The 57,671-nt window shown below is 68.3% G+C and carries 39 protein-coding genes and 1 pseudogene (1 of these 40 only partly in view); 16 read left to right on the plus strand and 24 right to left on the minus strand.

Annotated elements, in window-relative coordinates; all coding sequences use genetic code 11:
- Together ABZX12_RS11805 and ABZX12_RS11810 are read left to right on the plus strand one after the other, a co-directional pair.
- Nucleotides 1–66, plus strand: the final stretch of a protein-coding gene (locus ABZX12_RS11805) for an AAA family ATPase (protein ID WP_355692271.1). Its footprint begins 2,697 nt before the window's first position; only the last 66 of its 2,763 coding nucleotides appear in the window; its start codon lies off the left edge, out of view; its stop codon occupies nt 64–66.
- A gap of 54 nt (nt 67–120) precedes the next feature.
- On the plus strand, nt 121–1,035 hold the full coding sequence (locus ABZX12_RS11810) for an SDR family NAD(P)-dependent oxidoreductase (RefSeq protein WP_355692272.1): 915 nt from the start codon (nt 121–123) through the stop codon (nt 1,033–1,035).
- A 10-nt stretch (nt 1,036–1,045) separates the two neighbouring features.
- On the opposite strand, the gene ABZX12_RS11815 is transcribed toward ABZX12_RS11810, so the two are convergent.
- Nucleotides 1,046–3,394 (minus strand): alpha-L-rhamnosidase C-terminal domain-containing protein, encoded by a 2,349-nt coding sequence (locus ABZX12_RS11815; protein WP_355692274.1) that lies wholly within the window; start codon nt 3,392–3,394, stop codon nt 1,046–1,048.
- A gap of 198 nt (nt 3,395–3,592) precedes the next feature.
- Here ABZX12_RS11815 and ABZX12_RS11820 point away from each other — a divergent pair, with 198 nt between their 5' ends.
- Nucleotides 3,593–4,264 (plus strand): GAF and ANTAR domain-containing protein, encoded by a 672-nt coding sequence (locus tag ABZX12_RS11820; protein WP_355692276.1) that lies wholly within the window; start codon nt 3,593–3,595, stop codon nt 4,262–4,264.
- Between the two features lie 31 nt (nt 4,265–4,295).
- Here the strand turns inward: ABZX12_RS11820 and ABZX12_RS11825 are convergent, their stop codons facing one another.
- The gene (locus ABZX12_RS11825) at nt 4,296–4,721 is read right to left on the minus strand and encodes a DUF6458 family protein (protein WP_355692278.1); all 426 of its coding nucleotides are present in this window, start codon (nt 4,719–4,721) and stop codon (nt 4,296–4,298) included.
- A gap of 103 nt (nt 4,722–4,824) precedes the next feature.
- Between ABZX12_RS11825 and ABZX12_RS11830 the strand changes: the two genes are divergently transcribed.
- Together ABZX12_RS11830 and ABZX12_RS11835 are read left to right on the plus strand one after the other, a co-directional pair.
- The gene (locus tag ABZX12_RS11830) at nt 4,825–6,273 is read left to right on the plus strand and encodes a glycosyl hydrolase family 65 protein (protein WP_355692280.1); all 1,449 of its coding nucleotides are present in this window, start codon (nt 4,825–4,827) and stop codon (nt 6,271–6,273) included.
- A 51-nt stretch (nt 6,274–6,324) separates the two neighbouring features.
- A complete protein-coding gene (locus tag ABZX12_RS11835; protein ID WP_355692282.1) occupies nt 6,325–6,762 on the plus strand; it encodes a ribonuclease H in 438 nt (145 codons plus the stop codon).
- Between the two features lie 286 nt (nt 6,763–7,048).
- Here the strand turns inward: ABZX12_RS11835 and ABZX12_RS11840 are convergent, their stop codons facing one another.
- From ABZX12_RS11840 to ABZX12_RS11855, 4 genes are all read right to left on the minus strand, one after another.
- Complete coding sequence (locus tag ABZX12_RS11840; RefSeq protein WP_355692284.1) at nt 7,049–10,426, minus strand: serine protease; 3,378 nt, start codon at nt 10,424–10,426, stop codon at nt 7,049–7,051.
- A gap of 1 nt (nt 10,427) precedes the next feature.
- Nucleotides 10,428–10,730, minus strand: coding sequence for a trypco2 family protein (locus ABZX12_RS11845; protein ID WP_355692286.1), 303 nt, complete (start codon nt 10,728–10,730; stop codon nt 10,428–10,430).
- 759 nt (nt 10,731–11,489) lie between these two features.
- The gene (locus ABZX12_RS11850; protein WP_355692288.1) at nt 11,490–11,966 is read right to left on the minus strand and encodes a hypothetical protein; all 477 of its coding nucleotides are present in this window, start codon (nt 11,964–11,966) and stop codon (nt 11,490–11,492) included.
- A 678-nt stretch (nt 11,967–12,644) separates the two neighbouring features.
- Complete coding sequence (locus ABZX12_RS11855; protein WP_355692289.1) at nt 12,645–13,472, minus strand: SAM-dependent methyltransferase; 828 nt, start codon at nt 13,470–13,472, stop codon at nt 12,645–12,647.
- A 221-nt stretch (nt 13,473–13,693) separates the two neighbouring features.
- Here ABZX12_RS11855 and ABZX12_RS11860 point away from each other — a divergent pair, with 221 nt between their 5' ends.
- Entirely contained in the window at nt 13,694–14,473 is a 780-nt protein-coding gene (locus ABZX12_RS11860; RefSeq protein WP_355692290.1) for a methyltransferase domain-containing protein, read from the plus strand.
- Between the two features lie 56 nt (nt 14,474–14,529).
- The gene (gene hrpB, locus ABZX12_RS11865) at nt 14,530–17,037 is read left to right on the plus strand and encodes an ATP-dependent helicase HrpB (protein WP_355692292.1); all 2,508 of its coding nucleotides are present in this window, start codon (nt 14,530–14,532) and stop codon (nt 17,035–17,037) included.
- A 139-nt stretch (nt 17,038–17,176) separates the two neighbouring features.
- Here hrpB and ABZX12_RS11870 read toward each other — a convergent pair whose 3' ends face one another.
- From ABZX12_RS11870 to ABZX12_RS11895, 6 genes are all read right to left on the minus strand, one after another.
- A complete protein-coding gene (locus ABZX12_RS11870) occupies nt 17,177–17,719 on the minus strand; it encodes a hypothetical protein (RefSeq protein WP_355692294.1) in 543 nt (180 codons plus the stop codon).
- Between the two features lie 127 nt (nt 17,720–17,846).
- Nucleotides 17,847–18,944 carry an AraC family transcriptional regulator gene (locus ABZX12_RS11875; RefSeq protein WP_355692295.1) on the minus strand — a complete coding sequence of 366 codons (1,098 nt, stop codon included), beginning with the start codon at nt 18,942–18,944 and terminating at the stop codon, nt 17,847–17,849.
- A 49-nt stretch (nt 18,945–18,993) separates the two neighbouring features.
- Complete coding sequence (locus ABZX12_RS11880) at nt 18,994–19,956, minus strand: TAXI family TRAP transporter solute-binding subunit (protein WP_355692297.1); 963 nt, start codon at nt 19,954–19,956, stop codon at nt 18,994–18,996.
- An 11-nt stretch (nt 19,957–19,967) separates the two neighbouring features.
- Nucleotides 19,968–22,070: a TRAP transporter fused permease subunit gene (locus tag ABZX12_RS11885; protein ID WP_355692299.1), complete on the minus strand. Its 2,103-nt coding sequence runs from the start codon at nt 22,068–22,070 to the stop codon at nt 19,968–19,970.
- A 201-nt stretch (nt 22,071–22,271) separates the two neighbouring features.
- Entirely contained in the window at nt 22,272–28,427 is a 6,156-nt protein-coding gene (locus ABZX12_RS11890; RefSeq protein WP_355692301.1) for an RHS repeat-associated core domain-containing protein, read from the minus strand.
- Nucleotides 28,428–28,475: 48 nt separating this feature from the next.
- A complete protein-coding gene (locus ABZX12_RS11895) occupies nt 28,476–31,754 on the minus strand; it encodes a LamG-like jellyroll fold domain-containing protein (protein WP_355692303.1) in 3,279 nt (1,092 codons plus the stop codon).
- 271 nt (nt 31,755–32,025) lie between these two features.
- Between ABZX12_RS11895 and ABZX12_RS11900 the strand changes: the two genes are divergently transcribed.
- The 3 genes from ABZX12_RS11900 to ABZX12_RS11910 are packed head-to-tail and all read left to right on the plus strand — an operon-like array spanning nt 32,026 to nt 35,005.
- Complete coding sequence (locus tag ABZX12_RS11900; protein ID WP_355692305.1) at nt 32,026–32,682, plus strand: response regulator transcription factor; 657 nt, start codon at nt 32,026–32,028, stop codon at nt 32,680–32,682.
- A complete protein-coding gene (locus ABZX12_RS11905; RefSeq protein WP_355692307.1) occupies nt 32,679–34,055 on the plus strand; it encodes a HAMP domain-containing sensor histidine kinase in 1,377 nt (458 codons plus the stop codon). Before ABZX12_RS11900 ends, ABZX12_RS11905 begins: the two co-directional genes overlap by 4 nt.
- The gene (locus ABZX12_RS11910; protein ID WP_355692309.1) at nt 34,052–35,005 is read left to right on the plus strand and encodes a TAXI family TRAP transporter solute-binding subunit; all 954 of its coding nucleotides are present in this window, start codon (nt 34,052–34,054) and stop codon (nt 35,003–35,005) included. Before ABZX12_RS11905 ends, ABZX12_RS11910 begins: the two co-directional genes overlap by 4 nt.
- Here the strand turns inward: ABZX12_RS11910 and nadB are convergent.
- From nadB to nadC, 3 genes are all read right to left on the minus strand, one after another.
- Nucleotides 34,934–36,493, minus strand: a complete 1,560-nt coding sequence (gene nadB / locus ABZX12_RS11915; protein ID WP_355692310.1) for an L-aspartate oxidase — start codon at nt 36,491–36,493, stop codon at nt 34,934–34,936. The two genes, ABZX12_RS11910 and nadB, sit on opposite strands and share 72 nt — an antisense overlap.
- A complete protein-coding gene (gene nadA, locus ABZX12_RS11920) occupies nt 36,490–37,458 on the minus strand; it encodes a quinolinate synthase NadA (RefSeq protein WP_355692311.1) in 969 nt (322 codons plus the stop codon). The genes nadB and nadA overlap by 4 nt, the downstream gene beginning before the upstream one ends.
- A 75-nt stretch (nt 37,459–37,533) precedes the next feature.
- A complete protein-coding gene (nadC, locus tag ABZX12_RS11925; protein WP_355692313.1) occupies nt 37,534–38,394 on the minus strand; it encodes a carboxylating nicotinate-nucleotide diphosphorylase in 861 nt (286 codons plus the stop codon).
- A gap of 66 nt (nt 38,395–38,460) precedes the next feature.
- Here nadC and ABZX12_RS11930 point away from each other — a divergent pair, with 66 nt between their 5' ends.
- Nucleotides 38,461–39,165 (plus strand): NUDIX domain-containing protein, encoded by a 705-nt coding sequence (locus ABZX12_RS11930; RefSeq protein WP_355692315.1) that lies wholly within the window; start codon nt 38,461–38,463, stop codon nt 39,163–39,165.
- Between the two features lie 68 nt (nt 39,166–39,233).
- Here the strand turns inward: ABZX12_RS11930 and ABZX12_RS11935 are convergent, their stop codons facing one another.
- Together ABZX12_RS11935 and ABZX12_RS11940 are read right to left on the minus strand one after the other, a co-directional pair.
- Nucleotides 39,234–42,983: a S8 family serine peptidase gene (locus ABZX12_RS11935; RefSeq protein ID WP_355692317.1), complete on the minus strand. Its 3,750-nt coding sequence runs from the start codon at nt 42,981–42,983 to the stop codon at nt 39,234–39,236.
- 243 nt (nt 42,984–43,226) lie between these two features.
- Nucleotides 43,227–44,930, minus strand: a complete 1,704-nt coding sequence (locus ABZX12_RS11940) for an ABC transporter substrate-binding protein (protein ID WP_355692319.1) — start codon at nt 44,928–44,930, stop codon at nt 43,227–43,229.
- A gap of 668 nt (nt 44,931–45,598) precedes the next feature.
- On the opposite strand from ABZX12_RS11940, the gene ABZX12_RS11945 reads away from it, so the two are divergent.
- Complete coding sequence (locus ABZX12_RS11945; protein WP_355692321.1) at nt 45,599–45,946, plus strand: TraR/DksA C4-type zinc finger protein; 348 nt, start codon at nt 45,599–45,601, stop codon at nt 45,944–45,946.
- On the opposite strand, the gene ABZX12_RS11950 is transcribed toward ABZX12_RS11945, so the two are convergent.
- Together ABZX12_RS11950 and ABZX12_RS11955 are read right to left on the minus strand one after the other, a co-directional pair.
- Nucleotides 45,933–46,547, minus strand: a complete 615-nt coding sequence (locus tag ABZX12_RS11950; protein WP_355692323.1) for an SIMPL domain-containing protein — start codon at nt 46,545–46,547, stop codon at nt 45,933–45,935. The two genes, ABZX12_RS11945 and ABZX12_RS11950, sit on opposite strands and share 14 nt — an antisense overlap.
- A gap of 89 nt (nt 46,548–46,636) precedes the next feature.
- Nucleotides 46,637–48,580 (minus strand): class I tRNA ligase family protein, encoded by a 1,944-nt coding sequence (locus tag ABZX12_RS11955; protein ID WP_355692324.1) that lies wholly within the window; start codon nt 48,578–48,580, stop codon nt 46,637–46,639.
- Between the two features lie 705 nt (nt 48,581–49,285).
- On the opposite strand from ABZX12_RS11955, the gene ABZX12_RS11960 reads away from it, so the two are divergent.
- On the plus strand, nt 49,286–50,110 hold the full coding sequence (locus tag ABZX12_RS11960) for an aminoglycoside adenylyltransferase domain-containing protein (RefSeq protein ID WP_355692326.1): 825 nt from the start codon (nt 49,286–49,288) through the stop codon (nt 50,108–50,110).
- Between the two features lie 61 nt (nt 50,111–50,171).
- Here ABZX12_RS11960 and ABZX12_RS11965 read toward each other — a convergent pair whose 3' ends face one another.
- From ABZX12_RS11965 to ABZX12_RS11980, 4 genes are all read right to left on the minus strand, one after another.
- The gene (locus tag ABZX12_RS11965) at nt 50,172–51,560 is read right to left on the minus strand and encodes an FAD-dependent monooxygenase (RefSeq protein ID WP_355692328.1); all 1,389 of its coding nucleotides are present in this window, start codon (nt 51,558–51,560) and stop codon (nt 50,172–50,174) included.
- A gap of 58 nt (nt 51,561–51,618) precedes the next feature.
- A complete protein-coding gene (locus tag ABZX12_RS11970; protein WP_355692330.1) occupies nt 51,619–52,653 on the minus strand; it encodes a hypothetical protein in 1,035 nt (344 codons plus the stop codon).
- A gap of 51 nt (nt 52,654–52,704) precedes the next feature.
- On the minus strand, nt 52,705–53,733 hold the full coding sequence (locus ABZX12_RS11975; protein ID WP_355692331.1) for an ATP-binding protein: 1,029 nt from the start codon (nt 53,731–53,733) through the stop codon (nt 52,705–52,707).
- 153 nt (nt 53,734–53,886) lie between these two features.
- A complete protein-coding gene (locus tag ABZX12_RS11980; RefSeq protein WP_355692333.1) occupies nt 53,887–54,354 on the minus strand; it encodes a hypothetical protein in 468 nt (155 codons plus the stop codon).
- Between the two features lie 348 nt (nt 54,355–54,702).
- On the opposite strand from ABZX12_RS11980, the pseudogene ABZX12_RS11985 reads away from it, so the two are divergent.
- Nucleotides 54,703–55,056: pseudogene (locus ABZX12_RS11985) on the plus strand (transposase); the annotation flags it as partial.
- On the opposite strand, the gene ABZX12_RS11990 reads toward ABZX12_RS11985, so the two are convergent.
- Nucleotides 55,037–55,675 carry a methyltransferase gene (locus ABZX12_RS11990; RefSeq protein WP_355692335.1) on the minus strand — a complete coding sequence of 213 codons (639 nt, stop codon included), beginning with the start codon at nt 55,673–55,675 and terminating at the stop codon, nt 55,037–55,039. The pseudogene ABZX12_RS11985 and the gene ABZX12_RS11990 sit on opposite strands and share 20 nt — an antisense overlap.
- Nucleotides 55,676–56,250: 575 nt before the next feature.
- Between ABZX12_RS11990 and ABZX12_RS11995 the strand changes: the two genes are divergently transcribed.
- Together ABZX12_RS11995 and ABZX12_RS12000 are read left to right on the plus strand one after the other, a co-directional pair.
- Nucleotides 56,251–57,228, plus strand: a complete 978-nt coding sequence (locus tag ABZX12_RS11995) for a chemotaxis protein CheB (RefSeq protein ID WP_355692337.1) — start codon at nt 56,251–56,253, stop codon at nt 57,226–57,228.
- 49 nt (nt 57,229–57,277) lie between these two features.
- Complete coding sequence (locus ABZX12_RS12000) at nt 57,278–57,610, plus strand: hypothetical protein (protein WP_355692339.1); 333 nt, start codon at nt 57,278–57,280, stop codon at nt 57,608–57,610.
- Nucleotides 57,611–57,671 lie beyond the last annotated feature (61 nt).

Raw genomic sequence — 57,671 nt, forward strand, 5'->3', positions numbered from 1 at the left:
CTCGGCATCGCCTCCCGCAGAGAAATCGCCACCAGACTGGCCGAAGGCGCGGCAACATCCGCCTAGCTGCACTACGCAGAGCGAAACCGGGTGGGCCCTGCCGGGCGTTAGCATGCAGCGATGCTGACGTGGGGTGAGAACGACATTGTCGACCAGGAGGGCCGGACGGTCGTGGTCACCGGGGCGAACTCGGGGCTGGGGTTGCGTGCGGCGACTGTGCTCGCGGCCAAGGGGGCTCGGGTGATTCTCGCCTGCCGGTCTCGCGAGCGCGGTGAGCGCGCCGCGGCGGCGGTCGGCGGCGAGCTGGTGCTGTCGGACCTCGCGGACCTGGACTCGGTGCGAACGGCCGCCGCGGAGATCCTGGACCGTACGGGAGAACGCGTCGACCTGCTGATCAACAACGCGGGCATCCCGGCGGGCCGGCTCCGGCGTACCGCCCAGGGACACGAATCGATCTTCGCCACCAACTACTTGGGCCACGCCGCGCTGACCTGGCTGCTGATGCCCGCGCTCCGCGCCGGGAAGTCGGCCCGCGTGCTGACCGTGTCCAGCATCGCCCACCGCGGCAAGGGCTTCGACGTCGAGGACCCCGACTTCGAGCACCGGCGGTTCCGGATGGCGCACGCGTACTCGCAGTCCAAGCTGGCCGGGCTGATGTTCGCGCTGGAGCTCCACAAGCGCCTGCACGCCGAGGGTTCCCCGGTGCTCAGCGTCGCCGCGCACCCCGGATTCACCGGCACGGAGATGGGCGCCGCCGGCGCCCGCAACCAGGGCCTCGGCGCGTTCGCGCGACCGTTGAACGCGCTGACGAAGGCCCTGTCCCAGTCGGTACCCGAGGGCACGTTGCCCCTGCTGTACGCCGCGACCGCACCCGACGTCCGGGGCGGTGACTACTACGGCCCACGGAGGTTCGGCGAGTTCTTCCGCGGCGTCGGCCCGGCCCGCATCGACCCCCGAGCCCAGGACGAGCAACTTCGGGCCCGCCTCTGGGACCGCACCGCCGAACTGACCGGCGTACGCCCGGAACCCGCCTGACGTCGGGCGATCAGCGGGTCTCGGTGGTCGTCACCGTGATCCCTGGAGGTGCGGTGACATCGGGTGCCTGACCGGTCTCCGCTCGGACGTGCAGCGTGCCGTGCGGGGTGGGGACGGAGGCCTGGGCCCACTCGAGGCCGCCGAGTTGCGGGGCGATGGTGACGGACGTCATCCCGGGGGCTGTCGGCCGGACGCCGAGGAGCGTCGCGACGTAGTGGTACAGGGGATGGGCGCCCCACGCGTGGCAGTCGCTGCGGGTTGGTTCGGGGTGTTCGATGACCGTGCGCAGGCCCTGGTCCAGTAGCCCGAACCACAGGTCGAGCCGGGCGAGCAGCACGTCGGTGCGTCCGATCGCGTGCAGTGCTTCGAACAGGTAATGATCGAAGTACACCGTCGTCCGCGCCAGCGGTACGGGCGGTTCCAGGAGCATCGTCCGCAGGGCCGGCTCGCCGTACTTCGCGCCCGCGAGCACGGCCAGCGCTTGTGAGTGTTCGCTGAAGGCGGTGTGGCCGAGGTCGTCGGCGTACAGCCCGCGATCGGCGTCGTAGAACGCCTCGTCGGCGGCTTCGAGGAGTTGGTCGGCCAGTCGCGCGTACCGAGCGGATGCGTCGGGCTCGCCGACCCAGGACTCCAGCTCGCCGACCTGCCGTGCGACCAGCGCCAGCTGGAGGTGCAGCACCGCCGACACCCCGCGCCCGGGACCTGGCCAGTCCGGATGTTGCTCCCCGTCCTGGACGATCCCGGGCGGACTGCCGGCGTCCCATCCCGGCACCCAATCGGTGAAGTTCCAGCCGTGCAGGGCGTGGAAGATCCCGCGGTCGTCGACCGACTGCTGATGAACCTCGACGGCCGCGCGGACGGCGGGCATCAACTCGGTCACGAACGCCAGATCGCCGCGCCACAAGGCGAAGTCGTGCACCATCGCGACCCACCACAGCGTGAACGGCGGGATCGGGGAGGACCGGCGGGACGGCGTCCGGGAAGCGACCAATCCGTTCCCGTTCTGGCTGTGGGCAAAAGCGCGCAGTGCCTGCTGGGCGAGCGCGTCGTCGCCGGTGACGGCGTAGGCGATCAGGCATTGCAGCCGGGTGTCGCCGGCGTACTGAAGCTGCTCGTAGTAGGGGCAGTCCATGGTCGTCTCGTGACTGCAGGCCTGCAGCGTCCGGAACGCGAGTGCGCCGACGTGCGCCAGTCGCGGGTCGCTCGCGGTGAAGCGGCTGCGGTCTTCGTACGGATAGTGGGTCTCACGGAACCGCAACCCCGTGATCGTCAGTGGTTCGGCCGCGGTGGTGACGACGACCTCGACATAGCGACCGGACTGCCACCACAGTGTGCTGTGTTGCTCGTGACCGCCGCCGGAGACGAAGCTGTCACCGATGCCGTCCGCCTCGAGACCGGGACGGCCGAACAGCTTGCCCGCGACGACATCGCGATGTCCCTTACCTGCTCCGGGCTCCGTCTCGTACAGGGACTCCTGCCAGTGCAGCCGCACCTCGGCGTCGCGGCCGCCGTAGAGATCGAGGACCGGGTATGCGCAGACGTACTGGTCGAGATCGATGAGCACGCGGCGGCAGCTCCCGGGCGGCACCGACAACGCCGTACCGTCGAGCAGCCGCTGCCAGTCGCGGGCCTCGTCGTCGAGGTTGTCCGCCGGCTGTACGACGCGGTGGTGCGTCGGCTCACCCGCAGGGTGGGCCGTGACATGGCGGATGCGGGCTCCCTCGGCCCATCGCTGTGCCGGTGCGGGCAGGCGGGACGGCACCAGCAGTCGTCGGCCGCTTGTCGTCCGCGCTTCGGTGGCCGCTGACCACTCGAGGTCGTCCGTGCCGGTTTGCCAGCCCCATGGGTACGTGCGGCCGTCGCTGACGTGCCTGGCGCCGCAGCCGTACCCGTCGCCCTTCGGCCGGCGGCCGTGGCCTGGCAGGGCCGCCGCTTGCCAGGTCGCCGTACCAGTGTCGAGTGCGGGCAGCCGGCCGCGCACAGACTCGGCCGCTAGCAGGAAGGTGGGGCCGTCGCCGAGGCTCACCTGAGCGAGCGGCGCGTCGTCGCCGAGGCTCCACACGCGAGCGGCGATCCAGTGGGCGCCGGGCGGCAACAGCAGCCGGTAGCTCTCGAACGACCAGTTGCCGATGTCGCCCCGCGACGGCCCGCGGCCGACAAGGTCCCCGTCGAGCCACAGTTCGTACCGTTCGTCCGCCGAGACGTGGACAACGACCTCACCCGCCTCCGAGCACTCGACCCGCAGCCGGAATCCCACCACGTCGCCGCTTTCTGCCGCCAGAATCCACCGCGCAGGCCAGGCGGCCTGATCCGCGAACGGCGCTTCGTCGAGCTGAAGCTGCTGAACCTCAGCGGTCATCGTCACACCGGTCCCTTCCAGGAGAGTTCGACTGGCGGCAGAGCCGCCATCATCCACGAGTTCCTCGAACGCGGGTGGTTTCGCGTGCTGTTTTGCGGGTACGGGGTTTATCGGGCGCGACTCTCGCCCGCCGCGCGACACCTCGGTCTGTTCGCTGACGCGAGGGATCGCCGTTTCGGCACTGTTCGAGGTGAAGCCATGGCTCAGCATCGGCGGCCGACCGAGCTGCTTCCTGTCCTGGGCGTGGACCAAACCGTCGATGCGGTCGTCCGGTTCGCCGTCCACGCCGTCGGTTGCACGTACGCCTCGGTGGTGCTGGTTCACGAACGGACGAGCGTCGAGATCGTCGCGCTGACCGACCCCAGGCTGATCGGGCTGTGCCGGGCGCAGATCGAGCTGGGGGAGGGGCCGCTGATCAGCGCGATCCGGACGGATCGGGAGCAGATCGTCCCGGACGTGCTGATCGAGCAGCGCTGGTCTCATCTGTGGACCGATCGCGCGCTCGCGGCGGGCATCCGCAGCGCTGCTCATGTACCGGTGCCGGCCGGTCGGCAGGCCTCGGTGACGCTGAGTCTTTTCAGTGAGATCCCGGACGGTTTCGATGACGACGACGTTGCCTTCGCACACGTCCTGTGCACTCATGCGGCGATGGCGATCGCGACGGCCCGTCCCGAGGCCGGCCTGGTCGTGACACCCGACGTACGCGAGCTGGTCGGGCGGGCGACCGGCATCCTGATGGAGCGCGACGGTACGGACGGCTACGAGGCGTTCGAGGCGCTCAAGCAGAACTTGCTGGACACCGGGCGGACGCTTCGCGAGGTCGCCCAGGAGTTGATCGACGCCCGCGACTACGCCGAGTCGTCGCGCTAGGTCCGGCGCCGGCGTCGAGACCTGCGGCGGGTCAGCGCCGCCGAACTGCGCGCAGCCGTCGGCGACGAGCGGTGACGGGCGCCGCGGCGACGTCGGCAGGTTCTGTGCTGGCGGGCGTGGCGGGGAGGCCGCTGGCGGCGGGGTCGAGCTCGATACTGCGGGCAGTCGGGGTGTCCGCCGTCGTCGCCGGTGCGGGTTTGGGTTTGCGGACGAGGTACGCGCGGATCGGTTCGGACTGGACCGTGCGGTACTCCTCCTCGACCGACTCGTCCAGGGCCTGGGTCGCGACGCGGCGGCGTTTGTTGGTGATCACGTACGACAGCCAGATGCCGGCAGCTCCGGCCAGCATCAGGATCACCCCGAGGGCAGGTAGGTTGACCGCGTCACTGCGGTCACGCAGGCCGAACGCGATGATCGCGCCGGCGGCCATCAGAAAGATCCCGAACCCAATGCTCATCACGCGCCTCCCTTGACCGGGCTCTGACAAGCACCCGGTACCCGCCGCTCAACCCTCGGACCGGAGCCGCACCGCGCAGTCGGCGGTCTGATGGAATGAGCGGATGACCACGACAGACTCACGGCCGACGCTGCGGTTCGAGGATCCGGTGAGCCAGGCGCTGTACGGGGCGACCTACGACGCGGCGCTCGAGAACCTGCTCGGCATCAACACCGTTCCGTTCGGCGAGATCTACGCCAGGAGCGGGCTGATGAATCCAGCGGTCGGCATGGTCCGTGCCGGCGGCGGCTACGAGCAGCCGTGGACCCGGGACGCGACGATCAACAGTTGGAACGCGACGAGCCTGCTGGCGCCGGCGCTGGCCGCGAACACGCTGTGGGCGGTGGTCGAGAAAGATGCCGAGGGCAACCTCAGGGTGCAGCAGGACAGCCAGCAGTGGGATCAGGTGGTGTGGACCGTCGGCGCCTGGCACCACTATCTGGTGACCGGCGACCGGGACTTCCTGCAGAGCGCGTACGACGTCGTCACGAACACGCTCGCGCTGCGCGAGCAAGCGACGGTCTTCGGGCCCGATGCGCGCTACGGCCTGTTCACCGGTCCGTCGTTCTTCAACGACGGCGTCTCCGGTTTCCCGGCGCCGACGGCCGAGGGGGTCGAGTCGCGGGGGAGCGAGAGTACGTCGTACCCGGATGTCGTCTCGGGGATGTACCTCAGCACCAACGCGCTGTACTACGCGGCGTACACGCGGGCGGCCGAGATGGCGGCCGAGCTCGGCCGACCGTCCGACGGCCACCGGTCCAAGGCGGCGGCGATCAAGCAGGCCATCAACGAACACTTCTGGAATCCGCGGGCCGGAAGCTACAACTACGAGGTCGCGGCCGATGGCACGCCGGGCGTCTATCAGGAAGGCACGGGGCTCGCGTTCGCGCTGATCTTCGGGATCGCCGACGACGCGCAAGCCAGTGCGCTGATCTCGAATGCGCAGCGGATGCCGTGGGGAATGCCCGACACGTATCCGCACTGGGACCGATACTCCGTCGCGGAGCCCGGCCGGCACAACGCGATCGTCTGGCCGCTCGTTCAGGGGCTCTGGGCGAAGGGCTTGGCCGAGCACGGCGATGTGGACGGGTTCGCGACGGAGACCAGGCTGCTCGCGGAACTCGTCAGGAACAGCGGCGGCTTCTGGGAGATCTACGACGGGAACACCGGCGCCGTCGAGGGCGGCTACCAGGGCGCAGCCGGCGTACTGAAGCGCCGCTGGGATTCGGAACCGGACCAGACCTGGTCGGCGACGGCGTACATCGACATGATGCACACCGGGCTGTTCGGGATGAGGTTCGACGACCGCGGCCTCACCTTCACGCCGTCCCTTCCGGCTGGTTGGGGTGATGTCACGCTGAGCGGCCTGCGGTACCGCGACGCCGGGCTGACGGTGACGCTCCGCGGCACGGGCACCGTGATCCGCGGGTTCGAGCTCGACGGCAGCCCGCAGTCCGGTGTACCGGCGTCCTTTCAGGGCGACCACACGATCGAGATCACGCTCGGCGGGTAGCATCTGGTGCCGATGCCTTCAGCTCGCACTCGCCGGCCGCGTCCGGCTGACATGACAGTTCCCCTCGGGGCGCGCACCGTGTTCACCGACGGCGCGTGCTCGCGCAACCCCGGACCCGGCGGGTGGGCCTGGGCGTTGTCGAAGACCGAGTTCGCCGCCGGTCACGAGGCCACCTCCACGAACCAGCGGATGGAGATTCGCGCCGCCCTGGAGGCCGTGCGAGCCAACGACGGTCCGCTGCTGGTCGTCTCGGACTCGACGTACGTCGTCAACTGTTTCCGCGACCGGTGGCACGCCGGTTGGCTCGAGCGAGGCTGGCTCACGTCAGCGAAGAAGGCGGTCGCCAACAGAGACCTGTGGGAGCCGCTGGTCGAGCTGGTCACCGCGCGCGGAGATGTCGCGTTCCAGTGGGTCAAGGGCCACTCCGGCCACGACATGAACGACTTCGTCGACCAACTGGCCGTCGCCGCCTGCTTCCCGTCGTCCTGAGCGTCACGGCGACTCGAATCCGTCGCCTAAGCACAACGGCCGTCAGACTGCGGCGACCGCCGCCGCGCCAATTGAGGTTGTCGTCGCCTGCTGGCTGATGGTCACCGGCTCAAGGCCCGCAGGCCCGACGACAGTTTTTCATGGCGCCGGAACCTTGAAGCCTCGCTTGACCCGATCGGCGAGTTAACCCGCCGAGTCGGGCGCATACTTTCTTGTCCAGGGCGGGATGATGAGTGCTGAGAGCCCACTTGCCGGGCGGAAGAGTGCAGGCCTTGGACCGGTACGCCTACCGACATTGCTTCGAGTTCTTGGTCGTGCTCACGTCGTTCCAGTGCTTCCGTGCATCCCGGAGGATGGCGGGAAAGTCTGCTGGGTCGTCGGCCTGGAGGCGAGTGCAGAGGGCCTCCGCATCACGTGCGCGTCTACGTGCCTGCTCACGATCGGTCGCGATGAGGCAGGCTGCACTCGTGAAATTGCAGACCGCCAGGTGGACGAGCTTCAGCTGGCCAAACGATTCGCTCTGTGCCATTACGAGTTCTATCGACCTGTCTGCCATTCGTTGTGCATCAAGATGCTCGCCCAGCATCGAGCCGAGTTGGGCTCGCGCGGCCAGCGCTTGTGCGAGGGTGTCGCGTTCACCGTCGGTGCGCGGCTCGGTCTCGTAGTCGATCTCACGCGCTGTCTGCTCGGCCTGAGCTGGATCCTCGAGATGCATTCGGGCGCGAACGACCACGACCATGGCCTTCGTCAGTTCCAAGTTGTAGACGGAGGCCCGCCCCGATACGAGCGTGCGCCAGAGGTCAACTGCGCGCCACGCTACATCCTCGGCCTCCTGCCACCTCCCGGAGTCATGCAGGCGCTCGGCGAGGTTTCTGCGTGCCTTGGCAGCATCGAAAGCCCAAGCATGCGGGTCGCGGCGCGCCATCACATCGAAGTGTTTGACAGCCTCTGTCGCCTTGCTGAGAGCCGGTTTCACCTTGCCGACATCGCTGAGCGCAGCAGAACTTCGACGCAACGCCATTGCATACCAGTGGTGATATTCTTGGGGGTCGTCGTTAAAGAGATCTTCGGCGTGTCGCTCCGCGATCGCTGAGAATTCGAAGGCCGAAGTTCGATGGCCGGCCCGCCTCAATGCGCGGGATAGATTGCTGCTGACCTCCAGACTGACGCGTTTATGCAGATCGAATACGTCAGCCGATCCATCGATCATGCCGAGCACCTCGTGAGCCTCGGTGGCCTCGACAACGGCCTCTGCGCGGAGGTCGAGGTCGCAGAGGAGATTGGCCAAACGTGATCGTGCCGAGCAGATTCTTATCTGTTCCTGAGCTCGCCGGATCCTCAATTGATGCTGTTGGCCCTCGAGAAGATCGGTGCGACTGGAGTATTGCCCGAGCAGCGCGGTTCTCAGGTCAAGCGCCTCCTGTAGAGATTCACGCGCCTCGTCCAGGGCGCGAATGTCGGTCTGCCGGTGTGCCAGCTTCTCGAGAGCGTCGGCGAGGCGCTCGCCGGCGGAGTCGGCATCATCGCGATACGCCGCGACCGCCTGACTTTGGAGGACTACAACCAGATCGTCGAGCCTGAGATTGCGCCGCACCGGGATGCCGTTGACCACGGCTGCTGCACGCTGCGGCGAAGGCACCAATCTCAGAAGCTCCGCCAGTAACGCCTCAAGCGAAAGACCTTGGCCCGCCGACGATTCGAGCGGAGTCATTTGCGCATGGCTGACGGCCAGTTCGACCAATCCTTCCAGGTGGTCAAGACAGACTCGTTCCAGAACCTCTGCAAGTGACGGCTCCGGACGTACTGAGGCGTCGCCCCGGACCGCTGGCAACAACGTTGAGAGCAGCCGGGTCGCCTGCGCAACCGCGGCTTCTTGATGAAATCTGTGCAGTGTCCCGTCGGTCGGCCCCAGGTTCGAGAAGCTGAGCAGATCGCCGACTACCTGCGGGCTGTCGACGGCCAGTCGTTGCGCGGCCTCGGTCGCTAGTCGGTGCGGTCGGAGCGGTCGTAGATATCCAGCGCCGGTTTCGTACAGACTGCGCTGCCACCGCGCGATCTTTCGCACGATCTGCTGAGGTGCATCCGCGAGGTCCGGGAGTACACAGAGGGCACGAGCTGCCGACGCCTCGGACTCCTCCGTCGTGCGTCCGTCAGCGAACGCGAGCGAGCACACAGCTGCGATTCGTTCAAGTAGGTCGACGTCGGCGTCGATGCCCGCGGAGCGCGCCTCCGGTAACCAGTAGGTTTCGGCCTCGAGCCGGAGAAGCCGGGACGCCAACTGCTGGTCTACGTCACCGTTGAGAGTGCTGTTGGGATCGCAATCGAGCAACGCTCGTTCGAGAATTGCCAGGTACGACTCATAGACCGGATCCTCAAGCGTCGGCACGGTCCATGAGCCTCGATCCGGGCTGAGCCATTCGCCGAACTGGCGCCGGGCAACCTCGTACACAAGCTGGCGGCCGACGACAGGAAGGGGGGTCAGATAGATAGGGGATGGCTCGATCAACGAGGCGAACTCGTTCTCGAAGCTTCTCCACCACCGCTGATACGGTGGCCGCGCCAGGACGAGTAGACGCCAAGTGCGTCGAGCATCACTGCCATCCGCCTCGGCGCTGTCGGCCTCCTTCAGCAACGCTCGTAGCTGGTCCAGGTGCCGAACGGCGTCGTCAACTATCAGCAGCCGACTCGTGCTGAGCTCGAGCAGCCTGCCGAAGCTCAGAGCGTGGTCGGCAACGAAGCCACAAAGCCATCCATCGTCGGCCTGGGCCACCGCGAGCTCCACGGCCAGGCGAGTTTTGCCGGCGCCGGTGTCGCCAATAGCGAGCTGAACGGGCAGGGCGTCCCGATCGTTACACCAACGGCGCAGCGATTCGAGTTCCGCGTCACGACCCGTTCGCTCGACGACCCTGCGCCTGGCCTGCAGCATCACCGCTCTCGAAAGGGATGAGCTATCAGCGTCAACCTCGAGTGGGCGGACGGGGTGTTCGAGCAATTGGGTGTCGCCCCAGAGCGGTTCTGGACGGATGTGGCGGCCGTCCTGGTTGAGCCACTGAGCCGCATCCTCATCGGACAACACCCACTCGATAGGCACGCCGAGTAGCCGTGCTCCTACTTGTGCATCCTCCTCGACCACGATTGCAATGAGATGGCCGTCAGCGATGACGGCGGAACCAGACATGCCCGACCAGGCGGCATCGGACCTAGACGGTGTAGCGCGGACGTGCAGGCCGGAGTCGAGGGCGTAGAGTTCGCGGCGGCCGGTCTGCGGGTTCACTCTGGATTTTGTGATGGGATCGAGCCTGCCCCGGGCAGACTCGTTCTCGGTCACCCTTCCCTGGTTGTTGAACCGTGGGAACCCGATCGCCTGCCACTCGACGACTCCAATCGGCGTGCCGAATCGTACGACCTTGCCGGCGTCGTCCGGGCGAAGTGCCGCCGGCTCCATTTCCACCAGCGCGGCATCGATTCCATTCCGCTGTCCACTCCATCGGAGCAGACCGACCTCCCATTGTGACTCGTTGAATCGCCTGATTCGAACGGTCTCGCCGATTTCGTGCCCGACACAATGAGCTGCGGTCAGTACCATCCGATCGGTGACGAGGTAACCTGACCCGCGCTTCCGGATCGCCGGGGAGTGTGTCTCGACGATGCGCCTCTCGTCCATACTATTCGGGTGCCTCTGCGGCGTCCTCGCCTATCCTGGCCGGCCGGTTGTTCCGTCGGACGTCGTTGAGTTTGATGCGGACCGTTTGGATCGTTTCGTGGACATAACTTCCGCCGACGCCAAGTTCAGCGACCCAGAACTTGACTCCAGCCTTGCCTTCGCCTTCCTTGGTCACGCCGACGTGGAACTCCAATTCGATCTCCGCGATGCCGAAGTCGATCTGCTCAGATTCTGCTCGGATGGCTGACTTCGCGAGCTCGTCGCGTAGGGCGTCGATCGTCGTGGCCAGGTCGATGCGGTCCATCGGATTCCCCCTCGATGCATTCGCGATGCTCGTCCCCCTGCGCACTTTGCGCGTGAAACATTTCCCCTTGGTCTAGACCGTTGCAGCGGGCATCCGCGTTTGTCAAGCACGTGCGCAGAGCAAATCGATCGGTGTCGTCGGAGGCAGGCGAAGAGTTGCGGGAGGAGGCCGACGTTAAGATGTCGAGGAAGGCTGACGACGACTGAAGAGAGGCGCCTTGGCGTCCTTGGGCGTCGCAATCGCTGGAAGTTGTACCCGGCGGGCCGACCTAGATGATCGGCCCGCGGGTCGAATAGCTTACTGCTCCGTTCGGAATTCGCACGACGGTCAGCACGACGCCGAGTCGGCCTTCGCCTCATCGATTGGGACGCGTTGGTACGTCGACAGGTGGTACGTAGACCTGGAACGCCCACCCACCGATCTTGACCGCCGCTGGCAAGGATCACGTGCAGGTCGCGTGCTTGAAATTGGCTCGATCCCCGTCCGCGCATCTGACGCGCGAGTTGGGGCACGCGCTCATCTGCGGCAGAGGCGATGAACCAGGTGGCTTTTCGGAGGCCGGTCAGTCGGAGCTTGGTGACGGTGGCGTCACCGACCACCTGTTAGAGGTCAGGTTGTTCAGGTAGGTGGAAGGTCTGTGTTATGCCGTCGGACTACACGAGTTCGCCCGCCGGCCCCTCGGGACGAGCGACGGAGTGGCGCTACTCCGTCGGTCTCGAGGTCGGCGCTGACCGTCGCCGGGTGGTGCCAGGTAGACCGTCAGGCTTTAGTCGCAACCCCGGCTTGAGCGCGCTGCTCGTCGCGCAGTCTGTGGCACAGGGTGACGAAGGCTGGGTCGGGTGTGTACCTCTCGATCATCTCCATGAACAACTCGTCGTGCACAAGCGGCGCCAGGCTGGCCCGCAGACTCGCCATCGATGTCTTCTCGCAGTTCGCCAATCCTGCGCGTACACCGAGATAGGTGCTCTCGAGTGGGTTGCGCAGCAGATAGCAAATCCAGCGTTTACGACGTCTTGCGATAGTGGCGTTCGCATCATCTGGATGGAGCAGTTCGTCGACGACCTTCAGTGATTCGTCGTTCTCAAGAACATGGAAGTCGAGCTCCATCCAGGCGATCCGCTGTTCGTGTTGCAGCTGAATCCGGGCGAGCGTCTTGGTTCCGCGATAGACCGCCAGTGCGACGACGACCGTCGCGATCAGGCTACTAACGTCCAGCAGCCGGCCGATGATCTCCATCCCTACGCCGTTTCCCACTGCCCACACCCCCTGCGTCGCGGCCTGTGTTTCGGCCCCTAACTCCTTCGATGCGGCGTACGCACAGGTTTGTTGCTGCCGACTCGGCTCTGTGTGACGGAGAAGATCCACCGCCTGGTGCGGAGTAGGCCGGGGCCGCACTGAGCCCGCTCGATGCTCTTCCGTCGGATGGATCAGGCGGCTCCGCTCGCTGTCGTTGAGCGGCGTCACGAAGTTTGGTCACTCCTCGTAGCCGATGTCCTGAATGCACCGAGAGGAACTACGGGGATCGTGCCAACTCGCTGGGATCGGTGGGCGGGTGCCGTGCGGCTACGAAATGGCGGACGGTGGGCCGCATCTGCGGGAGGCGAGACGCCGGCTGAAGGTGCTGACGATCGACGAACTGGCTGCGGCAGTGTTCGGCGGATCTCGATTTCTACCTGCGTCGAGTGTTGGCAGGCGTTCGAGGAGCTGCTGGACCCGAGACTACGTGGCGGCGAGGTACGTCGTCAGGTTCCAACGATCGTCTCCGCTGAAACGTTCATCGCTGCGTAGCTCCAGCGAGGTCGGAGTCGGTCAACTGGCCCGCCAGGTCTCCGCCGTCACGAGGCGGTTCCAGCTGACGGTGGCCTGCGGCAGGCCAGAGGCGCGCAGCCCGTCGGGATGCGCGCCTCGTGCCGGTCAGACCTTCTTCGCGATGCCTGCCATCAGGATGCGTTGGTACGCCGCGAGCTCGTCGGCGGCCGGGACGTCGGCGTCCGGGTCCTCCGGGTACCAGCGCGCCAGGAAGTCCAGGCCGGGCGGGACCAGCGGCATCCCGAGGAAGTGCTGCTCGATGCGCTCCGGGGTCCGGATCCAGCCGTTGCCGAGGCTCTCGAGACCGGCCCGCTCCATCGACTTCTGCAGCGGCTCGCCGGTGTCGACGAAGTCGGTGATGAACAGGTAACTGCCCGGGGCGAGCGCGTCCATCAGCGTGCGGACCCACTCGTCCGGCTTCTCGTCGTCGTGGAAGTGCATGTGCAGGCCGACGACCATCAGCGCGATCGGACGCGAGAAGTCCAGGTGCGCCTTGATCTCCTCGTTGTCGAGGATCGACTGCGGCTCACGCAGGTCGGCGGTGACGACGATCGTGCTGTTGTTGGTGGCCAGCAGCGCCCGGCCGTGTGCGAGCACGATCGGGTCGTTGTCGACGTACGCGGCCCGGGCGTCGGGGTTGATCTCCTGCGCCGCCTGGTGGGTGTTCTTCTGCGTCGGCAGGCCGCTGCCGATGTCGAGGAACTGGTCGATCCCCGCCGTCCGCACGAGGTAGTGCACGCCCCTGACCAGGGCCTCACGGTTCTCGATCGCGCAGCGTCCGGCGTCCGGCACGTACTTCAAGTACAGCGCGGCGCCCTCGCGGTCGGCGGCGAAGTTGTCCTTGCCGCCGAGGAGAGCGTCGTAGACGCGGGCGATGGTCGGCTGGGAAGTGTCGAAACCCGGATCGTAATCCGAGTCGTCTGATGGGGCCATTGGCGCAGCCTTCATGTCGGGAAAGGAACCTCTTGTCATCCTAGGGGAGACGCAAGTCACCTGGCACCCGGGTGCGGCCTGTCGGTGCGCCTGACCAAATCTTCACCAAAGCCCCTGATTCCTCAACGATTAAAGGCGTTCGGGCCTCCAAAGTCCTGACATATCAGGTTCACCTCCGAAAACGGTCCCGGCAGCCATCGTCGGGGCGCTACCGTAGGCCCGTGAGTGTCGATCCGGTAGCGCACAACCGCGTGGCGTGGGACCTTCAGGTCGAGAGCGGCAACGAGTGGTCGAGACCGGTCACTCCCGAGACCGTCGCGCGGGCACGCGCCGGTGAGTGGTCCGTCGTGCTCATCGGATACCGTCCGGTCGACCGGACGTGGTTCCCCGCCGACCTGTCCGACGTGGACCTTCTCTGTCTGGCTTCGGGCGGCGGTCAGCAGGGCCCGATCCTCGCCGCGGCCGGGGCGCGCGTCACGGTCTTCGACAACTCACCGCGTCAGCTCGCCCAGGATCAGCTGGTCGCGGAGCGCGAGGGCCTGGAGTTGCGCACGGTACTGGGTGACATGCGCGACCTGTCGGAGTTCGGCGACGCCTCGTTCGACCTCGTCTTCAACCCGGTCTCGAACCTGTTCGTGCCCGAGCTCGCACCCGTGTGGCGCGAGTCCTTCCGGGTGCTGCGGCCGGGCGGCGCGCTGCTGTGCGGCTTCCTGAACCCGGACGTGTACCTGTTCGACAACGAGGCGATGGACACCCGCGGCGAGCTGGTCGTGCGCCACCGCCTTCCGTACAGCGACCTGACCCACGTCCCGGCCGAGGAGCGCGAGCGGCTGTGGGGAGCCGACGCTCCGCTGGAGTACAGCCACACGATGGCCGAGCAGCTCGGCGGGCAGCTCGCCGCCGGCTTCGTGATCACCGGGTTCGACGAGGCGCCGCACCATTCCGACGCCACCGCAGGCTGGCTGCCCGGCTACTTCGCCACGCGTGCCCTCAAACCCTGACGGACCTGGAGGAAGCCGCGGGTCGGCCTGCGATAGCGGTCGGATAGCGTCGGGGCGTGTTGCTGCCTGAATCGTCGGCGCCGGGCGCTGATCTGCCGGTCCGGGCGGCTCTGCCTGCCACGGTCGAAGCGGTGCGTTCGCGCGGTACGGCGGTCTTGGTCGCGCCGCCCGGTTCGGGTAAGACCTCGCTGCTGCCGCTGGCGCTGGGCGACGCCCTGGGCGGAAAGATCATCGTGGCCGAGCCGCGAAGGTTGGCAACCCGCGCGGCGGCGGCCCGGCTGGCGACGCTGGTCGGCGAGCCGCTCGGGCAACGGATCGGCTACGCGATGCGCGGCGAACGCAGCGGCGGCCAAGATCTGCGTGGACTAGGTGGACTACGTGTCGAGGTGGTGACGACAGGGCTCCTCGTACGGCGTCTGCAGCAGAACCCGGAGCTCCCGGGCGTCGCGGCGATCGTGATCGACGAGTGCCACGAGCGGCACCTCGATGCCGACCTGCTGCTGGCGTTCTGCGTCGACATCCGGGCGAACCTACGGGAGGACCTGGCGGTCGTTGCGACCTCCGCCACGCCGGACACCGTCAGGCTGAGCCGCGCACTGGGCACTGACGGTCCGGCGCCCGTGATCACCGCGTCCGCCGCGCTGTACGACGTAGCCGTCGAGTGGGCGCCGCCACCGCTTCCCGTGCCGCTGCTTCCTGGCGGGCGGGTCGACCCGCGCCTGCTGGATCACGTCGCGGCCGTCGTCCAGCGCGCGTGGACCGAGAACGACGGCGACATCCTCGTGTTCGTCCCGGGGGAGGCTGAGATCAACGGTGTGACGCGCCGGTTGGCCGGCCGGAACGTCCTGCCGTTGTTCGGTCGCCAGTCGAGGGCCGAACAGGACCGCGCCCTGGCCCCGACCGCCACTCGCCGGATCGTGGTCACGACGTCGGTCGCGGAGAGTTCGCTGACCGTGCCCGGGATCAGAGTTGTGGTCGACTCGGGTCTTGCCCGGGAGCCGCGGACCGACCAGTCCCGGGGCCTCGGTGCATTGGTCACCTGCCGGGTGTCGAGATCGTCGGCCGACCAGCGGGCGGGTCGCGCCGGGCGGGAGGCACCCGGCCGGGTCTATCGATGCTGGTCCGCCGTCGACCACACGCATCTCGACGATCATCCGGCGCCGGAGATCGCGACCGCCGATCTGGCCGCCTTCGCCCTCGACCTCGCGGCCTGGGGTACGCCTGCCGGCGCCGGTCTGACCTTGCTCGAGGCGCCGCCGGCCGTGGCGATGACCGCGGCCACGGAACTGCTGCGCCGCCTCGACGCCGTCGACGACAGTGGCCGGATCACCGAACGGGGACGGCGGATGGCGGCGCTCGGGGCGCATCCCCGGTTGGCTCGTGCGTTGATCGACGGTACGCCGCGCATCGGCGCCGACCGGGCCCGCGAGATCGTCGCCATGCTCTCGGACGACTCCGGCCGCGACCTCGGCGACGATCTACCGGCTCGCTGGCGAGCACTCCGCCGCGGCGACGATCGCGGAGCCACGGCCCGCTGGCGAGAGGAAGCCCGGCGCCTCGGCCGGGACTCATTGGGGGTGCCAACGGAGGCGCTGCCGGACGACCTTGCGGTGGGGGTTGTGGTGGGGCTGGCGTATCCGGAGCGGATCGCGCGGGCCCGGGGAGCCGGCTCGACGACGTACCAGATGTCCGGCGGTACGGGTGCGGCGCTGGATCCGCAGTCGCCGTTGCGGAGCACACCCTGGCTGGCGATCGCGGTGGCCGATCGGGCACCGGGGCGCGCCGACGCCAGGATCCGCTCCGCGGCGCCGATCGACGAGCGGACCGCGCGAGACATCGCCGGCGAACTGGTCTCGACCACCGACCAGATCCGCTGGGACGACGGCCGGATCGTCACGCGGCGCGTCGAGACGCTCGGCGCGATCGTGCTCAACGACGTACCGCTGGCAAAGCCTGACCCGCTGCTCGTCCAAGCGGCTGTCCGCGACGGTATCCGGCGCAGCGGTCTGTCCGTACTGCGGTGGTCGGACGCCGCTCTCGCCTTGCGGCAGCGGCTTGCGTTCTGCCACGCCCACCTCGGAACCCCGTGGCCCGCGGTGGACGACGAAGCTTTACTGGCCGGTCTCGACGAATGGCTGGGTACCGAGCTCGCCACGGTCCGCGATCTCGCTCGGATCGACGTGACCTCGGCGCTCCGGCGACTACTGCCCTGGCCGGCAGCAGCCCGGTTCGACGAACTCGCCCCGGAGCGGCTCCAGGTCCCATCAGGCTCACGAGTCCGCCTCGAGTACGACGGCGCCGCGCCACCGGTGCTCGCCGTGAAGCTGCAGGAAGTCTTCGGCTGGACGACCACTCCGCTCGTCGCCGACGGCCGCGTCCCGGTCGTCCTGCATCTGCTGTCGCCCGCACGACGCCCGGTCGCGATCACCAGCGACCTCACGTCGTTCTGGAAGCAGGGCTACCCCCAGGTCCGAGCAGACCTCCGAGCCCGCTACCCCCGCCACCCCTGGCCCGAAGACCCACTGACCGCCACCCCGACCAACCGCCCAAAGCCCCGCCGGTAAACCGAGCGGGGCTGGCGGGCCAGCTGATTCAGGTGTTATCGGCGGCGGTCGACGCGTCGCGCTGTGCGACGGGCTGTCCGTCGGGCCACCCTGCGGGAGCCGAACATGGTCACCTCCAACGTCGTGTTCGGGCCGGCGGTCACTTCGTCGCCGACGCGGCCGTCTCCATCTCGTGCAGTTCCTTGGCGTCGGCGGCGTCGAGCAGTCCGATGCCGACCAGGTCGAGCGGGCTGATGAATCCGTCGGCCAGCCGGAAGCCGCCGGCTCGCGCGACCGCGTCGCGCAGCGGGACGGCCCAGTGGTGCTCGATCAGCAGCAGTGCGGCGGCGGAGTCGTTCGGGATGTCCTCGAGAACGTCCCATTCCTCCTCGTTGAAGACCTGCATCCCGTCGGCGGCGGCCTCGGCCCCCAACTCGGCGCCCTCCTCCATGCCTTCCTCACCTTCGATGCCGAGGCCGATCAGGGCGCCGATCTTCGTGCCCAGCTCGACGGCCTCGTCCAGGGTGAGGTTGCTCAGATGGGCGACCTCGATCTCGCCGTCAGCGTCCTTGTGGACGGCCAGCGCGTCGATCACCTTGATGGTGTCGCTGTCGCGCAACCGTTCGAGTTCGTCGATGATCTCTCCGTGAAAGTTCGGGTGGTTGAACCCGAGAACGATCAACTGCACCGGTCCGATGGCCATACCCGTTCCCCCTTCCGTGCCGGGCGACCGCTCCTCAGCCAGCCCGCAACCATCCTCGTCGCCGCTCCCTCCAGCGGCATCACCCGCAGCGGATAGCTCGGCAGGTCGGCTGCGCCACCATTCGCGCCTACCTGAGGGGCTGCAAGTCGTGCGAGCCGGACTCGCTGGACAGCTTGATGGGCTTCCCGGCGCCGTTCCCCACGGTCGTGTCGCCTGCGTCCCGCAGATACTGCGCTCTGAATTCCCGGGGGCTCATGCCGTAGCGCTGACGGAATGCGGCACTCAGGACGCTGTTGGAGGAGAAGCCGCAGCTCTGGGCGAGCTCGCCGATGACGATGTGAACGGGGCTGCGCAGGCGTTCGTGCACGAGCGCGAGTCGTTCTTCCCGGATCAGTTCCCGGGGCGTCGTACCTGCCTGCTGCATGGCCAGCTGAACCTGCCGCAGCGACCAGCCCAGGGCACGGGCCACCGTGGCGCCGGTCAGGTCCGGATCGGTGGCGTGCTCTCGTACGTAGCGTCTGATCATCGCTGCGACCTCACCGAGGCCGCCCTCGGTGTCCGGTCGGTCGTCACCGACGGCGAGCATGCACAGCAGGTCGACCAGCCGATCGCAGACCGCATCGAATTCGGCTGCCGACAGGTGCGCCCGCTGAGCGAACAGGTCACCCAGCATGCCCACCAGGACCCGGCCCAGGCCGCGGTCGGTATCGAGAATCCGGGCTGCCGACCGGCGCGCCCCGGGGCGCAGGCGGTGGTCCATCTCCGCCCCGGGGATCGTCAGCAGCGCGATGTCGGCGTGGTCGAGCTTCGCTTCGAACGGCGAAGTCGACGACGCCAGGAACGCCGCACCTCTGCCGACCCGAAACTCCTGGCCGTCCTGGCTGACCAGCAGTTGACCGCGGATCGTCACCATGAGCGTGCGGATGTCGTGCGGATCCTCGGACGCCATCGCGGCAGTCCGATGTCCCTGCGCACAGTCGGCCGACGCCCGGCCGAGGGTGTAGGCGACCGTGCCGATGCGAAGCAGCCGGCCCCGGAAGGTCCCTGGCGAACAGGTCGGATCCACCCGGTATCGGGTTGCCGCGCTGATGACGCTCATCCAGTACTCGACACGTTCCGGTGGTCTGACGTCGTCCGTCGACCACGAGTCGATCGAACAGGACGAACCCGGGGTACCACGCCTGCAGATCGCGGTTGACATAGGGGCCTCACTTGTCCGGCGCATAGAGCCTTGGGCGGTTACTTCTCACGGCTCGTCGATCGACGGTGGGCGCTCAGTCGAGTGCGTCGATGGCCTTCTTCGCGGCCGGGTGCAACGGCACTGGATCGGTCATTGCCGCGTTGTTGAGCTCTATTCCCTTGGCCGCGGGATTGACCTGGACGAGCGCTTCTTTGTTCTGGAGGAGGAGGCTGGTGAGTTTCTCGGCCAGGTCGTCGGACATGTCCTTACGCACCAGCAGCAGGTTCGGCACGATGATCGTCCGGGTGTCGGCCGGCTGCTTGTACGCCGCGGCCGGGATCACACCCGCGGTGTACACCTTGCCGTGCTCCTTCTGCAGGGCGGGCAGCACGTCGTCGAGCGGGATGAAGCGGACCTTGGCGCCCATCGACGTGGTGAGGTCGGTGATGCCGCTGGTGGGCAGTCCGCCGGACCACACCAAGGCGTCGATCTGTCCGCTCTTCATCGCGTCCACCGACTCGGGCAGGCCGAGCCGCTGGGCCGTGACGTCTTTGACCGGGTCGACGCCGGCGGCGGTGAGCAGGCGGCGCGCGATCACCTCGGTGCCGGAGTTCGGCGAACCGGTGGAGATTCGCTTGCCCTTCAGATCGGCCATCTTCGTGATGCCGGACGCCGCCCGCACGACGACCTGGGTGTAGTTCGAGTACAGCCGGGTCAGCGCGACGACGTCCTGCGGCGCGGTGAAGCTGTTCTTGCCCTGGACCGCGTCGGCGGCGGTGTCGGCCAGGGAGAAGGCGATGTCGTAGTTCCCGGCGGTCAGTCCTTGGATGTTCTGCACGGAGGCGCCGGTCTCGCTGGCGGTGGCGCGGTAACCGTCGAGGTTGTCCGAGATCAGAGAGGCCAGGGCACCGCCGAGTTGGTAGTAGACGCCGGTGGTGTTACCGGTGGCGATGGTGAGGCGACCACCTCCCGCGCTGTCACCGGACTCGGGCTTTCGTTGCCCGCCGCAGGCGGTCATCGAGACCGTCAACGCGAGTGCGACCACCAGAGTGGACAAAGAACGGATTCTCATGTGGGTAACGGCCCTTCCGTGGTGTTCCGCAGGCGTTGACGCCGTGCGAGGTTGACGACGACGGCGACCCCGAGCAGCCCCAGGCCGACGCCGATCGTGGTGGGTGCGAGATACAGCAACAGCAACGCGGCAGGAAAACAGAGGACACGCTCCAGCCAGCCGGTCCGGACGGCGATCCATCCGCCGGTGACCACCGCCAGTGCGCCGACAGCGAGCGCTGAGACCACCAGCGTCCACGCCGCACCTCCCAGACCCTCGAGGCCCAGCAGGTTGGCCCCGTTCGGCGTCAGCACGAACGCGAAGGGCACCAGGAACGCAGGCAGCGTGTACTTCCACGCCTGCCACATTGTCGGGATCGCCCGTCCGCCGGTGATCGCCGCTGTCGCGACGGCAGCGAGCGCGGTGGGCGGCGAGACCTCCGACAGGACGGCGTAGTAGAAGATGAACATGTACGCCTCGGCCGGCGCCACGCCGAGCTGGAACAGGGCGGGCGCGATCACCACGGCGGCGATGATGAACGATGCAGTGACGGGCACCGCCAACCCGAGCACCATGACCGCGAACGCTGACAGCGTGACGGTCAGGATCAGCACCACGGTGTGGTTCTCGGAGAGCGCGGAGGCCGCGGACACGATGATCTCGGCCAGGTTCAAGCCGAGCCCGGTCTGGGTGACGACGGCGACGATGATGCCGGCTACGGCACAGGTCGCCACGACGGGTAGGACCGAGCGGGTGCCCTGCGCGAGCGCCAGGCCGAGCCGGCGTGGCGTCAACCGGTGCTCACGGTCCAGGAACGACAGCCCGATCTGCAGCAACGTCGCGTAGACGACGGCCTTGAACGGCGGAATGTCCATCGCCATGAAGCCGATGATCAGGAACAGCGACACGAAGTGGTATCCGAACCGCAGCAGCAGCCGGCGCGCCGACCGGGCCGACGGCTCGGCCGCGTCCGTGCCGTGTCGCCGGGCGTCCATCTCGATCGCCAGCAAGATGCCGAGGTAATACAGAACGGTCGGGACCGTCGCGTAGCCGAGGACCACGAGATAGCTGACCTGGAGATACTCGGCGATGATGAACGCCGCCGCGCCGAGCGTGGGCGGCGACAGGATCGCCCCGATGCCGGCCGCTGCCAGCATGCCGCCCGCCGGCTCGGGCGGATATCCCGCGCGGCGCAGGATCGGCCAGGCGACCGTGCCCAGCGACACCGCCGTCGCCGTACCGGAACCCGACACCGTGCCGAGCAGGAAACCCGCCAGTGTGACGGTCCGCCCAGGCGCCGTGCGGCTGCGTTTGAACGCCGCGAACGACACGTCGATGAAGAACTTTCCCGCACCCGAGGCGTCCAATACAGCGCCGTAGATCGTAAACAGGACGATATAACTCGCGGCCACCGCCAACGGCGTCCCGTAAAAACCCGCCGTACCCATGAACAACTGCGCCACGATCGCCGAGAAGTCGAATCCCTGATGCGCCAAGGACCACGTGTACGGCAAATAGCCGCCGTAATAGGCGTATCCGATGAACAACAGGCTCACCACCGGCAGAACCCAGCCCGTCGTCCGCCGGCAGGCCTCCAGCGCCAGGACCAGCAGCAACGATCCCGCCAGCAGATCGAGCTGGGTAGGAGCTTGCCGCCGCTCCAGGAACGCGTCGAAGTCCAGCAGCGGATACAGCGAGACCACCAGCGCGAGCGACGCCAGGACCCAGTCCGCCACCGGTGGGTCGTCGCGGCGCCGATCTCCGCGGAACGGGTTCAGGAACGCCGGCACACGCCAACCGCGGTAACACAGCAGCGCACCTGGCAACACCGCAGCAAGAAACAGCATCAGGTAGAACTGTGTCCCTGCCGGAATCGGAAAGAACACCTGCACCAGAACGCCGACACTGACCAACGCGCAGCACACCGAAATAGCGCGGTCCAGGGCCGGACTCAGCCTCCGCGCGGGCCTTTCCTGCTCGAAAGCAGCCAATTCCTCCGCACTCGGTCCGGTGCTGACCGAATCGACAGTTACAGTCACCGGCACGTCCCCCCGATCCCGAAACCGGTCGATATAGCGCTGGTTATCATAAGGGGCCTTCCTGTGAATGATCTGCCGCAAACAATCCTCAGTTCGCAGCTATCTCACAACCCCCACCGCCGCATCCTTACCTCGCCTTAAGAACAATCCCTGGACAACACTGTCCGGAGGCCAGACGGATGCCGGCACCGGAACGCAGAGAGTTCTCCTCACCGGCGGGGCGGTTCCCGCCGGTGAGGAGAACTCAGGTTCAGCTGTCGATGAGGTCCTGGGAGTCTCGGCTCAGCAGATGCTGAAGATGTTGTGTCCCCAGGCCTTCCACGAGACCACGCACTTCGTCTTCTGCTTGGGCTTGTCGTTGCGATGTGGAGAGCGGGTGTCGCCGCCGAGCATGTCGTAGAGGAGCCACAGGCCGAGGCCTCGCCTGAAGGCCCTTCCATCGGCTTTGAACTCGCCCTTGACCTTGCCGAGTTGCCCCCGCGGGGTGACGCCGCCCTTCTTCCAGATCTCGCCGACCCGGTAGAGGGTCCAGGTTCCACGGGCGTAGACGTACCACTTGACGGCGTGCCACTGGCCACCGTCGGACTCCCCCTTCGCGAGCGCAGAGCCGAGGACGGCGCAGGTGTTCGCCGGGGTGCCCCGGATGAAGCGGCAGACCGCGAAGCCGGCGCCGGCTACCTTCACCTGCGCCCAGGCCTCGCCGCCGAGGATGGAGTTCCCGGCCTTCTTGGGCCGGTGTTTCGCCTTGCGGTGTTCCTTCTTCTTGGGCTTCTTGGCAGCCTTCTTGGCCTTCTTCTTCTTGAGCTTGGCTGCCTTCTCGCGCGCCTTCTTGGCCGCGGCCTTCTTGGCGGCCCGCTTGGCTGCCGCGATCTTCTCCTTCTTCTTCTTCGCGAGGTAGCGCTGGTAGTCGCAGCCATCGCAGTAGTGGTGCGAGGCGGCACTCTTGGTGGCCTTCTTGTGCTTCTTGGCCTTCTTCTTTTTCTTGGGCGCGTGGTTGTACCCGCCACAGCCGTCGCAGTAGTGGCCGCCGGGCAGGACGCGCCATTGGCCGTCGGGGTCGCTGGCCGTGATCGGGGTGTTGTCGGCGTACGCGTAGCCGTTGAGCTGTTGCGGGTTGTCGAAGTCGGCGACCGGGTCGGTGGAGATGAAGCGTCCGCGCGCAGAGTCGTACTCGCGGGCGCCGAGATGGGTGAGTCCGGTGGCGTCGTCGACGCCGTCGACGTAGCCGTGTTCGTCGGGCCAGGTCGCGGGTTTGGTGCCGCGGTCAACGCCGAACGGCGTGAACCGCCGCTGCACCTGGGTGAGGTCGGTGGCGTTGACCGACAGGGTGTTGGTGCCGTTGTGGTCGGCGACGGTGAAGGAGAGACCCGACGCGTTCCGGACTGCGCTGGCGCCGCCGAGGTCGTAGTAGCGCGTGGTTGTCACCGTGCCGGTGGGGCTGAGATGGAGTTCGGAGTTGTCGAGGTAGAGGGTGGTGCCGGCGCTGTCGCGTGCGATGAGCCGCTCGCCGTCGGCGTCGTACACGTAGCTGGTGGCCTGGCCGTTCTCGGTGAGAGTGGCCAGATTGCCTTCGGCGTCCCAGGCCAGGGTCTGGGCCTTCCCGGCGACGTTGCGGGCGGTGGTGTTGCCCGCGGCATCGTAAGTGAAGCTGTCGGTCCGGGTGCCGCTGGCGACGCCGGACAGCGCGTGCGGCCGGGGTCCTCCGGCCGCCGGGTAGGTGTAGTTGGAAGTGGTGGCAGCGCCGGTGATCGGGTCGTGGTTGGTCTCGGTGAGCCGGTTGCCGGTCTTGTCGTAGGTCCAGCCCTGCCAGTACGCCGCGGGTCCGGCCAGTGCGCCGGCGCTGGGCTGGGTGGTGCAGTCGGCAGCAGGGGTCCATGCCTCAGTGAGTCGGCGCAGGTAGTCGTAGCTGAAGCATTGGACATCACTTGCGCCGTCTTGCGGTGTGTCGGCGATCTTGGTGATGTTGCCGGCCGGGTCGTAGGTGTACTTCACGTCCGCCAGGTGTGCGGGGGCCGTGGAGCGGTCGACCAGGACGCGGTCCAGGTTCCTGGTCGCGTCGTCGTAGAACGCGGTGTGGACAAGCTGCTTGCCGGCCGCCGCGGACAGGGTCGACTGGGCAACTTCGTCGTACGGGGTGTACGTCGCCGCGGTCAGCATCGTGCCGAGACCGCTGCTCGCGGTCTGCAACCGGCCGGTCGCGTCGTAGCCGTACCGCAGCGTCTCCGCCGCGAGCCCGCCCGCTGCCGGGTAGGACAGCAGTGACGGCAGCCCGGTGGCGGTGTAGCCGGTGTTGGACTTGTACGACCCGGCCAACGCGCCCTCGGACGCGGGAATCGTGACCGTGGTGGTCAGCGGCCGGTACCGGATGTCGTAGGCGTCGACCGACTTGGTGTAGGCGTTGCCGTTCACGAAGCGGGTCGAGGTCGCGAGCATGCCCTTGACGCTGGTGCCCGAGACGAGTGTGTCGTAGGTCCACTGAGCACGCTTGGTGCCGGAGGTCGACCCGTCGTACATGCCGGTACGGCGTCCCAGGCCGTCGTACGTATAAGCGAGGGTGGTTCCGCGCGCGTCGGTGCTGGTGAGCATCTGGCCCGCGTTGTCGTAGGTGAAAGTGCTCGTCCCGGTGTCGGGGTCTTCACGTTGGGTCACCCGGCCGCGTAGGTCGTAGCTGGTGTCCCAGGTATTGCCGGCCGGGTCGGTCGTGGCGACCACGTCGCCGCGGTTGTTGTAGGTGTACGTAGTCGCGTCGTAGGAACCGGTCGGCGAGCCGCCGGTGTACTGGCGCAGCTCGACCACCGCGTCGTCGGCATCGGTGATGGACGTGGTGGCCGTGTCGCCGTCCGGAGGGTCCACGCTGATCCGGTCTCCGCCGTACGTGGTGGTGGTGCGCCACTTCTCGAACCCGTGCGAGCGGAAGATCTCCACCGTCTCGCGTTCGGCGCCGTCGTAGACGGTCACGTCCTGACCGGGCACGGCCGCGTCAGTCACCCCGGTGAGCAGCGTCGTACCGGCGGTGCCGTTGTTCCAGTACGAGCCGTTGGACTTCACCTCCAGGCCGCGTGAATCGTAGAACGTGTCGGTCACGACCCGGCCGCCGTCGGCCGCGGGGTCCTGGGTCTGCCGTTCGCGCAGCTGCCCGTCGAACAGGTCGTAGCTGGCCTCGTACGTGCCGTCGTCGCGGACCTCCTCGGTGGTGATCACCGACGGCGCGTCCTGGCGGATCAGGTACGAGTACTTGGTGTTCGGGGTCTTCCCGGCCGCCTTCGACCGGTCCGGCAGCCAGACCGCCGTGATCCGGCCGAGCGGGTCCCGCGCCGTGTCGGTACGCCGCCCGTTCTGGTCGACCTCGGCAACCGACTCGCCGAACGCAGGCTCGACGGTCGTCGTGGTCACATGCCCGACCGGGTTGGTCACGGTGATATCGGTGACGGCCGCGCCACTGGCCGGGGTGTAGGTGGCCGACGACTTGCGGTCCAGCTGGTCGTAGGTCTCGATCGGCCGGCCGTAGGTGTCGTAGACCGTGCGTCCCTCCTGGGTGTAGATCGGTGTGGTGCCCGAGTAGGAGGCGAGTTCCTTGCTGAGGGTCTCGTTGCCCTTGGTCGGCGCCGCGCCCAGGGTGGTAGATCCGTCGTAGTAGGTCAGGTCGTCCGACACCGCGTCCGCCGGGTACGACGGCGTGGCGGTGCAGGCCACGGACACGGTCTGCTCGCGGGCCTCGAAGTCGATCAGGTACGACGAGGTGTTGCGTGCGTACGTGGTGCGGGTGCACTCCTCGTCGCCGGTCTTGGCGGTGTCGCCGAGGTCGTTCTCCTCGATCTCGAGTCCGTAGGAGTCGTAGGTGGTGCGGGTCTCGGTGTTGCGCCATCCACCGGACGACAGCGCCTCGCGGGATCGTTCGGCGGCTTCGTTGACCATGTAGGCCTTGATCGTGCCGTTGCGGGTGACCTGGGTGGCGGTGGGGGAGGAGAGCAACGGGTCGGTGATCGTGCCCTCCAGCACGCTGCCGCCTGCCTCGGTGTAGGTGAGGGACTCGCGCTGGAACCCGGCCAGCGCGGGGTGATCGGTGATCGTGCCGCCGAGGGAGTCGGTGACGGTCACCGTGCGGGTGCCGCCGTTCGCGAGCTTGTCGCCGTCCATCCCGCGCAGGTACAGGTTCTCCTCCTGGGAGCGGGTCTCGCCGGGGTTGCCGTGGAGCTCCCGGACCTGGCCGTAGCCGCGCCACTGTCCCCACGTGCGGTACTTCAGCGGCGTCAGCTCGTTGTCGTCGTAGTGCCACGCGCCGCCGCCGACGTACTCGTAGTCGGTGCGTTCGATCCCGGCCACGCCGGACTGGTCGTCCTCGAGCACCGTCACCGGCACGTACTTGTGGAACCAGTCCCGCGTCAACGACTCCGAGCCGTCGGCCTGCCAGTACTGCGGAAAACACCGCTTGGTGTTCTGGTCCGGAGCCGGCAACGAGTCCGCCGTACACTCCGCTGCCGAGTAGTTCACGTGGGTGTGCCCGCCGGCCTCGTCGTACACGTCGGTCAACCGCCACTTGTACATCGGCGGGATCCCCTCCGCGGCGTCCACCCGGTTGGCCAGCTGCACGCCCTGGAACGCCACCGAAGGAAGCGACGCGGTCCCGCCGACCTTGCCGGTCGCGGTGATCGACGCCAGCCACAACGCCGGTGATGTTCCGTCACCGGGGTCACGGAACTCGTAGCCCAACGCCCACGACATCGCGTCCCGGTAGGTCGTCCCGGACACCCACAGCTGGGTCGTCACCGTCGCCAACCGCTTGCGCGTCCAGAACGTCGGTGAATACAACCCGGTGCACGACTTACCCGCCGAACAGTTCTGGTCGTACGGCACGTCCGGCCAGTTCGCGGCGTTGGCCGACGTGATGTCGCCGGTGCCGCAGGTCGCACCCGCCGCGCAGCGCTCGTCCACCGTGAACGACACCCGCATCGGAGCCGGCGCCGAATACATCGACGTGGACCGCTGGCCGTAGTCGATCCGCTTCAAGTACCCGCCGCGCACGTACTGGGTGCCGGCGGTCGCGGTCAGGTTCCGGCCGTAGTAGTTCGTCTCGCTGCCGTAGAAGTACGACATCGCGTTGCCGTTCGGGTCGACCACGTAGTCCAGGTTCCAGCGCCACGCCTGCGTGCAGTACGACGCCGCGAACGACGCACCATGGCACGGCTCGCCCGCGTCGTTGCCGAACACCGGCGCCGTCCAGACCGATCCGGTCTCCTCGTTCCCCGCGGCCCACCCCGGCAGCCGATTCAGCCCGAAGTAGTACTGCGTGCCGTCCAGCGACGTCAGCCGCCAGTGCTCGCCATCGTTGTCGCCGTTCACTCCACCGGTCAACCGCTCCAGCCGCGAGCCGTCGTCGTCCCGCAGTTTCCAGGTTCCGGTCGCGTCGTCACGGACCAGTTCGGACGCGGTCCCACCCAGCACCAGGTACGCGTTGTCGGTCTCCCAGCACAGGTCCTGCGGCTTCGGTGTCGTCGAAATCTCGTCCGAGCACGACGTGTACCGGCGCTCGACGAACCCCTCGTCCAGGCCCCAGCCTTCTCCGACCCACGACGACTGGTTGTTCGTCGACGCCACCCGGCCGTCGATGTCACCCGACGAATAGCCCAGATCCAGATCCGGTTCCGGGCCGCCGAAACCGTCCGGACTGTCCATTGAGTAGCCCCACGAGAACGCACCTGACGAGCCGCCCGCGTTCCACGACGCCGACGCGGACAACGCGGTCGGCTTGTAGCTGCCCGCGCTGCCCGCCGGCGCCGACGTCAACGCCAGCACCGTCGCCGCACTCGACGCGGCGACCTCGGTGGCGATCCGGCTGTCGCCGGTGACACTGGACTTCAGCACCTGCCCGTCCGAGCACCCGGACTTGTCCGGTGTGGTCAGCGCACACGCCGGCAGCCGCACCAGCCGCAGCCGGCTTGCCCAGTCACCGCCGTACGCCGAACGGAAGGCCGAGTAGTCCACCTCGACCTTCACCTGGCCACTGCTCGCAACCCGGTCGGTGCGACCGACGCTGAACAGCATTCCCGAAGCGCCCACCTTCTCGGCGGCCGAACGGTCGTGGACCTGAACGCGGACCCGGTTCACGGGCGTCGACGCAGCGGCCTGGACCTGCCCTGCGCCGACCCGAACCGGCAACCGGCCGGCCTGCGTAGTGGTGCCGTCGCGGGGGAGCGACACCTCCGCCGCACCCGGCTCCGGTCGACTCACCTGTGGAGGTTGATGCAGCACGGACGCTGCCTTCGGATCGGCCGGACGCGACCTCGGCGCGGAATCGTGCCCAGGTACCGAGAACTCGGTCTGCGCCGCGGGCCGCCACGCAGTCGACGTAGCGACGTCGGCCTGCGCGGCGGGTACCTCGACCAGGCAGGTGGCAGCGAGCGCGACGGCCGTGACTATTCCGGTGAACGGCACCAGCATGGCGCCACTCCTTTCATCGAGCGGGGCGGAACTCTATGAGCGGGTAGGTCACTGCTGGGACGGCAAGTACAGGTCGGCGATCTGCTGGTCCGAGAGCACACCGGAATACATCTGGACGTCGTCGATGGCGCCGGTGAAGAAGCCACCGAGGCCGGTCGCCGACGTCCACCCCGCTCCGAAGCGCGACGCTCCGGCCGCGTTCCACGCACTGCGGTGATACGTCTCGGCCACGAACTGGCCGCCGACATACAGCCGAAGCGTCTGATCCTTCGCGTCGTACACCCCGGCGACGTGCGTCCACCCGCCGGCCACCGGCTCGTCGAACGGGCCGACCGCCGTGTGGACCTCCGCCACCGCCGAGTCCGCGACCGGCATCGCCATTGACCAGCGGTAACCGCCGTACATGTCGTCCCAGGCGTATCCGAGGCTGAAGCCGCTCACCTGCGAGCCGTCCTGGCTGATCACGACTTCGTTCTTGCCGACCGCGGACGGCTTCACCCAGGCGGCGACTGTGAAGCTCCCGTCGGTGCGGACCGCGGGCCCTGACGCCGTCAACACGCCGGTAGTGCCGTTCAGCTGCACCGCATTGCCGGTCTTCCCAGCCACGCGTGACACACCGGTGGCCGACCAACTGGCCGGATGCGCCCCGTCGGTATCCCCGGCCGTCGTGCCGGAGCTCTCGTCCATCAGCCACTGACCGTCGCGCCGGGCCACCTGCTGGATCTCGCCCGGCAGCAGCACCCGGTTGTAGACCTGCAGCTGGTCCACATCGCCCGGCCAGTACTCGCCGTAGACGCCGTTGACCTTCGACCGCCCGATCTGGAACGCGCCGGTCGCGCTCCACGGCGCGGTGTACGCCGTGGTGGCCTCGAGAACACCATTGACGTAGAGCCGGATCTGGGCGTTCGGCGCGTCGTACACCCCGGTCAGGTGGACCCACCTGCCGTCCGCCGCGGGCACCGTGGTGGAGATCGCCCGGATGTACGTCGGCGAGGCGACGTCGGCCGAGGTGCGGTTGAAGATCCACCGCCGGTACGAGCTCGAGTAGTACAACGTGAAGGCGCCGGCCTGGTTCCCGACCTGGGTGGCGATCACCGAGTTGCGCGACGTGTCGGTCAGCCGCACCCAGCCCGAGACGGAGAACGAGTTCAGGGTGTTGACCACCGCCCCGCTCGTCGCCGCGTACCCCGTGCTGCCGTTGAGCGTCAGGGCACCGCCTTGCCTGCCGTCGCCCCAGGACGCGCCGCCACCCAGGGAGGCGCCGTGGCCGCCCGGTGCGGAGTCGACCGCCACCGTGCCGTCACCGGTCTCGTCCAGCCCCCAGTCGGCGACCGGGCCGGGCGCCGGGCCCGCGTAGAACACCGCTGTCACCACCGCGGAACGGTTGCCCCCGGCATCGACAGAGCGGACGTGCACCCAGTTCACGTACCGATCCGGCACGACCGAGACCGTCGCCTCACCGCCCGGCGCCGACGGCGTCGCGGTCAGGTTCAGCGCGGTCGAGGTCCCGTTCAGGGCGTACTCGTACCTGACGACGTCGGACTCCCCGTTCGCGCCGAAGGTCACCGGCAGGCTCGTCCCCATCACCGCGTCGCCGGCCCCGTTGTCCGGGAACCCCGACGACGCCGCCGTCGGCGCCTCAGGAACGGTGGCGTCCACGGCGAACTCACACCACGGACTCCAGGCGCTGACGTCGATGCCGTCCTCGGCCCGCACCCGCCACTTGCCGACCGCACCGTTGCCGAAGGCGCCCGACGGAACAGTGGTCGCCACGACCGTCGGCGTCGCACCCGCGACGGTCGGCGAGACGTACTCCCCGACAGGGGCCGAACCGTCGACCGTCCACCACTCGAAGTGCGCCTGGACCGAGTTGTCGGCGTCCTGGAGAGTCGCTCGAAGCGTCGGCGTCACCGTGGACACGACGAGCCGATCGGCGCCCGTCACACACGACGCCGAGCCTTCGGTGGTGAGGTTGGCCGGGTTGTCGGGAATCGTGTTGTAGTCGATGGTGATGCTCGGGTTGTTGGCGAACTTCTTCCACGAGTACGCATCGTTGTGGCTCTCCGCCCACGTCGACGCCCGAAGTCCCTGCGTGACGTTGGACCAACCGTTGGCCGCGGCGTTGGTGACCTGACTGGTCACGTTGAACTCCACCCCGCCGGCCGGGCAACTGGACGACGAGAAGCCCTTCGCGAAGCTCTTCTTCTCCATCTGGTACGCCCAGGTCGGCTGGTTCTTCCAGGTCGTCGCCGAGGAGATCGGGTTGGTCGCCCACACCTGCACCTCGCGCACCGTGCAGGACCACGACCAGTTCGCGGACGTCTGCAGCGTGGCCTTGAGGATGTGCTTGTACTGCACGCCGCTGGTGTCGAACTGGAAGAACGAGCGGGTGCGCTTGTTGTCCGTGCTGTCGTAGCCCACCCGGGCGACCTTCTCCGAAGTGCCGAGGTTCGCTCCGTTGTAGAACGACGTGGTCGGGTAGTTGCTCCACACCTGGGTCCAGGCCTGCTTGATGCCGGACCACGACGGGTCGATGTAGACCGGGAACCGGGTGGTCTTGGCGGTCAGCAACGCCCGATCCGGCACCAGTGACAGCTGATCCCCGGCCACCCGGGCGCCGACTGCCGTGACCCGGCCACCGGGCTGTACGGCGGACCCGTGACCGGAGGAATCCCACATGTACGGCGCGGGTCCGCTGAACACGACCTCGCCGGCCGGATCCGTCGCGGTCAGACCGGCCGCCGTGGCATGAACCGTCAAACCCTTGGCTGTCAGGCGGTACGGCAGCGATCCGAGCGCCGGGTTCGCCGCGGCCGCCGCGTCCTTGACCACCAGGATCTGCGACAGACCGGCAGTCGAGGCGGTCAGGACGAGGTCGACACCGGGGAAGGCCTCCCGGTAGGTCGCGGTGTCGCCGGCCAACACCGGCTGGGGCAGACTGCCCGGCCAGCCGACGGCCAGCTCGCGGCCGTCCCGGCGAAGGCGCACCAGAGGCGTATCGCCGCCCCCGGAGAACGCCAGATCGAGCGGGCCGGCGACCGGCGCTACCGTTCCGTCCGCTCTGGCCCGCAACGTCATGTCCACCGGCACCCACCCGGACGACCCGCGGACCCGTACCGGCAACGCCGACTCGTGCCGGGTGTACGAACCGTCCGGATTGGCGAACACCTGCCCTGTCTCGGTGGTCAGCGTGCCGACCTCGACCTGGCGCCCGGTCCTCGCGGCGACCTCCCGTGCCTGTGCTTCGCCCAACACCGTCGAGGCTTCAGCCGGCGTCGAGGCGATGACGACCAGCAGACTTGCGAGGAGGGCGAGCACACTGCTCATCGCCACCGCCAACCAACCGGCCTTACGTGGGCGTTGAAGAGTACGAGACGGCATGACGGCCTCCACGGGGCGACGAAGGAAGAACTGAGTCCTCCGTGTCAAGGAACACGGTCCGGCACTGTCGCGTCCACGACGTTCCCCACGATCCTGCGCGTAGCGACAACAGACGTGCGCGTGTCGACCGGCACCGGTCCAGAGGTTGTTCTCAAGGCCACGTAAGGATTCGGCGCCCGGGGTTGCGCGGTTCGGCGGTTGTCACGACATTGACGTCGTGCGGATACTGATCGCCGAGGACGACGACAGCGTCGGTGAGGCGCTGGTCGACGTCCTCGGCGCGCATGGTCACCAACCGGATCGGGTCTCCAGGGGCGCCGACGTCCTGCTTCGGCACAGCTCGGCCGATGTCGTGTTGCTGGACCTCGGCCTGCCCGACGGTGACGGGCTGGACGTGCTGCGAAAGCTGCGCCAGGTCAGCGAAGTGCCGCTGGTGGTCGTCACCGCGCGCGGTGACGAGCGGTCGGTGGTGCGCGGCCTGCGGCTCGGGGCGGACGACTATCTGGTGAAGCCCGTGCGGTTGGGCGAGCTGCTGGCTCGGATCGACGTGGTGGTCACCCGTCGCGCCCGGAGCTCACTGCCGGCCGGCGTGGTCGAGGTGGGTGACGTCGTGATCGACCTGACCGCTCGACGAGTCAGGGTCGGCGAGCGGGAGATCGCGCTCACTCCGAAGGAGTTCGACCTGCTCGGGGCGCTGGCACGCCGAGCAGGTGCGGCGGTGAGCCGCGAGGTGATCCTCGACGAGCTGTGGGGCGACGCGTTCCTGGCGAGCTCGCGGGCGCTCGACGTCCATCTGGCCCAGCTACGCGTCAAACTCGGCAGCCCCGGCCTGATCACCACCATCCGCGGCTTCGGATACCGGCTCGGCTCGTGAGAACCCGAGTCCTGATCGTGCTGACGGTCTTCTCGCTCGTCGCAGTTGCCGGGTTGGTTCTGCCGCTGCTCGCGACCACCTCCCAGGCCCGCACGCAGGAGCTGTTGCTCAGCCGCGTCGCAACGCTCGACCGGCTCGCTGCACTGGCCAGGGAAGTGAGGGACGCCGGCGACCTGGCCACCGTGCAGGCAGAAGCAGATCGGATGACCGAGGTGTACGGCGAAGACCTGCTGCTGGTGGGCCCGAGCGGACACCCTCTGATGTCCACCGGCTCGCTGGACCTCAACGATCCGGGTGTGCGAGAGACCCTGGCCTCCGCGTCGCGGAACCTCGCGCAGACGACCCTCGACCCGGTGCGTCCGTGGAGCGAGCGACGGCATCTGCTGGCCCGTCCCGTCGGCACCCCCCATGAGTTGGCCGGCGCCGTCGTGCTGCGCGTCGACGCCGGCCGGGCGATCTCCGGCGTCCGTCGCGACTGGGCGCTGATCGTGACCGGGGCGATCGCCGCCGAGCTGCTCCTCCTCGAGCTGGCGATCCTCCTGACCCGCTGGGTGGTCCGTCCGGTCCGCCGGCTCGAGGAGGCGGTCGTCGGCCTTGCCGAGACGCCGACGACGGGCCCGGCTGTCATGCTGTCCGGCCCGCCCGAGCTGCGCCATCTGACCCGATCGTTCGCGGACATGGCGGCCACGGTGACACGGTCCCTGGAGATGCAGCGCCGGATGGTGGCCGATTCGTCGCACCAGTTGCGGAATCCGCTCGCGGCCGTCCGCCTCCGGCTCGACGCCCTGGCCTCGGAGCTCCGCGATCCGTCCAGCCCGCGGTTCGCCGGCATCCAGCAGGACCTTGATCGGCTCGAGGCGCTGCTCAACGATCTGCTCAGGCTTGCCGAGGCCGAGAGCCGGCGCCCGGATGCTGTGGCCGGTCAGTCGGTGGTGTCCGAGGTGCTGCCCGGTGAAGTGGGAGCGTGGCGCCTGCTCGCTGCCGAGAACGGTGTCGACCTGGCAGCCGAGCTCGCCCTCGTACCGCCGGTGGCGATCAGCGAGACCGACCTACGGCAGATCGTCGGCGCTCTCGTCGACAATGCGATCAAGTACGCCGGCTACGGAGCGCGGGTGATCGTCCGGATCGAGCAGTCCGGCGCGGACGGCGTCCGGCTGAGTGTCATCGACGACGGGCCAGGGCTTCCCCGGGAGCAGCGCGAGTTGGCATTGCAGCGGTTCTGGCGCGCCGATCAGCACCAGTCGCCGCGAGGCAGTGGCCTCGGCCTGGCGATCGTCGACCAGCTGGTGTGCGCCGCCGGCGGGACGCTCACGATCGAGGCGGTGACGCCACACGGCCTGGCGGTTCACGTCGACCTGCGGGCGGCGACATGAATGACGACGCAGGCACTGGGCAGCACATGCTGCGCTTGTCCAGGCGGGTTCTGCTGGCTGCCGGACTGGCGTCGTTCGTCGGTGGTTGCGGCTCTGACCACCCCCTCGTGGACCGGCTGGTCGTAGCCGGCGGTGAGCGTGGCGGGTTCTACCTGGAGTTCGCACAGCTCCTCGCCACCCAGCTGACGGCTGCGAAGGTCGCCCGGGCCGTCGAGGTGCGGTCGACCGAGGGCAGCCTGCAGAACCTCGAGCTCCTGCGTCTCAAGCAAGCGGACTTGGCAATATGCCTCGCCGATGCCACGGCGCAGTCTCGCGAGGTCGTCGCTCTCGGCAGGGTGTACGAGAACTATTTGCAGTGCGTGGTCCGCGCGGCCGGACCGGTCCGCAAGTTGCCTGACCTGGTCGGCAAACCGATTTCCGCCGGGCCACCAGGCGCCGGCGCCGCGCTGACCACGAACCGGCTCCTCGTCGCGGCCGGGATGCAGGCCGAGCGTGCCCCCGTGGTCGCCAACCTCCATCTGTCGGACGCCGCTGACGCGCTTGCCGCCGGACGGATCGACGCGATGTTCTGGTCCGGCGGAGTACCGACCCGTCGGCTGTCGGATCTGTCCGCTCAGGTGCCTATCCGCCTGCTGCCGCTGGATCGCTGGCTGTCCACGCTGCGCACGGCGTACGGCGTGGTCTACCAGCGGGCGCAGATCCCGGCCGGCACCTACAGCGGTGCCGAACAGGTCAGCACGATCGGCGTACCGAACCTGCTGATCTGCCGGCCCGAAGTTCCGCGTGCGGTCGCGTCGAAGATCGTCGACGTGCTCGTCAACCATGCGTCAGGGCTCGTGCCGGCCGCCGCGGTCGGCGCGCACTACCTTGATCCGAACTCACTCATCGGTACCAGCCCGTTGAAGCTCCACCCGGGGGCGGCCGAGCGCTACCGCAGCGTCCACGGCTGAGCTCAGCGTGGTCGGGCGCCCTTCGTGGTCGAGGCGTACGACGATGTGCTCGTCCCATCGTTCGTCGGCGTGCGGGTGGTCGGAACGCCAGTGGCAGCCGCGGCTGTCCTGGCGTGCGGTCGCCGCGACGACGACAGCCCGCGCCACCGTCGCGAGCGGTCCGGCGCCCAGGGAGTCGAGCTCGTCCACGGCGGCGTTCAGACCGGCTCCGTCGCGACGGATCCCGGCGTACCTGCTGAGGATCGCGCGGATCCGCTCCGGTTGCCGATCATCGCCGAGCTTGAGCTCACGGACGCGGCCGACGTCCTTCGCCGGAAGGTCGAGGGTCAGGGCCGTCGCGACGCGCCGCCCGAAGACGAGTCCTTCCAGCAGGCTGTTCGAGGCGAGCCGGTTGGCCCCGTGGACGCCGGTCGCGGCGACCTCGCCGACCGCATACAGGCCCGGTACGTCGGTTGCGCCGTTCCGATCGGTCCGAACGCCGCCGCACAGGAAGTGTTCGGCCGGCGCGACCGGTATCTGCTCGGTCAACAGGTCGACGCCGATGCGTGCGCACGAGGCCAGTACGGTCGGGAACCGCCTCCGGAGGACGTCGGGCGCGACAGCTGTCGCATCCAGCCAGACATGGTCCGATCCGTCGCGGCGCATCGTCGCCTCGATCGCCCGGGCGACGACGTCTCGCGGCGCCAGATCGGCTCGCGGATGCCGTCCGGCCATGATCCGGCGGCCGTGGGCGTCGCGCAGTACGGCGCCTTCACCGCGGACAGCCTCGGTGACCAGGGGCAACTGGCCGCTGGTCTCACCGGTGTGGAGCGCGGTCGGGTGGAACTGGACGAACTCCATGTCCACCAGCGAGGCGCCGGCTCGCAGCGCCAAGGCGATCCCGTCACCGCGCACCGTCGCCGGGTTGGTGCTGGCCAGGTACGCGTTGCCGATACCGCCGGTGGCCAGAACGACGGCGCGCGCCTCGATCTGTTGGAGCTCGGTGCCCGTCTCGACCAGCACACCGACCACGCTTCCGTACTCCGACTGCAGCAGACCGACGGTACGCCCGGGCACCGTCCGGACGCTGCTTCGCTGCAGGGCACTGAGGAGCGCGCGATGAACCTCGGCGCCGGTGGCGTCACCGCCTGCGTGCACGATCCGGGGGCGACCGTGGCCGCCCTCCAGGGTCCTCGACAGCGAGCCGTCGCTGTTGCGGTCGAAGCGGGCCCCCTGGGCGATGAGTTCGGCAAGACGCTGCGGTCCCTCCTCGACCAGAGCACGGACGTTGCGGGGATCGCAGAATCCCGCGCCCGCGACCTCGGTGTCGTACGAGTGGTCGAGCGGATCGTCCTCGCCGTACGCGGCCGAGATGCCGCCCTGTGCCCACGGCGTGCTGCCGTCGCCGGCGCTGAGCAGGACCACTTCGCGGGTCGCCGCGAGGCCGAGGGCGGTTGACAGGCCCGCCACGCCGGAGCCGATGACGACGACATCGGCCACGCGCTTCATCGAGCGCCCGCAGGCTTGCCGATGGCAACCATCCGCTCGACCGAGCGCCGGGCCCGCTCGACGACCTCGGGCGGCAGCTGGATCTCGTCGCGTCCCTCCCGCAGGCACCGCACCAGCAGCTCCGGGGTGATCATCTTCATGAAGCGGCACGAGGCCTTCGGGTTCACCGGCAGGAACGTCGTCCGCCGGTTGACCTTGCGAAGCTGATGGAGCATGCCGATCTCGGTCGCGACCAGAGCCGTCTTGGCGGTCAGGCCGCGAGCGGTGTCCAGCATGCCGGCGGTGGAGAGGATGTGGGTCCGCTCGGCCGGAAGATCACCCACGCCGGCCAGCCAGACGGCCGACGACGCGCAGCCGCACTCGGGGTGTACGAGGACCTCGGCCGCGGGGTCGGCGGCCACCTGAGCGCGCAGGTCGGCCGCGCTGATGCCGGCATGGACGTGACACTCGCCCATCCACACCTCGATGTTGTCCCGGCCGGTCTGTCGCCGGACGTGCGCGCCGAGGAACTGGTCGGGCAGGAACAGGATCGGCCGGTCCGCCGGAATCGAGTTCACCACCTCGACCGCGTTGGACGACGTACAGCAGACGTCCGCCTCGGCCTTCACCGCCGCGCTGGTGTTGACATAGGCGACGACAACGGCGTCGGGGTGCTCGGCCTTCCAGGCCCGGAGCTGGTCGGCGTCGATGGTGTCCGCCAGCGAGCAGCCCGCCTGGGCCGTCGGGATCAGCACGGTCTTGTCCGGGCTGAGAAGTTTGGCGGTTTCGGCCATGAAATGCACGCCGCAGAACACGATCGTCGACGCGTCGGTACTGGCCGCGATGCGCGACAGCGCGAGGGAGTCGCCGACGTGGTCGGCGACGTCCTGGATCGCCGGTTCCTGGTAGTTATGGGCGAGAATCACCGCATCTCGCTCCGCGGCGAGGCGCCGTACCTCGTCCTGCCAGCTGGTGGCCGTGGTCATAACAGGTCCTTCTTTCGGAAGGTTTTCGCTTGATAAGCGATAACTGGGTGTGATGATGCCGCGACGATCCCTGGTTCACCCGTGGTTGCGAGTGACCAGCAGACTGATGTCAAGTGCGGCGGGGGAGTGGGTCAGGGCGCCGACCGAAACGGCATCGATGCCGGTACCGGCGACATCCGCAATGGTGTCCAGGGTGATGTTGCCGGAGGCCTCGAGGCGGGTGGGGGAGCCGGAGGTGTTGCGCCAGTCGACGATCAGGGCCATCTGCTCGATCGTCATGTTGTCCAGCAGGATCCACTCGACCTGGCAGTCCAGCGCTTCGCGGGCCTCCTCGGCAGTGGTCACCTCGACCTCGATGGCCAGGCCGTTGTCTTCGGCGGCCATGCCGTCCCGGACCCGGCGAACGGCCGGGAGGACGCCGCCGGCCGCGGCGAGATGGTTCTCCTTGAGCAGCACCATCGCGGACAGGTCGAGCCGGTGGTTGGTTCCGCCGCCGCAACTGACGGCGTACTTGTCCATCGCCCGGAGGCCGGGTGCTGTCTTCCGGGTGTCGAGGAGCGCGACCGGACGCGCTCCGATCGCGGCGACGAACGCCGACGTGAGCGTTGCGATACCCGACATCCGCTGGGCGAAGTTCAGTGCCACCCGCTCGCCGGTGATGATCGACCGCGCCGCGCCGCTGATCCACGCCAGCGGCTGCCCCGGGACGACAGGATCGCCGTCGGCGACAGCCGTCCGGACCTTCACGCCGGGATCGACTGCGGCATACACCTCCTGTACGGCGGTCAGGCCGGCCACGCGACCGGACTGCTTGGCGATCATCGTCGCTTCGGTCTCCAGTGTCTCCGGGACGCTCCATCGGGTGGTGACATCGTCTGCCGCCCGGTCCTCGGCCAAGGCCGTCAGTACCGCGGTCCGGACCGTCTGCGTTTCCATTGCTGCACCCTCCACGGTGTTTTCGCTTCACAGGCGATAACTAACTGGCACGCTACCATCGGCCTCGTGCCCACAGCCAAGAAAGGTGATCCGGTTAACTTCCCCAGTTACCCGCACGAGGTGCTCGCCGTGGTCCTGTCCGTTCGCGATGGCAGACTGTGCGTGCTGCTGTGGAAACGCGCCCGCAGCCCGTACCGTGGCCGCTGGGCGCTTCCCGGCGGCGGGGTCGAGCCCACACAGCGGCTCCGGGAGGCCATCACCGGGCACCTTGCGACGAAGGTGGACGTTCGCGACGTCGCGCACCTCGAACAGCTGGCTACGCACAGCGCGATCGATCGTGATCCGCGGGCCCGCGTGCTGGCGACGGCCTATCTGGGCCTCGTTCCGTCCGACGTACAGCCGCAGCTTCCGTCCGACACGCAGTGGCACCCGGTCGACGAGCTGCCGCGGACCGCGTTCGATCATCACTACTTCATCGAGGCCGCGGTCGCGCGGCTGCGCGCGAAACTGTCCTACACGAACATCGGCTTCGCGCTGGCTCCGCTGGAGTTCACCATCGCGGAGCTCCGGGACCTGTTCGGGGCCGCACTCGGCTACGAGCTCGGCGCCACCAATCTCACCCGCGTCCTGACCCGCAGACACGTGATCGACCCCACCGACCGCCGAGCCAGCCCCGGCCAGAGCGGCGGCCGCCCCGCAACCGTCTACAAGTTCGCGGCCCGCGAACTGACCGTCACCGACCCGTTCGCAGTACTCCGCCCACCACGCTGACACCGTGCCGCTCTCGCGGACCGTCTGGGGAAGTGCGGGCGACCGGCGTCTGCCGATCGCCCGCCGCATTACCTGAGTCCGAAGGCGCGGACGATCGTTTGGCTGATGCCGCCGCCGTTGCGTTGCTTGGCCGTGACGCGCACCGACACGTGGCTGGCCCGCGGCGGGGCCTGCAGCCGCGTCTCCCAGCTGCCCTTGCTCTCCTTCAGTTGCAGCCGTTGCCACGTAGCCCCGTCGTCGTACGAGACCTCCAGCCCGACCGAGACCACCGCGTCCTGCCGAGCACTGCTGCCCAACACCACCGGCTTGACGGCGAAGACCGAGTTCCGCTTCGCCCGCCCTGCCGCGTCGACGTCCACGCCGTAGTCGAGCTGGGCCAGCGGCAGCGGCTGGTTCTCCGCCTCCCCGGACGTGAAGGTCCACTCGGTGTGGGTGCTCGTCGAGTACGGCGTCAGCTCGGCGTTCCCGACAGTGTCGGCCACCAACCGGTACGGCCGCTTCTCCGGCGCCAGGTCGCCCACGCCGAAGTCCGGCCGCGGGCCGTTCCCGACCAGCTTCTCCTCGCCCTGGTACAGCGCGAAGCTGCGGGTCATCAGCGAGTCGCCGCTGTGCGCGGACCCGCCGTCGCCGAACCCGGCGATCATGCCGCCCATCGCGTTGCCGACCCGGTGCGGGAGCTCGAACTCGAGCATCCGCGGCCGGACGATCGGACCGAACCACCGCTGGCTCTGCACACTGCGCGGCTGGTAGCTCGTGATGTCCGTGAACGTCGCCCAGCCGTTGATCGAGGCGTACTGCTGCCACTTCGCGCCCGCCGACACCCAGTCCGTCCGGCGCCCCACAGCGGGCTTCGCCGGGAACCGCGGTACCCGGATCGACCCGAACACGGCGTACGGAAAGGCGGCCGGGAAGTACTCGTACGCCGGGCTGTCCTCGCGGCTCTCCAGGACCTGCTGCCCGTTCGGGGGAGCGAAGTCGTTCTCGATCCGGGCGAGGCTGCCGGGGTCCGTGGCCGCGGACGGGTCGTCCGGGACCATGCCCTGGTGGTAGTCGACCAGGTCGTACAGGTACGACGGCACCGGGTTGGCCGCGACGGTCAGCTCGGTCCGGCGCGTGCTGAGCTTCTTGATCAGCGCCTCGCCGTCGTCGAGGGTGAGCGACGCCGTCGGGATCGGGCCGAGGGTCCGGCCGTCGGCTCCGCCGTACCAGTCGTTGTAGCGGCCGATGCCGTCGTTGACCACGAACAGCATGGCGGCGCCGGCGGCGTGCGCCGCGGCGGCCCGGTCCGCGGGCGGTACGTCGATGCTGTTGCGGACGACGACCGCCTTGCCGCGCGCGGCAAGACCGGCGTACTCGGCGGGCGTGCCGGTGCCGGCGAAGACAGCCGTGACGCGCGTCGTGCCGGCGCGGAACGCCGGGGAGCCGGGCTGGACGAGCAGCGAGTCGTCGAGGGTGCGGCCGTCGTAGCTGATCGTCAGCGGTGTCTGCTCGGCCCGGAACCGGGTGGTCAGCACGAAGCTGCCGGTGCGGACCTTGTCTTTCGTCGGCAGCGCCCAGAAGCTGTCGTACTCCGGCGGCGGCATGAAGATCTCGTGCAGCGCCGCCCTGTCGTCGGGGGTGGGCTGCGCCGAGGTGAAGGACCGGAAGAGGTCGAACCTGCTCGTGGTGACGGTCGTCGGCTCGGGCGTGTCGACCTTGATCGGACGGCTCTGCGACGCGTCCAGCACGACGGTCCGGTCTGCAGTCAGGTCGACCTCCGGCGCCGTCAGGAAGGCCAGACCGAGTGAGTGCGGGCCGTTGCTGCCGGGCACGTCCAGGGTCGAGACGATCGTGTACGAACCGGGCGCCCAGCGGCTGGTGAGCTTGCCGTCCGTGGCCCACAGCATGGTGGACTTCCCGTCCGCGCCGGTGACCTCGACTTCACCGCTGACAGGCTTGCCGGTCTGGTCCTTCAGCTGGACGTTCAGGTTGTACTTCTTCGGCTCGACAGCCAGCCCGACGGCCGTGTGCACAGTGCCGGTCGAGGAGGTCGCGATGACCTGGGCGGCGTACTGCCCGGGAGCCAGGCCGTTCGGGTCGGCAGTGAAACCGACCGCGGCGGTGCCCTGCGCCGGCACTGTCACCTGGGTCGCGGCGAGGCGGAAGATCCCGACGCGGTCGGTGCACAGCTGCAGCGTGAGCGGCTGGTCCGTGGTGTTGCGGTAGCTGATCTGCCGCTCGACCGGCGTCCGGTCCGGCTTCGGCGACCACTGGACGAGCCCGGCGTCGACCGATCCGGTGGCGGTGAGCTGGCCGTGCAGCGAGGCCGCCGCGACGTCGACGCGTCCGGTCCCCGCCTGGTACGGCGTGTATGCCGGCGTCAGCTTGCTGGTGCTCATCAGCGCGTCCTTGAGCTGCTGCCCGGTCCAGTCCGGGTGCTGCGCGGCGAGCAGGACGGCCGCGCCGGCGACGTGCGGAGCCGCCATCGACGTACCGCTGTCGGTCCGGTAGTAGCCCTCGCCGCCGTCGTTCGTGTACTGCGACCGCGCGGCCAGCACGTCGACGCCGGGTGCGGTCAGGTCGGGCTTGAGGCCGTCGTCCATCAGCCGCGGGCCGACGCTGGAGAAGTCGGCCAGCTGGTCCGAACCGTCCACCGCGCCGACGGTCAGGGCGGCGTCCGCCGTACCCGGTGAGCTGACGCTGTACGGACTGCTCCCCGAGTTGCCCGCGGCGATCACGAACAGGGCACCGGTCTCGGCGCTCAGCTCGTTCACGGCCTGACTCAGCGGATCGTCCTGGGTGTGCCAGGCCGGCGTCCCCAGGCTCATGTTGATCACCTTGGCGTGCTCGGTCCGCGCCGCCCACTCCATCCCGGCGATGATGCCGGAGATCGGGCCGGAGCCGCTGTCGCCGAGCACCTTGCCCACGATCAGCTCGGCGTCCGGTGCGACGCCACGCTCCTTGCCGTCCGAGGCCGCGCCGGTGCCGGCAACGGTCGACGCGGTGTGCGTGCCGTGACCGTTGCGGTCGATGACGTCCTCACCGGCCACGAAGCTCTTGGTCGCCACGATCCGCGACGCCAGGTCCGGGTGCCCTAGGTCCACACCGGAGTCCAGGACCGCGACCCGCACGCCCGTGCCGGTCACGCCTGCTGCCCACGCCGCGGGCGCGCCGATCTGCGTGGTGGTGTCCGCGAGCATCGTTCGCGCCTTGCTGTCCAGCCAGACCTTGCCGATCCCCGCCGCGAACGAGGGCGCCGCGGCGGTGCTCGCCTTCGCCCGCGGGCCGCTTTGCCCGGTCAGCGACGACCAGAGCGCGGACGCCTCCGCCTTCTCGGCCTTGACGGCCGCCCCGTCGACCGACGGCAGGTCGAGCGTGGTAGTCGTGCCCGGCAGCGCCGAGCGACGCGCGGACTTGGCAGCCACGCCGGTGACAACCAGCGGGAGGACCTTGCTCCGGGCGTTGTCGTAGCCCTGGGCCACCAACTCGCTGACGTTGAACAGCTGTTTGTCGAGCTGTCCGGTCGCCAGGTACGGCATCGCGGCGCCGGGGTAGACGTACGTGTCGCCGTTCTCGACGCTGACCCGCACCGGTCCCGTCGACCGCGGAGCGCGTTCGACGGCCTGCACGGACACGGCGCGGCCGGGCCCGGGCGCGACCGTGACCTTGTCGCCGGTGATGAGCGTCAGGTCGAGAGGTGTCCTGCCTGCCGCGGCCGCGTCGGCGGCGGTGGGGAGCGGTGGGGGAGGTTCGGCGCCGGCCGTCGTCGGAGTGGCAAGACCGACGACTAGGAGAAACGCGGCGCCCGGCACGAGCAGCCGACGGGCAGAAGAGCGCATGGTGTCCTCTCGGTGGTCTGGAGTGACGGAATCTGATCAGCACCGCGGACAGATGTAAACGAATTGCCCTTTCTCGCCAGCAACGCCGCGATTTGGCAAAAATGGGCACACAGCCGGGTCTGCTGCAGCGGGCGTTCCTCCCACAGAAGCCAGCGGGGCGACACCGGGCAATCGAGTCCGCTGAGCTGATCACGGCCGGCAGTTCAGAGTCGAGGCGCTCTCGCGCGACGGTTCCGCACGGCGTCAGTTGGGCTTCTTGAGCCCGATCCGGGTCAGATCGAGGTAACCACCGGAATTCGGGTCAGCGACCGCGTTGTCGACGTTGGATCCGACGACGTACACGTTGAGGTCCTGAACGGTTGGCACGAGTGGGGCCGTCTTCATGATCTCTACGTACAGGTCGGCCAGCCCGTCTTCCAGCCTCCGCCTGTCGGTCTCCGCCGCGAGCGCGGCCATCCGGTGCCAACCTGCGGTGCTGCGGCTGTAGTTGTTCTGCGCGGGCTTGTTCGGGGCGGTCGCGTCCGCTCCGAACACCGGCGGCACGATGGTCGACAGCGTCGGCCAGTCGTAGCACCAGCCGGAGGTGATCAGGTCGGTCGCCGCGGAGTCGTTCTGTTGGGTCGAGAAGTAGTTCTCGCCCGGAATCGTCCGGATGTGGACGTTGACGCCGATCGCCTTCCAGGACGCCTGCGCGGCCTCGGCCACCTTGACCGCCAGCCCCTTGTTGCCGGTACCCAGGACCAGTTCCTCGCCCTTGTAGCCGGCCTCGGTCAGCAGCCGTTTCGCCGTGGCCTGATCACCCTCCGGGGGAACCTTGAAGAACTCCTCCGGCTTGTAGCCGTCCAGCTCCTGCGGAATGATCGAGTCGATCACCGCCGCGAGCTGCTCGCCACCCTGTGCGTCGCGGTAGCTGGTCCGGTCCAGACCGTAGTACAGCGCCTCGCGCAGCTTCTGGTTCTTGAGCAGCGGCTTCTGCTCGTTGAACGCGATGTAGCGACGGCAGATGTCGGCGGACTTGACCACGCGGTCCTTCACGTCCGCCTGGTTGGCCTTGGCGATGTTCTGCGGCTGCAGCCCGGTCAAGGTGATCGAGCTCTTGTCCGCGGTGCCGTCGGCGATCAGCCGCTGGTCGACAAGGGCCGGATCGTCACCGAACTTGAAGACGAACTTGTCCGGACGGGCGGTTCGCAGCGGGTCGGTCGCCTGGTCCCACTGGTCGTTGCGGACCAGAGTCAGGTTCTTCTTGCGGATGTAGGTCTCGATCTTGTACGGGCCGGTGGAGACCGGGTGGTTGTCGTACTGGGTCTTGGTGTCGTTGGCCGGCGGCACCGGTGAGAAGATCTTCATGCTCGTCGTGCCCGCAAAGCTGTTGACCGGCTGGTTCAGCTTGAACACGATCGTCTTGTCGTCGGGCACTTCGATCGCGGTGCAGCCCTTGCCGCCGTTGTTGCCCGCGACATACGGACCCTTGTAGCCAGGGCAGTTCAGGTACGCCTTGCCGTACGGCGCCCCCTCGGGCAGGTCGGCAGAGAACGAGCGCTCCACGCCGTACTTGACGTCCGCCGCCTTGATCGGCGTGCCGTTCTCGTACTTGATGCCGTCCTTGAGCTTGAAGGTCCAGGTCTTCAGATCGGGCGATGACTCCCAGCTTGCCGCCATGTCCGGCTCGAGCACGATCTTCTTGGACTTGGTGTCGTAGCGGTAGTCCGTCAGCGTTCGGGTGATGAGCTTGCCAATCATGCCGGCGCCGGCGGCGAAGTTCCGCCCGGGATCGAGATGCTCCACGTCGTTGATGGAGTAGACCGTCATCGTGCCGCCCTTCGCGCCCCCGGAGCCCTGGGGGGTGACATCGGAGCCGGTGCCCGGGTCGTCGCTCTCACACCCGACGAGCAATGTCGCCAGTACCAAGCTGACGATCGCCGACCTCACTCGCTTGGAATCAGCCATGCTCATCCTCCGTTCGAAGCCTCGGCGGCGCACCGCAGCTGCCTCGGACCACATCGCCAGTCATCCATGCACGCATAACCAGTGGCGACGCAACGAACAGGCGACGGTCGGCGAGGCGGTCGATCAGTATGTTGATCAATGAGCAGCACGCGATCCGGGCCGTCGGCGCATGCATCCCGCTATGGCGGCGCAGCGAGCCCAGCTCACCGCCCCGGACGACCCCCGCCACACCGTGCAACAGCACCGCACGGCCGTCCGATCGGGCCACGTTGCCGCATCTCCATGTCCAGAAGCGCCCGAATCCGACCAGCAAGCCGAGACGAGGCTGCCCCCCTGCTGCCCCCATATGCCCCAGTGTGCGCCCGCCAGCCGCCTGGCGCGACAGGCTTGAGACGACAGGCCCAAGTTGGGCAGATAGCGATCGGCTTCAGCTGCGGTGACCGCAGGTGACCGCCCCGCCACGTGGTGACAGGGCCAGGCACGAGGTCCTTGCTCCAGACCGGCCGAGGCGCCGAATCGTGCCCTCGGCGGATCCGGTTGGATCCCACGAAGGCGGCTCCGGTGACGGTGGCTCCGGCGAGTGCCCCAGCCGCGACCCGGGTCAGGTCGACTTGACGGCTGATGAACAACACGACCGCTGTTGATACACACCGTGCCACGATGGAGAGATGGAGGAAGCTAGCGACCTGCTGGAGGCGCAACGACGCCAAGCGCTCCAACGTCTTGCAAGCCTGACGGGCGACTTTCACGAGGTGGTCGCCGCCTCACGAGACTCCAACGCCGACGACGAACACGACCCCGAGGGCGCGACGATCGCCTTCGAGAGATCACAGGTCACGTCGCTGGCGCAACAAGTCCAAGAGCAGTTGGCAGAGATCGAGGCAGCGTTCGACCGACTGTCAGCCGGCACCTACGGCATTTGTCAACGGTGTGCCCAACCCATCGCCCCAGCCCGCCTGCAAGCCAGACCCGCAGCCCGTACCTGCATCACCTGTGCCCAGCTCAGGACCACGTGAAGTGAACCTCGAGTGAGACCTCGAGTTTGGTGTCCCCTGGGGTGATGTGGATTTCGGATTCGAACCCAGCCTTGGCGTTCAGAGCCTGTTCATGGAAGCCGTGGTGGCTGTAGGTCTCCGAGATCCCGGTGACCGCGCCGAGGTCGCGCCCGGCCAGTTCGGCCAACTCCTCGGCCTTCTCCTGCGCCTGCCGAAAGGCCAGTGCCCGAGCTTCCTTCAACAGCGCGGATTTGTCGCCGACGTCGAACCGGACGGCGTGCAGGTCGAGACTGTTTCCGGCCGCCTCCACAGCCACGTTGAGCAACCGCCCGAAGCCGAGCAGGTCCCGGCTCGTCACGGTCAGCAGATGCGCCGCGCCGTACGTCAGCGGCCGCCCCGGCTCCCGGTAGTGCTGGGAGACCTCGACTTCTGTGGTCCTGATCGCGGATGTGTCCACACCTTCGGCCTGCAGAGCTGCCATGACGGCATCGGTACGCTCGGCTACCTCGGCGACAGCGGTCGCCACATCCTCGGCCTGGTAACCAACCGCCAACGACATCCGCAACACATCGGGCGGCGCACTGGCCTGCCCCGATCCCACAACTGTTATCCCTGCGTCCATGTCGGCAGTGTGCCACTGGCCACAGCGCCTTGATGACGGCGTCGGCAGAGCTTTGGTTGTTCGGCCAGGATGGGATCATCAAGGGTGTCTCAGGCTGATGTGCCGATGGTTAGGGTCGCGGGCCCGCACGTGAAGATCGCTGCTGCGTCGCGATCGTGGATCGTGTTGTCCTGGCGCAGGCGCGCGAGCCGAAGCAGTTCGGCGGAGCACTCGAGGCCGTCCGCGTGGCCCGGCAGTGTTGTGCCGGCCGGGATGCCGTGTTTGGCTCGATGCGACCGGGCGGCGTGCAGCAGGCGACGCAGCTGGTCCGCCTCGGCTTCGGCCTCCGAGTCGAGCCGTTCGGGACGGGCAGCCGGCCATGCGTGTGCGTCGAGGGCATCCTGGCACGAGCCCCCGGTGTCGGCGAGGGATTCCCACAGCTGCTCGGTGAGGTACGGCGCGATCGGGTGAAGCAGAAGGAGGAGCTCTGCCAGCGTCGCGGCGAGCGTGGCGCGCGAGCCGGGGTCGTGGCGGAGCGAGGGCTTGCGGGCCTCGAGGTACAGGTCGGACAGGTCGTCGTACATGAACCGGGCCAGCGCATCGGTGGCGCCGGCCAGGTCCAGCTCCTTGAACCCGGCGGTTGCGAGGGCCCGGGTCCGTTCCAGGCGCGACGCCAGCCACCGATCCAGAGGGTGTGGGGGCTCCTGCCGTTCCGGGGGAGTGCCTTCGGGGAGATGGATGCCGTACGCCGTGCTGAGCCGCGCGATGCTCCACAGCTTTTTCAGCAGCGCAAGGGCGCCGGCGAGGTCGGTGCGGCCGAACGACAGGTCGGCGCCGGGTCGCGCGCGGCGGCACAACGCAAGGCGCAGTGCGTCGGTTCCGAACTCGTCGGCGTAGTCGAGCGGGTCGATGGTGTTCCCGAACGAGGTCGACATCTTCTTGCCGTGCTTAGTGCGGATCATGCCGTGCAGATAAAGCCGCTTGAACGGTGCGGTGCCGGTCAGGTGCGTGCACAGCATCGTCATTCGGATCGCCCAAAAGAAGAGCAGGTCTGACCCGGTGATGAGCAGGTCGTTCGGGTAGTAGCGCGCCAGGTCCTCGGTCGTCTCGGGCCAGCCGAGGGTCGACAGCGGCCACAGTCCCGAGGAGAACCAGGTGTCGAGGGTGTCCTCGTCCTGCGTCCAGCCGGCCGGGATTGCCTCGTCCGGCCCGAACGAACGCGCCTGGCCGTCGGCGCCGTACCAGATGGGGATCCGGTGCCCCCACCATAGCTGCCGCGACAGGCACCAGTCGCGCATCTCGTCGAGCCACCGCAGGTACTCCGTCGCCAACTCGGGCGGATCAATGCGAAACTGCCCGGATTCGAACGCGAACCGCGCGGAGGCGGCCAGCGTCGCGGTCGCGAGGTACCACTGCGGCGTGGAACGGATCTCGATCCTCGACGAGCACCGGGTGCAGCTGCGGCCGCCCGCGGTCTCGGTGGTCTCGATGTCGGACAAGCCGGTCTGGCAGCCGGTGCACCACAACGTGTCTCGTTCGGCGCGGTAGATCAATCCCTGCCGGAACAGGCGACTGAACGCCGCATGGGTCGCGCGAGCCGGGCCGGGATCCAGGGTGTACGTGGACCGGCCCCAGTCCGGGGACATGCCGAGGCGTCGCATCTGCGAAGCGATCGTTTCGCCGATCGTGTCGCGCCAGGCGCGGGTTCGAGCGATGAACGCATCTCGGCCGAGCTCCTGCCGACTCGTGCCCTCGGCGGCCAGCTGCCGTTCTATCAACGCCTGTGTGGCGATGCCGGCGTGGTCGGTGCCCGGCAGCCACAGAGTCTCGGCACCCAGCATCCGTCGGTGCCGGATGAACGCGTCGGAGATGGCGTGCTCGTACGCGTGGCCGAGGTGCAGGCCGCCGGTGATGTTCAGCGGCGGCAGGATCATCGCGAAACGTTCGGCTGCCGGGCGTGGCCGGAACAGGCCCGCTCGCTCCCAGGCGGCGTAACGGTCTGCGTCGCGGGCGAAGTGGTGCGCAGGGGTGTAATGGGCGTCGATGGTGGACATCGCGGTCTCCCAGGATGGGTCGTCGTGGGCGCCGCGGACGGACTTGTCCGGGGCGTACGGAGGCGCCCTCGCCGTGAGGCGGGGGCTACCGTACGACGACGCGACCGCCGGGCAGGCAGAATCCACCGAGAAGCGGGGCAGCCTGGCTGGTCATGACATCTACTGTGACCGATCCATCCCAAGATGCAACAGGTTTCCGTGGCAGAGCAGCTGAGCCCTCCTGTCGACCAGGTTCGCCTTTGCCGATTCGGGAGACTGTCGCGTCCGCGTAGCGGGGCCGGCGAGGACGGCAAGACCGGGTGTCCGACAGGTGTCGTTAACGGTCAGGCCCCCTGCGAATCATTGCTGGCCCGGTCGTATGTCCCACGGGTGAAGTCGTAGTACACCCGCGACCCCGACAGAATGCACCTTGAGCCACCCGGGCCGCCCGCCGGTGTACCGCGTGCCCGCGCCTTTCACCACTCAGGCGTCGATGCCCGTTGCGGCCGGGAGTACGTCGTACCACTCCTGCGCCTCGGCCAGGTCACCGGCGACGGGGGAGACCTGGAGCGGTGGTGTATCAACCGAATCGGTGCCCACCGGTCAACCGCTCCGATTGAAGTTGGTGGCCAACGACTGTCACAGGCCGCGCCGGGAGCGTCTCGCCAGCATGGTCTTTCTGCTGACTACGGTGGGCTTTTCCTGCTCCCTGACTTAGGAGAACTCGTGACGCTGCCAGCCCCCGTCCAGGACCTGTGCGACCGCTTCCTGGTGCTGGCCGAGCAGGAGCTCCCCACAGGGCTGCTGACCGGGCTCTATCTCCATGGTGGGGTGGTCTTCGGCGAGTGGGCGCCGCGGGAGTCCGACGTCGACTTCGCCGCTACGCTCGCCCACCGGCCGGAGCCGGCGGAGGTGGAGGCGCTGCGGGGCGTCCACGCGCAGATGGTGGCATATTCCTCGATCCGGTTCGACGGGCCGCACCTGCTCGCCGCCGACCTGGCATGCGACCCGCGCACGCTGCCTCCGTTGCCGGAGATGATCCCCACCAGGAAACTCGAGGTTCTCACCTCGCCGTCGCGGATGATCACGTGGCACGAACTGGCCAAGGCCGGGATCACGGTCGCCGGTCCGGAGCTGTCCACTCTTCAGATCTGGACCGACAAGCAGGCGCTGCATGACTACACCGTGGACAACCTCGACACCTACTGGCGCAGCAACGCCGAAGGCCTGGCCCGGGCAACCGCCGCCGACCTCCCAACGGACCAGCGCGAGCGCGATTATCTGCTCACGCACTGCATCCTCGCTTCTGTGCGTCTGCACCACCTCTTGGTCACCGGCGAGATGACTGCGAAGTCCCGCGCCGGCCGCTGGGCACTGACCCACTACGACGAGCGCTGGCACCGGGTTCTGACCGAGGGCCTACGGCTACGCGACGCCACCGGCACTTCCGGCTACGCCGACCAGGCCGATCTACTCGCGGACGTCCGGGACTTCCTGGCGCACGTTGTGGAGACCGCCACAGGCAAGCCCGTGGCCCCGACCAACGCCTGATAACCCTCCATCTGGTTCGCGGCGAGCTAGCGCGCCCGGTCGACCTGCGCCTGAGGTTGCCTCATCGCCGGAGTTGCCTATCGGCCCGGTGATCGGGAGCGTCCGTCTGTGCCGACCGTGACCGCGGCACGCTTGATTTCAGGACGCGAGCAGCCACGCCAGGCGCCAACAGCGCCTGGGGAGGGTCTACCAGCCCGGCGACCCGGAGGAACGCCCGTCCGAGCTGGGGATCGTGTGCTGCGCCGGCGTGCAGTTTGGCCAGATATCCGTTGAGGAGCCGCATCTGCAGGCTGCGCTGACCAACGACGGCCGGGAAGGCCAGGTCGCCGCCGGTTGCCATGCTCCAGGGAAGGTCGACGACCCGGCCGATCTGGCGAAAGAACGTGACCGGCTGTGGCCTCGTGTGCTGCTGGACGTGGGCACGGAGGGCCAGTGCCTGCAGGGCCGCCATGCTCATGCCCTGGCCGTAGATCGGGTTGAACGTGCACACAGCATCGCCCATCACGAGGAGGCCGTCGGGAAACGTCGAGAGCCGTTCGTAGCGGTATCGCACGCTGGCGGGGTGGCGGAACGGGATGGGATCGTCGAGCGGTTCCGCGTCGCGCAGAACCTCGTTGATGTCTCGGAATTGCAGGGTGGCGGCGAAGTCTGCGAAGCCCACCGGATCGGTCGGCGGGTGGTCACCGAGGATTCCGTACAGGGTGACGAGCAAGCGGTCGTTCTCCATGGCCGCCATGGCTCCGCCCCGTGGATGATCAGGTGTCGCCGCGTTGAGGATCGCGAGGTCGCCGCCCAGCAATCCAGGGACGCGCCGGTAGGTGCGGCTGGCGTACCCGATCCCGATCTGGACCCGCTCGACGGGCGGACGCGGGTATCCGAGTTTCTCCAGCCATGCCGGCGTGCGTGAACCGCGGCCGGTTGCGTCGACCACCAGATCCGCGGTCAGGGTCTGCTCGGCGCTGCCGTCGACTCGCCGCACCACCCGCGCGCCGGTGACGCGGCCGCCGTCGGCCGTGCTGGTGAGTCCGGCGACATCGCACCGGTCCACGAACCGCACGGACGGCAGTGCGCGCACTCGTGCGCGCAGGCAGTGTTCGAGCAGTGGCCGGCTCGCCTGGAGCGCCAGCAAGCCTGAAGGGCCGGACCGCAATCGGTGACCACCGAAGCAGCATCGGACGTCCTTGAGCATGTCCCCGGCCGGTGCCCCGAGGTCGACCAGTTCGGCGGTGAGACCGTCGAAGAGTTGCTCCAGGGCTTGCTGGCCAGCAGCGAGCAGCCCGTGGATGTGCCGCGACTGCGGTACTCCGCGACGGTGCACTGCAGCCTGGGGGAGTTCGTCGCGTTCTACCACCACTACGTCGGCATAGGCCTCGGCAAGCACGCGTGCCGCCAAGAGACCTGCAATGCTCCCGCCGAGTACGACGACCCGGTCCCGCGGTGTTTCTTGCATCGCAACCTCCTCGGGTCTTTCTCCGGAGGTTGGTCCTGATGCTTGTTCACCTACCAGGTCAAGGAGTGCTCACTTCTGCTTGGTCTTGTCCGTACACCTCCTGATCCCAAAGCACCGAGATGATGCGGTTCATCCCTTGGGTCAGGTGGCGTCGGTAGGTGCTGAACGGGAGCCCGAGGGCGGCGGCTGCCGCCTCTTGGGTGGCAGCTGGGCGTAAGTAGGTTCGGTCGACCGCCCGCAGCAGCTTGTCGTCGCGGGGGTGGTGGGCGAGCGTGGCGGCAGCTTCTCGGAGGACGGATTCGAGGCCGGCCGCACCTGCCGCGGCGGTGCGGTCGGCGATCAGCCTGGTTCGGAGAAGTGGGTTGCGCGCGAGCAGATCGGGCCGCCGCAGATCCTTGAACCCTTGGCGTACGGCGGTCTCGAAGTCCGGATGGGATAGAACGAGGAGCGGCTGGGTGTGCTCTCGTGGCGCGGAATCGACGTCCTGCGTCAACGCGCGCTCTGCCCACAGTGCGGTCCAAGCGTCCACAGAGACCTTACGGAAGTCGTGTGCGAAGAGGCCGTAGTCCCGTTCGCCGACCGTGAAGTCTGCGCCCTCGGCGCGCGGGAGATCGGCTGCGGCGAAGTACGCGTTCCATTTGTCCGGCTCGGCCAGGGCGAGGAAATCCCAAGACAGGTTCGGTGTGGACAGCTGTTTCTGCAGAGTCAGGATCGGGGTGGCGTTCAGCGTGGCGGAAGGTCCTTGGTAGTTGTGCCGGTCGATCACGAATCGGCACAACGTGAGTGCCTCACCGCGCCGCGGTGGCGCGCTGCCGTGCGCGAAGCCCCAGGCGGCGCGAGCACCGGGATCGGCGTTGACGTCGTCCAGCGAGGCCCGGCTGAGCTCCAGGATCGCGAGCATCCCCAGGTTCTCGCCCTCGTGGTTGCGGATGACGAAGAAACCATCAGGCTGGCGGTCCAGCCAGCGCGCCGCGATGTCGGCCGACTGCCTGCCCTCCCAGACCCGAACCAGCTCGAGGATCGCCCCAGCGTCCTCGGGTCGGGCAGGTTGTGGGTAGTACTCCCCCCACGAGCCCCACTCCACCGGTGACATCGCCGTCCGCACCTGTCGGAACAGGAATTTCAGGTCGAAGATCGCCCGCTGCTATGCTCGCCCGGCGTTCGTTCTCAGCGCCGCCAGGCTGTGCTCGCGGGTCCGGTGAAAGACGTGCTTGTAGCTGTCGAAATCACGCCATCGCAGGTCGGCGTCGAGAACGTCACGAGCCAGGTCGTGCGGCGCCAGGCCGTCCGGACGGAGCTCGACGAAGGACAGCTCCCGCAGCCAGGTGAACACGTCGCGTACGTCGTTCTCCCCGAGCACGTGCCGCAGCAGCGCCTCGTTGGTGCAACGGGCCACCGCACAGGTCTCCAGGGCACGACGATGCCGATGGTCGGGCACTGTGTCCACGAAGTGCGGTATCAGCGCCTCCACCAGGTCGAGGGGCAGCACGTGGGAATCCACCTCAGCGCCCCGTGCAACCACATCGGTCAACAGCGCCAAACCGAGTGGATGCCCGTAGGTGAGGCGCACGATCCGATCGTGCAGGGCTGGGTCAAGGCCCGCTTTGCGGAGGAAGGCATGGCTGTCATCGGGGCTGAGATTGCGCAACGACACCACACGCAGCAGCCCTCCCCACGCCGGATCGGCCATCCACGCCCGGGTCGGCTGGTCCCGGCCTGCGATGACTGTGATCGCCGAGGCGTGCAGCCGAGGAAGGAGCCGCGTGCGGAACCAGTCATCGAGTGGCGCCAGCTGCTCATAGGCATCGACCAGCAGCACGAGCCGTCCACCGTCCTCCGACGGGCAGATAGGACCGTCGTCAGCCGGGATCGCCAGTGTCTCTGCGAGCACTTCAAGCACGCTCGCCGGCGAAGGATCCAGACCATGACCGTCGATCCGGGCGACGGTGGCCCCGGCATCGGCCGCGATCGCGCCGAGGACTTCAAGGAGGCTGGTCTTGCCGATACCACCGGGTCCATAGACATGGAGTACCGAGAACGGCGGTGCGACGGCGCTATCCAAGGCGGCGCGGAAGAGCCCGATCTCCGTCGCCCGGCCGACAAAGCGTCTGCGCCGGTGCTCTGTCAGTACATCACCGAGCGTCGCCGCGGGGCGCCCGTCCACGCCCGTCACAGTCCGACCATAGTGCGGATCAACCACACAGGACAGGGGTTGTCCTGGTGTTGCCAAGCTGATCTGCGAACCACTCGGCGGTTCCTCCGAGAAACTCGCCCGGACCGTCGCCTCCCGGCTCGCCGCGGACGGAGGCGACGGTCTTGCGCTGATTCAGCGCGGCAGCTTCGCCGCTGCCGTGCGGGCCAGCCTGTCGAAGCTTGGCGCCGACATGCCCGGACCGTAGCCGCTGAAGGCCAGGACCGAGACGGTGGTGCCCCGGAGCGTGATCGCGTACGGGAAACCACCGGCCTCGCTGCCCGGGTCACTCGGCAGCGGGTAGTCGTACCAGCGGATCACCCGGGTCGGGCCGGCCGCGCCCTTGACCACCCGGTTCTCGGTGATCTTCCGGGCGTGCGTCGGCGCCGGCTTGCTCGCGGTACAGCTCAGCACGGTCTTCACGATCGAGTAGTACGCAGCCTTGGCCGCGGCAGGGGTCCGGTACGCCGTCACGTGCTGGCGGCCGTAGCTCGCTATGTTGTCGCCGGTGTACGCGCGGGCCAGACGGGACGCCACATTCTTGCCCTCGGTCGAGTAGACGCCGCAGTACGTGCCCTGCAGCAGACCCCTGTCGATCTGCACTGACCACGGCACCTTTCGGTCGGCCTTTCTGACCTCGGCAACGGTGACCATGTGCTTCGCCCGGCTGAGAACTGTTCCGCTCGCGGCTGTAGCTGCCTGCCCTGAAGTCTGCTGGGCGTTCGCGGCCGGAAGATTGCCGTAAGCAACTGCCGCTAGTCCGACGGTGGTGAGTCCCGCCGCTGCCGCCTTCCAGCACTTGCGCAAATTCTTCATCGTCTCGATTCCCCCATTGTGTTCGCTTGGCTCTCCACAGCTATGGACAGCGTTCTGCCCCACTCGGTTGCCGGGAATCTGCGAAGCGACCACTCCGTGACAATCGTTCAGGACAACCGGGCTGCCGCCGCTGGGGCGCGTGAGGACTCCCTCGCGTTCACCAGCTTGCCCAAGGACGTGTGGACCCAGATCTGGTCCAACCCCGCCGAACCCTTGAACAAGGAAGTCCGGCGCCGCACCGACCCGGTCGGAATCTTCCCCACCGCGACGCCATCGTCCGCCTCGTCGAAGCCGTCCTGGCCGAACAAGCCGACGAAGGCGGAAGGATGCCGCTGCCTCGACGTCTTCGCCTGCTCAAGCCTGACCAGCCGCACCAACACCCAACCCGAGGTCACCGCGACCTCCCCGCGGCCGGAGGTCGGTACCCGAGCCCCTGCCGGCGAAAACCCTTCCAGACCGGAGAACCTGATCAGCGGGTCGCGCGGATGATCACCACGTCCTCCTCGTCGATATCGGCGGGGATCGTGCCCGTGGCCTGCTGAGCCCGCATCAGCGGACCCAACGGACCTCGAACCCGTTCGCGCACCTCGACGTCCGCCAGCCCGGCGAGCCGCAGCCGCCGCAGGGTGGCATCGATGCCGATGAGTGACGAGTGCACCAGCAGCAGTACCCCGCCGGGCCGCAGGTGCGCGGGTGCGGCGTCGCACAGGGCGTCGAGTACGAGCCGACCGTCGTGGCCCGCCTCCCATGCCCGGCTCGCGCCGTACCGGGGGAGGTCCGGCCGCGATGACGGCACGTACGGCGGGTTGCTCGCGATCAGGTCGAACCGTTCACCGGCGACCGGCGCGAACGTCCGGCCTCGAACAGTCCGGACCCGCAGGCGGTGCCGGGCCGCGTTCAGCCGGATCGTGAGCAACGCACGGCGGGACACGTCGACGGCCGTCGAGGTCGCGCCGCACCTCGCCGCGGTCAACGCGAGGACACCGCTGCCCGAGCACACATCGAGCGCGAGCCGCCCCGGACCGACTGCCTCCTCGCGGATGGCGTTGGCCAGCATCCACGAGTCCGAGATCGGGGCGAACACGCCCGGCAACGTCAGCAACTTCACCTGGTGAACCTCCGCCAGCACACATCACCGCGCCCCGGCTCCACTCTGAACCTGCCTTCCGGTACCCGCCACGCGAGCCTCAATCCGCGGCGACCTGTGGCACGGTCGCGTGTCCGGACGCCTGCGTCGTCGCACCATAGGCACATCCGGCAGAGGCACAGTGGGCTGGCGGTCGTTTCTCGGGATCGCGTCCCTGCCGGCGCCTGCAGACGGATTGTCGGCCTGACCTTGACGATGGGGTCGTGCTTGCCAGCACCCCTCTCTGCGTACTGACCTCGTCGGTCAAAGGCTTGGTCAGGTTTCAGCTTCACTGTTCGGCCAACCGTCTCCAAGTCCTGGTGCGAAGTGGTAGGCGGCACCGGCGACAGGCGGTGGTCGCCGCTGCGGGTTCTGCACACGATTTCGCACGGGGTTGTGTCGCGGTGTGGGTGGGACGGACGTTCGTGCGTCGGCCGATGTGGCGCGTCCGACCGTCGGGTGTGAGGTAAGCGCCGAACGGCGAGAGTTTCCGCGCTTGCGAGCGGGACTTTCGTAGTGGGCGTACTGTCAGAGGCCTGGAAGGAGGTGCCCGCTGCGTGAAACTGTTGACGATTGGCGGATCGGCTGGTGCGGTGCAAGCCATCCAGGAACTGGTGGGCGGCCTGCCCGCGGGTCTGGACGCCGCGGTGGTGGTCGCTATCCACATCTCGAGGTTCGCGGACAGCAGGCTGCCGGCGATTCTGTCCCGGTCCGGCCCGTTGCCGGCCGTACACGGCCGCGACGGCGAGCCGCTCCGCGCGGGCAGCATCGTGGTCGCGCCCCCCGACCGTCACGTGTTGGTCGACGGTGGCCTGGTCCAGCTGAGCAGCGGGCCGAGGGTGAACCGGCACCGGCCTTCGGTCGACGTGATGTTCGCGAGTGCGGCCCGCCGTGCCGGTCCCAGCACCGTCGCGGTGGTGCTGTCCGGGGTGCTCGACGACGGCGCGGTGGGCGCCGCGCTCGTGAGCCGGGCCGGTGGCCGGGTAGTGGTGGAGGATCCCGCCACGGCCGCGTGGCCGGGCATGCCACAGGCAGCTCTCGCCGCGGCTCCGGCCGCCGCCGTGCGGCCGCTTGCCGGGCTTGCGGCCGAGATAGTCGAGGCGATCGAGACGGTGCCGCACTGGCAGCCCGCGCCGCGCACAACCAAGTCCGAAGGAGCCCAAACGATGGGGATGGCCGACAGCGACGACCCCGGATTCCTCGCCGAGACCGAGAGCCGCCTGACCCGCCTGGTTTGCCCCGACTGCGACGGCTCGCTGGCCCAGGTAGACCTCGACCACATCAGCTACTTCCGCTGCCACGTGGGGCACCAGTTCTCCCCGCAGTCCCTGGCCGCTGCCCAGGCCGAGGCCTCCGAGACCAGACTGTGGGCCGCCGCGTCAGCGCTGGAGGAGCAGGCCGCGCTGCGCCGCCACCTCGCCTCAGCCGGTCAGGCCGAGCCGGGCGCCGAACAGCATCTGCGGGCCGCGGAGCGCGCGGCCGAACTGTCCGCACTGCTGCGCGACCACCTCGCGCCCGACTCCGACAGGCCGTAGCAGCAGCTGAGAGCGTTATGAAGAAGTTGCGCAAGGCAATGGATGCGGGATGGGATCCGGCGGAGCTGAGGGAGCAGTACAACGCGCCTGCCGCGGAGAAGCAATCAGCGAGGCGGCACTCTCGTCCACACCGAGCGAGAAGCTTCTGAGCCGCGCAGAGCTCGAGGGCTACGACGACGAACTCGGTGATGTCGCGAAGGCCCTAACGTCTGAATTCCAACTGGGAGTGTTCATGGATTGCCGCTGGGACGCATGGGTTCGTCTCGGCGGGGCCGACCGGTTCGAGCATGGTGGCGACCCGCTGGTCCTCGGCAATGTCACCGACGAGGCTCGGGCGGAGCCCATTGCCGACTTGCCGTCCGCGGCCACCGTCGAAACCTGAACCAACGGCAGCGGCGGCAGCGGGTGGGCGACGGGCTCGTCCGGTCCGAGCGCGCCCTCGC

Origin of the sequence: Kribbella sp. NPDC003505 (assembly GCF_040610875.1) — a bacterium.
GTDB lineage: Bacteria > Actinomycetota > Actinomycetes > Propionibacteriales > Kribbellaceae > Kribbella.

Coding starts and splice junctions, on each gene's coding strand:
- nadA (WP_355692311.1), bottom strand. CDS start 37,458: ATGACCACGGCCACCAGCTGGCAGGACGAGGTACGGCGCCTCGCCGCG.
- ABZX12_RS11835 (WP_355692282.1), top strand. CDS start 6,325: ATGACAGTTCCCCTCGGGGCGCGCACCGTGTTCACCGACGGCGCGTGC.
- ABZX12_RS11945 (WP_355692321.1), top strand. CDS start 45,599: ATGGAGGAAGCTAGCGACCTGCTGGAGGCGCAACGACGCCAAGCGCTC.
- ABZX12_RS11870 (WP_355692294.1), bottom strand. CDS start 17,719: ATGGCCATCGGACCGGTGCAGTTGATCGTTCTCGGGTTCAACCACCCG.
- ABZX12_RS11935 (WP_355692317.1), bottom strand. CDS start 42,983: ATGCGCTCTTCTGCCCGTCGGCTGCTCGTGCCGGGCGCCGCGTTTCTC.
- ABZX12_RS11830 (WP_355692280.1), top strand. CDS start 4,825: ATGACCACGACAGACTCACGGCCGACGCTGCGGTTCGAGGATCCGGTG.
- ABZX12_RS11850 (WP_355692288.1), bottom strand. CDS start 11,966: ATGGAGATCATCGGCCGGCTGCTGGACGTTAGTAGCCTGATCGCGACG.
- ABZX12_RS11825 (WP_355692278.1), bottom strand. CDS start 4,721: ATGAGCATTGGGTTCGGGATCTTTCTGATGGCCGCCGGCGCGATCATC.
- ABZX12_RS11810 (WP_355692272.1), top strand. CDS start 121: ATGCTGACGTGGGGTGAGAACGACATTGTCGACCAGGAGGGCCGGACG.
- ABZX12_RS11940 (WP_355692319.1), bottom strand. CDS start 44,930: ATGGCTGATTCCAAGCGAGTGAGGTCGGCGATCGTCAGCTTGGTACTG.
- ABZX12_RS11840 (WP_355692284.1), bottom strand. CDS start 10,426: ATGGACGAGAGGCGCATCGTCGAGACACACTCCCCGGCGATCCGGAAG.
- ABZX12_RS11820 (WP_355692276.1), top strand. CDS start 3,593: ATGGCTCAGCATCGGCGGCCGACCGAGCTGCTTCCTGTCCTGGGCGTG.
- ABZX12_RS11955 (WP_355692324.1), bottom strand. CDS start 48,580: ATGTCCACCATCGACGCCCATTACACCCCTGCGCACCACTTCGCCCGC.
- ABZX12_RS11950 (WP_355692323.1), bottom strand. CDS start 46,547: ATGGACGCAGGGATAACAGTTGTGGGATCGGGGCAGGCCAGTGCGCCG.
- ABZX12_RS11855 (WP_355692289.1), bottom strand. CDS start 13,472: ATGGCCCCATCAGACGACTCGGATTACGATCCGGGTTTCGACACTTCC.
- ABZX12_RS11890 (WP_355692301.1), bottom strand. CDS start 28,427: ATGCTGGTGCCGTTCACCGGAATAGTCACGGCCGTCGCGCTCGCTGCC.
- ABZX12_RS11875 (WP_355692295.1), bottom strand. CDS start 18,944: ATGCGCCGGACAAGTGAGGCCCCTATGTCAACCGCGATCTGCAGGCGT.
- ABZX12_RS11910 (WP_355692309.1), top strand. CDS start 34,052: ATGAATGACGACGCAGGCACTGGGCAGCACATGCTGCGCTTGTCCAGG.
- ABZX12_RS11815 (WP_355692274.1), bottom strand. CDS start 3,394: ATGACCGCTGAGGTTCAGCAGCTTCAGCTCGACGAAGCGCCGTTCGCG.
- ABZX12_RS11965 (WP_355692328.1), bottom strand. CDS start 51,560: ATGCAAGAAACACCGCGGGACCGGGTCGTCGTACTCGGCGGGAGCATT.
- ABZX12_RS11895 (WP_355692303.1), bottom strand. CDS start 31,754: ATGAGCAGTGTGCTCGCCCTCCTCGCAAGTCTGCTGGTCGTCATCGCC.
- nadB (WP_355692310.1), bottom strand. CDS start 36,493: ATGAAGCGCGTGGCCGATGTCGTCGTCATCGGCTCCGGCGTGGCGGGC.
- ABZX12_RS11970 (WP_355692330.1), bottom strand. CDS start 52,653: ATGTCACCGGTGGAGTGGGGCTCGTGGGGGGAGTACTACCCACAACCT.
- ABZX12_RS11845 (WP_355692286.1), bottom strand. CDS start 10,730: ATGGACCGCATCGACCTGGCCACGACGATCGACGCCCTACGCGACGAG.
- nadC (WP_355692313.1), bottom strand. CDS start 38,394: ATGGAAACGCAGACGGTCCGGACCGCGGTACTGACGGCCTTGGCCGAG.
- ABZX12_RS12000 (WP_355692339.1), top strand. CDS start 57,278: ATGGGATCCGGCGGAGCTGAGGGAGCAGTACAACGCGCCTGCCGCGGA.